Below are 54,657 nucleotides of genomic sequence, written 5' to 3' on the forward strand. Positions count from 1 at the left end.
TCCCTTGATTGGTTTGGGCGCATCCGCACATTGTTACTATGGCGCAGTCGGGGCGAGACTTGGCTGCCCGACCATTCTTCCGTCCGATGGGGGTGTCGCCAATGCCATCGGTGCCGTGGTCGGCCAAATCGCGATTCACGCTGAGGGCAGCGTAAGCAGTGCAGGTGAAGGGGCATTTGTTGCACATCTTCCCGCCGGGCCCACGCAATTCGGCGATAAAGACACGGCCATTGAGGCGCTACGGCACGCTCTTACAGCTCGCGCAAAAGAGCAAGCGACGTCTGCCGGAGTGGAAGATATTCTCGTAACAGAAAGCCTCGATCTGCGAGAAGCACAGATCGAGGCTCAGAAGATGTTCATCGAGGCAACGTTAAGGGTAACGGCCAGTGGCCGCCCCCGAATTGCCACTTAGCTATTCAGCGGCATTGCGCCTTGGCAAAACCCAGTCGGGCCGGATGAAGTGACAGGTATACCCGTTTGGTAGGCGTTGCAGATAATCCTGATGCTCTGGTTCGGCTTCCCAGAAGTCACTGACTGGCTCCATCTCAGTCACGACCTTAGATGGCCACAACCCAGAAGCATCGACGTCTTTGATCGTCTCTTCAGCAACATCTCTCTGGGTATCGTCGACGTAGTAAATAGCCGAGCGATAGGACATTCCACGATCGTTGCCTTGCCGATTAACGGTGGTTGGATCGTGAATCTGGAAAAAGAATTCAAGAAGCCGGCGGTAAGTCATTTGCGACGGGTCAAAGATGATTTCGATCCCTTCAGCGTGGGTGCCGTGGTTGCGATACGTCGCATTCGGGACGTCGCCGCCCGTATAGCCAACGCGCGTTGAGACCACGCCAGGCAATTTCCGGATCAAATCTTCCATGCCCCAGAAACAGCCACCGGCCAAAACTGCGCGTTCATTGGTGTTGCTCATTAGATATCCTCCACTTGGTTCAAGTAGTCGCCATAGCCCTCGGCTTCCATATCGGTTTTGGCAACAAAGCGTAGCGATGCACCGTTGATGCAATAGCGCAGCCCGCCACGGTCTTGTGGCCCGTCAGGAAAAACATGCCCAAGATGGCTGTCCCCATGGGTTGAGCGCACTTCTGTTCGCACCATGCCTAAGGTCGAATCTGTGAGCTCACTTACATGAGTCTCTTCAATCGGCTTGGTGAAACTGGGCCAGCCACAGCCTGATTCATATTTATCCGAAGACGCGAAAAGCGGTTCGCCTGACACGATGTCGACGTAAATTCCAACTTCCTTGTTATCCAGATGGTCGCCTGTCCATGGGCGCTCCGTTCCGTTTTCTTGTGTGACGCGGTACTGTTCGGGCGTCAGTGTCGCGACGACGTCTGGGTTCTTTTCGTACTTGGTCATGTCATTGCCCCCTATCACTGGTTCGCTAAAGGATATGGGGTGAGTGTGGCGGATTGCTACAATTGTGACAACGCCCTCACCAAAGCGCGAGACCCTTTGCGCACCACTTGAACAGATGACGATACATCCGATCGGTTGAGGGAGGGTGTTTAACGAGATTCTTGGGCGCGAAATACAGAGGCGTTCTAAGCCCCGGCTTGGGCTCCAACGACAACAACACGGTTTTGGTCATTCGTGGTGTGCCCCCCAACTCCGCCTCTAAACAAGACTATCCCCGATTTGATCTGTTTCGAGTCGTTTGCGGCACCCGATGTTGCGCAGAGATTTCTATTGGCGCCACAGTTTCACCTAAACCGCGCTGTTTTGGTGCCATTTCGACTGCTTAATAGGTCCAAGACTTTGACTTGACCGCAGGATTGCGATTCTATCCCTCAAAAAGAGCAGTATTGGAGAAGGCGATGCGCCTTTCAGTGGCATTCGAGAACACCAAAGACACCGAGACCGGGCGTGGACCCGTTCAAGTGGGTTGGTTCCTGAACGATAAGAAGGGCGGCATTATTTACGATGCGCCAGAACGTGTCCGATCCGTAGAAATGAACCGTGAGCACGCGAAATCGGCGTCACGCTGCCCAGCTGTGATCAACATGGAGAGCAGGTATTTCATGGTGAAATGCCCGTTTGATATTCACATCGGTTTCGCGCGTGACGACAAAGGCAATCCAGTGCTGCGCAATTTGGCAGGCACGCAGTCCAGCATCCGCGCAAGCAAACTTGGCGAGAAACTGCATATGACGTCCGAGGTCGAATGGCGCACCAAGGGCGTCCCGACGATCCAGCTTTCCTTGCCCTATGTTTTCATCTCCGACGAGCCTGTCTACGCCAGCCAAGTCAGCCCTTTCATGCACTATAACAAAGACCCTCTGCCCGGCACGATCTTTGGCGGGCGATTCCCGATCAATGTTTGGCCGCGCCCTTTGATGTGGGCCTTTGAATGGCACGAGACGGATAAGCCGATCAAAATCAAACGAGGTGACCCATTGTTCTACATGGGGTTTGAAACCCAGTCCCCGGAACGGCCGATCTCTGTGACCGAGACGGAACTCACCCCTGAATTACAGGAATACATGGATTTGATTTCTGGCGCAGTGAATTACGTGAACCAGACGTTTAGCTTGTTTGAAGCGGCCGAAGAACGGCGGCCAGAAACGCTGTTGAAACCCGTATCGCGCAAACGCGACAAGGGCTGAGCGATGCCAGAAGACGCAAGGCTGGCTCGCATCGCCGCAGTGAATGCTCATAAGGCTGGCCGCCATGATGAGGCATTGCAGGCTTATGCTAGTTATCTGGCTCAGCATCCAAGTGATGCCGGTATCTGGACAAACCTTGGCGCGCTATATCGTACTCTCGGGCAACATGAGATGGGCAAGATTGCGCAAGAACGAGCCTATGGCCTAGCACCAGAAGATAACGGTGTTCGTAACAATTACGCCAATATCCTTTCGGATACGGGTGGGTATGAGAAATCGATTGAATTGCGCAAAGCGTCTCTTGGCGAAGACCCGAACCATTTGATGCACCATGCTATGATTGGTCGATGTTATCGCGGCATGGGCGATTACCAAGCGGCAATTGATTATCTGACACCCAAGGTGGCGGAGTTTCCCGACGAGTATGAAATCAAACTGCAGCTCGCCTTCGCGCAACTCGGGGCTGGCCAATACGGGGCTGCATTCCGATCCTATGATGCTCGCTGGGAGTCTGATGAACTTGCCATGCCGCAAGTTCCATTCCCCAAATGGGAAGAGGGCATGTCCGTGAAGGGCAAAACGCTGCTCGTTCTTCCCGAACAGGGATTTGGCGACATGGTTCTGCTGGCGCGTTTTATTCCACTCGTTGCCGCGAAGGGGGCCAAGATCAGGTTGATCGCGAAAAAGCCGCTTTTGCGCCTGTTGGATGGTATTGAGGGTGTCGAATGGATCGGGCCGCAGGTCAGCACGGAGGACCCCGTTGATTTGTGGTTAAATCTGATGGACCTTCCCAAGATCGTTTATGGCGCGGACGAAGCGGGCGGTGTCCCGCCACCCACGCGCCTTAATATTCCTGATGAGGCAACAGCTCGCGCCAAAGGTTTCACTGCGCATCATGGTCGTTCTTTTAAGGTCGGCGTCGTATGGTCCGGTTCTGCCACCTACAAGGGCAATACGTTCCGCTCGTTCACCCACCGAGAATTTTTGCCGATGGCTGCCATACCAAATGTGCAGTTGTTTTCGCTTTATAAGGGGCCGTTTCTTGAGGCTTATCATAAGGATGGAAGCAACGCTTTGATGATCGATACTGCCAGTACGGACCGTGATTTTGCCGATGCGGCAGCGACAATGCAGGAGATGGATTTGATTTTCACGTCCGACACTGCAACCGCGCATATAGCGGGGTCTTTGGGTGTGCCGACGTGGGTCATGCTTCATTGGGATGCATTCTGGGTTTATCGTCACGCGGGCGAGACGACTAAATGGTACCCGTCGATGCGTTTGTTCCGTCAAGAGACACCACAGGATTGGGCATCTGCATTTGATGCAGCAACGGCTGCATTAGTTGAAAAGGCAAAGACACATGGTTGACAATATTCTGGTACCGACGGCTCCGGGCGAGTTGATCGACAAACTGACGATCCTGCGACTCAAAGAAGAGCGTATTTCTGACGCGACGAAGGTCGCGAATGTGCGAGTTGAGAAAGCTGTTCTGATGAAGACCGCAAAGGCGCAGGTGCCGTCCAGCACGGAACTGGACGCGTTGTGGGAAGAACTATACCAGATAAACGCGGATCTTTGGATAATCGAGGACGACATTCGGGATTGTGAAAAATCCAAGGAGTTTGGCGAAGAGTTCATTCGTCTTGCACGCGCTGTTTACATCACGAATGACCGTCGTTCGGACGTGAAGAAACAAATCAACCTATTGCTTGGATCGAACTTGATCGAAGAAAAATCCTATTCTGACCATGGAGTCGAAACATGAGCGAAAACATCAACGAAGCCCGCCGACTGTTGCGCAAGGAAGCCAAGAAGCTAGGGGCTGAACTGCAAAAGAACCGTACGCGAACTCGGGCTCCGGTGATGCGTCGTTATCATGAAGTGCAACAGATGCTGTCGCCGCTGTATGGCTATATGTCTCAAGCCGGTCAGGACCGCGTTGTTGATACCGTTCTGGAACATAAGCGCGGCGGGACTTTTGTGGATGTCGGCGGCTATGATGGAGTCACTGGCTCAAACACGTTCTTTCTTGAGACTGACCGCGGCTGGACAGGTGCTTTGATCGAACCGGTGCGAACTCAAATTGAACGCGCAGAAGTCAATCGGTCTTGCCCCTGTGTGGAAGTCGCCATTGCGGCATCCGAAGGCGAGGCGGACTTTATCGAGATCACCGAAGGCTACACTCAAATGAGCGGGCTGGTAGACAGTTATGACAAGGCGCTTCTTGGCCAAGTGCGCAACGACAAACGCCACAAAGAGAACGTGATTAAAGTAAAGACGATAACCTTGTCTGGTATCCTCCATCAGATGGACCTGGTGAATCCTGACTTCATCTCGCTCGATATCGAGGGTGGAGAGATCGAATGCCTCAAGTCCTTCCCGTTTGAAAAACATGATGTGAAGATTTGGTCGATCGAAAACAATACCGGCACACCTCAGATCAAGCAGATCATGGATGAGAATGGTTATGACCTGATCGAATTCTGCGGGCCTGATGAGATGTATTTTAAACGTTCGCCTCAAGCCTAACACATTTCGTTCACCGCTTTTGAATGTCTGCGCGGTACTCCCGTCCTTAATCAGGAATGGAGTCCGCAATGGCGCATGGTTCAAACGCACCAATTATCATTAAGCGTAAGAAGGTTATCGCCGGTGGCGGTCACCACGGTGGTGCTTGGAAAGTTGCTTATGCCGACTTCGTGACAGCGATGATGGCCTTCTTTCTTTTGATGTGGCTGCTCAATGCAACGACTGAACAGCAGCGCAAAGGCCTTGCTGACTACTTTTCGCCAACAATCCCCGTGGTCCGCGTGTCGGGCGGCGGAGATGGCATGTTCAGTGGGTCTAGCATGATGGCAGATGACGCAATGGCCCAAGATGGAACGGGTGCGGTGTCGTCGGTGGTTATCGAAGGTGGTCTTTCCGGCGGAGAGGCCGCCGCCGCTGAAGTCGCTGCATTGCAAGACATCGAGGCCCAACTTCTCGGCATTGGCGGTGAAAGCCTCGTGCAACAAGAAGCGTTGCGACACGTTGTAACGCGGCTGACCGACGAAGGCCTTATTATTGAGGTGTTTGCCCGTGAGGGAGCACCACTATTCGACAATGAAACTGCCAGTCCCACACCTGTGCTCGTTGAGTTAAGCGCAATGTTTGCTCGTGTGTTTTCGATCGTAACGAATCCCGTGGCAATTGAAGGTCATACGCGTTCGGTTCCATTGGTTGTTGCGGATCGCGAAGTTTGGGACATCTCTACCGGACGCGCCGAGACTGTTCGCCTCTTGCTAGAGGCTGGGACTCTCGACCCTACAAGAATTGCTCGCATTACCGGTCATGCCGATCGTGATCTTGCCAATGAAGATTCGCTGTCGGTCCGCAATAACCGGATCGAGATCACTTTGCTCCGCGTTGAGAACTGAGTCACATTTTATCTATTAGGGACCGGTTAAGGGCGGGCCTGTAGGCAAGGGGGGAGAATTTAGTTCCTTGTGACAGAAAGGCCAAGACTATGACAATTTCATCTTCCCTGAACGCTGGCGTGGCAGGGCTTGCTGCGAACGCAAGCCGTCTTGCAACGATCTCCGACAACATCGCGAACTCCGCGACATATGGTTACAAGCGCTCTGTCGCTGATTTTCACTCAATGGTCATTGGCAGCAATAAAGGGACATACACCGCTGGCGGTGTTCGAGTGACGACCCAGCGGATGATCGATGAGAGAGGTCCGCTTGTTGCGACCTCCAATGCGACAGATCTCGCGGTTCGTGGAACTGGTATGTTGCCTGTTACCGAAGGGTCATCTGTCACCGCCGCGAATGGCACAGATTTTCCAATGCGGCTGGCGTCTACTGGATCGTTCCGCCCCGATTCTGACGGATATCTTACGACTACAAGCGGACTGGTGTTGCTCGGGTGGCCCGCCGACCCTGATGGCACGATACCAGCATTTCCCCGCGACAGTATTGGTGGCCTAGAACCAATCAAGGTCAATTCGCAACAATTCGCGAGCGACCCAACAACCCAAATTGAACTCGCGGTTAACCTTCCCGCGACGGAAACTGAGGCAGGGGCTACTGGTGATACTCAAGAGCTCTCTATCGAGTACTTTGACAACTTGGGGACTGCCGAAAACCTGTCCATCAGCTTTTCACCGACTGTCCCTGCAACCGGGGCATCGAACGAATGGACGATGATCATTGAAGACAGTTCGGATGGCACAATCGTCGGCAATTACACGCTGCAGTTTGACGACTCCCCTGGACTTGGGGGTCGGTTGCTGTCGGTGACAGATTCAATCGGTGGCGCATATGACGCGGCAGAGGGGATAGTTTCGGTCGCCGTATCTGGTGGCAACCTCGACATTGATATTGATATCGGCCTGATAGGTGAGGCGGACGGAATGACCCAACTGTCTGACACCTTCGCCCCGATTTCCATTTCGAAAGACGGCTCGCCGGTCGGCAATATGACTTCCGTCGAGGTGGATGAGAATGGATATGTCCATGCCTTCTTCGACACCGGAATTTCTCGCAAGATATACCAAGTCCCATTGGTAGACGTGTCAAATTACAATGGTTTGGGGACTCAAGACCACCAAAGCTATTCCGTTACCCCGGAAAGTGGCGAGTTCTATCTCTGGGATGCAACCGATGGGCCAACCGGTGATATCGTCAGTTACGCCCGCGAAGAGTCTGCAACAGACGTTGCTGGCGAACTCACCAACCTGATCCAAACCCAACGCGCCTATTCATCAAACGCGAAGGTCATCCAGACCGTCGATGAAATGCTGCAGGAAACCACAAACATCAAACGCTAAACCAATGAGGTAGCCGGACCATGAGCATCTCCAATTCACTCTCGAATGCCCTATCCGGCATGAATGCGGCTTCTCGAACCGCAGAAGTCGTGTCGTCAAACCTGGCAAACTCGTTAACCGAAGGGTATGGGCGTCGTACTCTCAGTTTGACGGCAGCGTCTATCGGCGGGCAAGGCGCCGGTGTTGAGATCGGTTCAGTCATTCGTCATGTTGATCGCGGCATCTTGTCGGACCGCCGTTTAGCCGAGTCCAGCCTTGGCGGTTATGGGTCTCTCGTCTCAACGATGAGCCAAGTAGAAGATACCGTTGGACGCACGGGGGAAGATGGTTCGATTTCATCCAATATTGTTGCCCTAGAAGCCTCGCTTGTGGATGCAGCATCTGACCCATCATCCACCATTGGACTTTCAACGCTGGGTAATCGTCTAAGTAGCGTTGCGCAAAGCTTGAATGACGCTTCAAGTGCCGTTCAAACCCTTCGAGAAGAAGCGGATGCATCCATTGCCGACCAAGTTGACCTTCTGAACACTCGGTTGTCACAGGTCGAACGTCTGAATGCCGACATCACATATTCAAGAAACACTGGCGGCGACCCGTCGAGCCTGTTGGATCAGCGGCAGCAAGTCATTGACGATATCGCAGAAATAGTACCAATCAGAGAACTGGACCGCGACGGTGGGCAAGTTGCCTTAATGACACCGGATGGTGAAATGCTGCTTGATGGTAAGGCTAAGGAATTCGGCTTTGCCCAAAACAACACGATTGTAGCGGACATGACGTTTGCCGGCGGTGGGCTATCCGGCATAACCGTAGACGGCCAACCGATTGCGAGCGACGGAGTTGGTAAACTTGTCGGTGGATCCTTGGGTGCCGCATTTCAAGCGCGGGACGCTGAACTGGTGACTGTGCAAGACGGTCTCGACAACATAGCCGCCGACTTAATGGAACGCTTTCAGGACCCCAATGTTGACCCAACTTTGGCGATCGGTGAGGCGGGATTATTCACAGACGCTGGTTCGGCCTTTGATATTGCCAATTCGACTGGTCTAGCGGGGCGAATTTCCGTGAACGCTGCGGTTGACCCCGATCAAGGCGGCACTCTGACCAACTTGCGTGATGGTATTAATGCAACCACATCGGGACCCTCAGGAGACGCGAGCTTATTGCAGGCACTTTCCTCGGCGCTCACAACAACGCGCAGCACGACAAGCGATCCGGTTCAGCAAAGCGCAGCAGGCCGAGCGTCGTCCCTTGAGGCATCCGTTGGAAGTCAACGTCTCGAGTATGAGTCTGAACTAAGTTTTGCAACGGCTCGTTGGACAAGTTTGCAAGAAGCAGAAGCCGCAAACGGAGTGGACAGCGACTATGAGATGCAGATGTTGCTTCGGGTGGAGCAAGCATATGCCGCGAACGCTCGCGTCGTGCAGGCGGTCGAGACGATGATGCAATCCCTGATGGAGCTATAAGCCATGCCAGTTTCAACAATTGGCGACATGCGCCAATACTTCATGACATCACGTGCAAATTATTCACTAAAAACGGACATGCAGACGTTGGTGGAAGAATTAACCACTGGCGAGAAGTCTGATCTCACGGCTCATCTTGGCACAAACCAAACCAAACTAAACAGCATTGATCGTCAGCTAGAAATGCTTGGTACATACGCGCAGTCCAGCACAGGCCTCAGTCAGCTTCTGTCGACGATGCAAATTGCACTCGACGGCGTCGATGGACAAAGGTCAGCGACGAGTGACGCGTTGCTTACAGTGAATTCAGGAAGCTCGTTGTCTCAGATTGAGAACGTCAGCAACATCGCTCTTTCAGGGTTCGAGACAACGGTGAGTGCACTTAACACACGGTATGGCGATCGCAGTTTGTTTGGTGGCAATGATGTGGATACAAATCCCTTGGCTAGCTCGGATGTCATGATGGAGGACATACGCCTTGCAGTCTCGGGCTTAACGACTGAAGCAGACATTTCGAGTGCCCTGGACACCTGGTTTGATGATCCAGCGGGTGGGTTTCATACGCTCGGTTATCAAGGCGACGAAACGGGTACCATGACCCGACCTGTCGGCGCCAACCAAACGATTGACGTTGACGCTCGGGCCGATGATCCGTCGATCCGTGATACTATGAAAGCGATGGCGCTTGGCGCTTTGGCTGGTGACACGTCATTATCGCTGGACCTAGACACGCGTCGATCGATGCAAAAGCAAGCTGGTGATGATCTTTTGACCGTGGCGTCGCCCTTGGTCGATTTACAAGCCCGCCTTGGTTATGCCGAGGGTCAAGTTGAAGAAGCGTCCGTTCGAATTTCTGCACAACAGTCGTCATACGGCATTGCGCGAAATGACTTAGTATCAGCTGACCCGTTTGAGACGGCAACACGTTTGCAGTCCGTTCAGCTACAGCTGGAAACCCAATACACCTTAACCGCGCGCTTATCGCGCCTCTCACTGATGGAGTATTTGCGTTGATCAGAATGTTCGCCGCGTTGTTTCTAATTCTATCCACTAACATTGCTTACGCTTCTCCAATTCGGATCAAAGATCTGGTTGAGTTTGATGGCGTTCGCTCAAACGACCTTGTTGGGTATGGCCTTGTTGTCGGGTTAAATGGCACTGGGGATGGTCTGCGAAATTCGCCATTCACAGAAGAAATTATGAGCAACATCCTCGAAAGGCTTGGGGTCAATGTGACGGGTGAACAATTCCGCCCAAATAACGTTGCCGCAGTTATCGTAACGGCGAGCTTGCCGCCATTTGCGCGCACCGGAAGTCCGATAGATGTCACTATTTCGGCAATCGGAGATGCGGATAGCCTCTTAGGTGGCACACTCATTATGACACCCCTCAACGCCGCGGACGGCGAGATTTATGCCGTTGCACAGGGAACGATTATTGCAGGCGGAGTATCTGCACAGGGTGATGGTGGCGGTGTGGTTCAGGGCGTTCCGACTGCGGGCGTGATCCCATCAGGTGCGACTGTTGAACGTGAAGTTGATTTTGCGTTCGCTGACTTGTCCGTCATTCGACTTGCCTTGCGGTCTCCCGACTTTACGACCGCCGCACGTATCGAGACCGCGATTAACCAAACCTATGGTCGTGGTGTTGCAGTGATGCTCGACGCAGGGACCGTTCGTTTAGATATCACGGCAACGGGTGACGTTTCGCCGGCTCATTCTCTTGTTCGAGTCGAAAACATTCTGGTGGAACCGGAGCGTCGCGCACGGGTTGTCGTGGACCAAAGATCAGGAACCATCGTCATGGGGGATGATGTGCGGATTTCCCGTGTTGCAGTTAGTCAAGGCAATCTCACTCTACGCATTGAGGAAGCGCCGCTTGTTGTCCAACCTAACCCATTCTCTGACGGGCAAACGATTGTGGTGCCAAACACAAATGCACAGATCAACGAAGAGCCCGGTATAGGTCTTGCAGAGATCCAAGAAGGCACATCACTCTCAGAAGTCGTGGCAGGTTTGAACGCGCTGGGTGTTTCACCACGCGACATGATCGACATTCTTAAAAGCATAAAGGCGGCAGGTGCGCTCCACGCTGAATTCGTGGTGCGCTAACGCCGGGATTAGAAGTAGCTACGTACCAGGCTGCCGGCAATCAAACTCCAACCATCAGCGACGACAAAGAATGCGAGCTTGAATGGTAGCGAGACTATGGCCGGAGGTACCATCATCATCCCCATGGACATCAGGACAGCAGCTACAACGAGGTCAATAATAAGGAACGGTAGAAAGACCAGAAAGCCAATTTGAAACGCACGCTCAACTTCGCTTAACAAAAAGGATGGGATCAGAACGGAAAGGGGTGAAGTTTCGATCGACTGCGATAGTGTCACTTCGGGGCGGAGGCTTGCTAGTTCTTCAAATGTATCCGGTGCGATACGTCCCGCCATGAAAGTGCGAAAAGGTTCCATGACCTTAACAAACGCGTCTTCCAACGACATTGCATCGTTGAGCATGGGATCAATTCCATTTTCCCAGGACGCGACAAAAACAGGTTCCATTACGAAATAGGTAAGGAACAAGGCCAAGCTGATAATCAACATATTGGGCGGGGACTGCTGCAATCCTATGCCTTGTCGTAAGATCGATAACACCGTGACCATGAAAGGGAAGCATGTGATCATAATAGCAAGTCCAGGGACAATGCTCAGTAGTGTCAGAAGCACCAGCAGTTGAACGGATCTAGTGGTCAGTGAGCCGCCGTTGTCGAGTGTTATCGAGACATCTTGGGCAAGAACTGGGCCCGCTGAAGCTACGATGAAACCAGCGACGAGCAGTAGTGGAATTCGGTTATTCACTGCTTACTCCAGTCGAAATGACTTCGGTCAGACGCACGGCCAATTGTCCGGTTTCGCTGTCCGCGACTTGTTCAAGCTGACCGCGCGCAATGAGCCGCCCGCCAACAAACAAATCAACCGGGTCTTCGATACGTTTGTCTAAGGGAAGCACAGCGTTCTCACCAAGCTCCAATAGATCTCTTACAAGGGGACGCGCCCGTCCGACAGAAATTGTGACTTCGACTGGAATGTTATGGAGGGGGTGCGCAACTGGTACCGTTGGTGTGTCATCCATTTGAATGGGTCCTTTTTGTAAGGTCTAGACCATGTAAGGCCGTTTGTAGGGCGTCGAGCAGGGCAGGCAGATCGATCATGACATGAGTGTCTTTGCGGCGAAGTCTGGCTTGTCCATGTTCCATGGTCGGATCAGGGATGATATTGACCGCCTCATTGTCTAGATGGAGATCGCCAACAATGCTTGGCTCGACCGCCACCTCGATCGCCTGATCGGTTGCTTCCGAAAAGGCTTGTTCCATCGTTTCGATGAGAAATTCCGAAAAGCAATGCATCGCGATCTGAGGCAGGATGAGCCCAGAAATCTGGACCAAAAGTGGTTGGATTTGCTCAAGAAGGATGCCTCTGGCCTCCGTGTAGCCGAAAGTCATATCACTCAAGGCTGCAGCGACGTCGGTCATGCTTTGTTGCTGCTTTGCGGCGATGCTGTTTTCCGCATGTAGGCAGCCAGCCTCAAACCCTTTTTTGTAGTCTGCGCTGGGCGGGAATGCATCTTCGTCCTCACCGACATCGAAGCATTCTAGCGTGATGTGTGATGCAGTCATTTGGCCGGCTCGGAACTTGGGTCTTCAATCCAGCTTTGCAGGACTTGAATTGCTTCGTCGCGGCGATCATCAATAAGTCCGCGTAGCCTTTGCACTGGATCCTCATCCGCGGCGCTCGCGGCTTCGTCTTTGTTTGATTGGTTTTCTAAGTTATTCTGCACGGCCGTTGGGGCCGAGGTACCATCGATAACACTGCCATTTGCCCCAATGACCATCGGAGTTACGTTACCACCGCTATTGTCCAACAAAGCAGGTTCTTCATGCCGTGCCGTAAGAACGGGGCGAACAACAAATAGGCCCAAGATCAGTGCGACAAGGCCGAGCACTCCAGTCTGCACGAGCTTCATGATGTTGAGGGGCGCCGCAGGTAGGTCGGGTGCCTCCCCTGCAGCAGTGCCCAGTTCTGGAAGGGCCTCGAATACCATTGAACGGATCGTGATTTCGTCACCGCGGTCTGCATCAAGACCGACCGCGGAGGCGACGAGCATGCTAAGGTCTTCGAGCTCTTCCGCTGGGCGAGGGGAGACTACCACAACACCTTCATCGTCGATCGTCTCTATGCCGTTGACTAGAACGGCAACACTTATGCGGCGCACGGCGCCTGGCGTGCGCAAAACCTCTCTTTGGGTTTCGGATACTTCATAATTGGTGACCGAACGGCTTTCGCTATTTTCGTTTGTGGCGGCTCCGGAACTTCCTGCACCATCTCCTTCGGGGAGATTGGATGCGATGGTTACGTCGCCCGACATACTGTCTTGAGAAGAAGTACTGCTTTCTAGTACTTCCGTGCTAATTGCGACACGCGTTTCAGGGTCAAACCGACGCTCAATAATCGATTCGGTTTCAGTAATAGTGTCGACACTTACCTCAACGACGGCATTGCCCGGCCCAACTCGTGCAGCCAATAGACGTTCGACCCGATTTCGCAGCTCGGCGACTTTTTCATTTGCATCAGGCGTGATTGCCCTTTGATCATTGCCGGAAACAAGCCCTCCAACACCGTCAATTACGGCAACGTCGTTTGGAGAAAGCCCAGGAACCGCAGATGCGACCAAGAAGCGAAGCGCATCTGCTTGGCCAACATCCAGAGTGCCATTAACCGTTGTAACGGTAACGGCGGCGGTCGGTGATTGCTCGCGGCGAAACGGTTGAGCTGAGGTTGCTGAAATATGAACCCGAGCGGCTCGAATATGTGGGCTGGCTAGAATAGTTCGTGCAAGTTCACCTTCCTTCGCGCGCCAATAAGCAGCGTCAAACATCTGTGATGTCGTGCCAAAGCCAGACAAGTTATCAAGCAACTCGTACCCATCAGAGCTATTTGCGGGCAGACCTTCACTGGCTAATGTCATCCGCAGGCGGTCCCGATCGGCAGTCGGAACGAAAATCGATCCACCACGCACTTCGTATATCACGCCGCGTTGATCTAGGGATGTTACGACATCGCCCGCGGTCGAATTATCCAATCCAGCATAAAGCAGAGATAAATCCCGAGATGTGGTGGACCGAGCCATCATAAGGACGGCCCCAAAGACGGCCAGTGATGCGCCAATCACTATGATTCGACGGCGTGTATCAAGGTTAGACCAAGCTGTGTTCGTGCTTCCCAATGGGGATTCTCCCGTATCAAGGCGTGTTACCTGTTTCTCATCAATAAGCGGATCAGGCTTAACAATCGGTTAGTTCCTCGGAGGTATTGATCGATTAGAACGGAAGGATCGCAAAGATGGCAGAAACAGAAGAAACCCCTGAGGGAGAAGGCGAAGACACACCGAAAAAAGCGTCAAAGCTGCCCCTGATTCTTGGGTTGGTCTTTGCGATTCTCGGCGGAGCTGGTGGCTTCATGGCCGTAAAGATGGGACTCGTCGGCGGATCAGGTGATGATAGTCATGAAGAGGTTGTTCATGAAGAAGTCGCCGAAGAACTGCCGGCTCTCGCGTTTGTACCAGTGGAAACGTTGGTCATTAATTTGCCGCAACACGCGCGCGCGCAACATCTTCTTTTTACGTCTCAGCTGGAAGTGGATCCAGCCTATAGCGAAGAAGTCACGAGCCTCATGCCGCGGATCGTCGATGTCTTGAATGGGTATCTGCGCGCGGTTGATCTGTCCGATCTTGAAGATCCAACGGCGCTTATCAGGTTGCGCGCACAGATGCTGCGGCGCGTGCAGGTCGTTGTTGGGGATGGGCGGGTAAAGGACATCCTAATCATGGAATTTGTGTTGAACTAGAAAGGGTCAGCTATGGCATTTATCGCCGATATATTACTAACCGCAGGGGCCTTAGCGGCCGGATTTTATTGTTTCATTCTTTCTCGTCGGTTACGGCGATTTACGGACCTTGAGCAAGGGGTCGGCGGTGCCATTGCCGTTCTTTCAGTGCAGGTCGATGATCTTTCGAAGGCGCTTAAACAGGCGGAGTATGCTTCGTCTACATCGGGAACCACGTTGGTGGCTCAATGTGAACAGGCCGATCATGCTGCAAAGCGTCTCGAGTTGCTGATGGCTTCGCTTCACGATCTTCCGGATCCCAATCATTCGATTCCAAAACAACCTCAAACACCGACCATCGATCCTTTCTTCGTCCGAAGCCCAATCTTTTCAGAAGAGGCGACATAGCGTGAAGCGTCGAAAGTCCAAACATGTTCTTCTCGTGATTTCGAGTCTGCTTCTCATATCTGGGATGACAAGACTCGCGACAGGCGTTGGGCCAGCTATTGCATTGGCCGAGGAAGCGATTGCTCCGATGATTGAGGAGCCGATCGAAACACCGCCTGTGGAAGTTGAGCCCTTGTTAGAGGCATTACAAGCCCGAGAAAGACGCGTCTCAGATAGAGAAGTCGCAATGGAAGATCGGATGCGCGCCTTAGCCTTGGCAGAAGAAGAGTTGAGCGAACGTTTGGGGGAACTCCAAGCCGCAGAAGAGTCTTTAATAGCGACGCTGGCCTTGTCTGAAACCGCAAACGATGACGACATCGCACGGTTAACGGCAGTGTATGAGAACATGAAACCCGCGGATGCAGCGGGCTTGTTTGGCCAAATGGCACCAGATTTTGCGTCCGGCTTTCTTGTGCGTATGGCACCTGAAGCAGCAGCGGCTGTCTTGGCGGGGTTAGACCCGCAAACAGCCTATTCCATAAGCGTTATTATCGCGGGCCGAAATGCGAATGCACCTACTGAGTAGCGGTGCTGACGGAACGTTAACTACTGTCGTGGCATCACCATAGCAGCATAAGTAGGGGCAGAATCATGATCGGCTTGGTCGGAATCGTTATCATTTTTGTTATGGTATTTGGGGGCTACACGCTTGCAGGGGGTAAGATGGGGATGATCCTCAAAGCTCTTCCCTTCGAGATGATTATGATTGGTGGGGCGGCAGTCGGCGCCTTTGTGATCTCCAACGATATGTCAGGTATCAAACACACCATGAAAGACATGGGAAAGGTCTTCAAAGGGACGAAATGGAAGCCCGATGATTATCGCGACCTGTTGTGTCTTCTATTTGAGCTGATCCGCATTGCGAGGACCAATCCCGTCGGGTTAGAGGCCCACATTGAGGAACCGACGGAAAGCGCGTTGTTCGGGAAGTACCCAAAAATTCTTTCCGATGGCGAGGCGGTTGCATTGATCTGTGACACAATGCGGTCGGCCTCTATGAATTATGATGATCCTCATCAGGTCGAAGAAGTGCTCGAGAAACGGATAGAGGCAAACTTTCACCATTCCATGCATGGCACACATGCGCTTCAGACGATTGCTGATGGTCTACCTGCTCTGGGAATTGTTGCGGCTGTTCTTGGCGTTATCAAAACGATGGGGTCCATTGATCAGCCGCCAGAAGTCCTGGGAAAAATGATCGGTGGCGCCTTGGTCGGCACATTCTTGGGAGTATTCCTCGCCTACGGTTTGGTCGGTCCCTTTGCTGGCCGAGTTAAAACGGTTGTTGAAGACGACGCGCATTTTTATCAGCTTATTAGGGAAGTCCTCGTCGCGAACCTATACCAGCATGCGCCCAATATTTGCATAGAGGTCGGCCGCCAGAATACGCCCGGCCACTGTCGCCCGAGCTTCACTGATCTGGAAGAAGCTCTAAAAGCTGCCAAACAGGATGCAGCATGATCCGGTTCGCTCTTGCTTTCATGTGTTTTCCGATAGTGGTTTGGGCAGATTCCGCACCTATTCGTACCGGCGAACACGAGACATTCTCCCGATTTGTGATTGGAATTGGGTCAGGAACTCCATGGTCTGTTGAACAAACGGGCAGTGGATTCCTCTTGACTCTAAGCGGCCACGAAGACGGTTTTGACACCTCAGCGGTGTTTGAACGCATTCCTCGAGAGAGAGTCCTGAACGTCTTACAGATTGCTAAGAACGAGCTCCTCTTCGAAGTAGATTGCGATTGTGAGGCTGATGCGTTTTTATGGAAAAGTGGTCAGTTGGTTGTTGATATCGTCTCCAGCACCCCTTCAGTAAGTGAGACTGAAAATAACCAACCGCAATTTCAATCCTCTCAACCGTTTTTGGTTTCGGAAAACAGTGGCCTTGAGTTGCCAAACTTATTGGTTTTACAGAATGCTTCTTTGCCGCCTTTGTCTCTCGCCAACCCTGTAGTGCCAACTGCCAGTGCCGCCGTAGCTTTCGACGATGATGCTCCGGTTGCCCAAGATCGAACGGATATTGCAGCAACTGAGGCTGCATTGCTCGAAGGCCTTGCACGAGCAGCATCCCAGGGGTTTCTTGATCCAAATATCACATCGCATGCTGACCCAGAACCAGTGCAGGAGGACGTGCCGGTAGACAAACCCCCGCAAAACGCCCAATCGGTTGAGCCAGTTGTATCTGGCCATCCTGGAATTGGAATCTCAACAGCGATGGACCGTGATCTTAGTGCGATCCGTGACATTCTAGGGGCTGAAATTGGTCAGAAATGCCTATCAGCTGATCTATTCCAGATCGATCAATGGGGTGACGGTCGCGCGCTGTACGCGCAAGTTGCAGATCTAGCTGAGGCCTTGGCCGGTGAGTTCGGGGAACAGCCTTTAGAGGCGCAGAATCAACTTGCAAGGCTGTATCTGCATTTTGGATTTGGCGTGGAGGCGAGAAATGCCTTGGCCTCAGATCCCGCGCAAAGTCAGGATCGCTTAGTGCTTCTGCAACTTGCCGGGCTAATTGATGAATATGATGTAGAGACGGATCTTATAGTCGCACAGGCGGGGTGTGACACGTCAGGAGCGATGTGGGCCTTTATCGCTCAACCGACAGAAATCGACGAAGATCGAAAAAACCATATTACACAGAGTTTCTTGGCGCTGCCGCAACCATTGCGCGGGCAGATGGCACCGCGTTTGGCTCGGTATTTCACCGATGTTGGAGAGGTTGAAGCAGCCGCACAACTTCTTCGCGCAACGGACCGCAATGATTCAGCTGGAAACCACGAAACGATCGCAGTTCAGGCGCTGGTGGCGGAACATCAAGATCACCCAGAGGAAGCGATGGCTGCGCTAAAGGAAGAAGCAGAGGACAATGGGCGCATTTCACCTGACTCGTTAATTCGTTTGATTGAGCTGGGTGTTGAGAACGAATCGCTTCCAGACGAATCCGATCTGATTTTGGCGGCAGCGATGCGCCAAGAGCATCGAGGTACGCCTACAGCGGATCGTCTCGCTCTCGCAGAAGCAATTGCCCGCGTACAACTTGAGCAGTATCAGGCAGCATTTGACCTTCTGGAGCAGCGAGACGATCAGGAGGCATTGGATGCCCTTAACTTTGCAGTCATTGAAATGACCGAACGGGCTGAGGCTGCGACATTTCTGGGTTTCGCATTTGAAGATACTCCAAGCGGCCTCACGTCCCACAGTGAAAATCTCATTGCTGCTCGATTAATTGAGATTGGATTTTCTGAACGTGCAGCCGATTTTCTAGTGTCACCCGCCCAGCGCGAGGCTGCGGCTGAACGCCGGTATTTACGTGCACAAGCTGCTATTGGGGTAGAAGACTATATCAGCGCCATAGAAGGCCTGATTGGTTTGACGACATCGCGCGCAAATGAACTGCGCGCCCGTGCCTATACGGGCTTGGGAGATCATAATGCCGTACTATCCGCGCAATCAATTGATAACACAGAGGTAGATGGAGCGACGTTACAATTTCGCGCCGAGGCCTGGGATCGGCTTACTCTTGAGGATGATGAGGCACTATCGGCTTTCGCAGAAACGGTCCTTAGCCGTCCGGTCGAAGATCCGATAGAGACGCTATTTGATAGGCGGGAGGTTTTGTCACAATCCCAAGAAAGCCGGCGCGCAGTTGAAGCACTGCTTTCGCGATTTGATGGACCTATTGCTCCAGATTGATTGACTTGGTTACCAAATCGTAACGACCTAGCTTTAACTCTGTCACGACCAGCAACAGAATGTGCAGGGGTAAAATGGGCCAGAAACGTTTTGACTTCAAACCAGTGACCAGCATTGCGATTGTTAAACGTGAAGCGGGGCTAAGCTGATGCCAGACATTACCCTACGTTCGGTCTTTCAGCCTACCGTCTTGTTGGCTCTCGCATTGATGGCGATCATTGTGATGATGATTTTACCCATGCCTTCGTGGGTCTTGGATATTGGTCTTGCAGCATCTTTTGCGCTTGCGATCCTGATTTTCACTGTCACCTTATTCATTGAGAGGCCGTTAGACTTTTCGGCTTTTCCAACAATTCTACTGGCCTCTTTGATGCTGCGACTGTCTCTCAACGTATCATCAACCAAGTTAATCATAGGCGAAGGGCACACTGGAACTGGTGCCGCCGGGGATGTGATAGAAGGCTTTGCCAATTTCGTAATGGGCGGCAGTGTCTTTCTGGGTCTCGTTGTCTTCGGCGTTCTATTGATTGTGAACTTCATGGTGATCAACAAAGGCGCGACCCGAATGGCAGAGGTTGGGGCGCGTTTTGCCTTAGACGGAATGCCGGGAAAACAACTTGCGATCGACAGCGACATGAGCGCTGGAGCGATTGATCACAACGAAGCCAAACGCCGCCGCGAACTAGAGCAAGCCGAAACAACCTTTTTCGGGTCGCTGGATGGCGCATCGAAGTTCGTTAAAGGGGATGCGGTAGCTGGTCTTCTCATCACCGCTTTGAATCTTGTGATGGGGCTCATTATGGGGGCTGCTGTTCATGGCATGCCGGTTGGTGTTGCCTTTGAAACCTATGCTATATTGACCGTTGGCGACGGTCTGGTGAACCAGATCCCATCAGTCATCATTTCGATTGCATCGGCGTTACTGTTGGCTCGGGGCGGCGCGAAAGGGGCCACTGATCTCGCTCTTGTGTCTCAGCTTGGGGGTTACCCCGCCGCGTTGGCGACTGTAGGCGTCCTTATGTTTTTGTTCGCTCTTGTTCCTGGGTTGCCGTTTCTTCCGTTTGTTGCGGGTGCTGGTGCGCTGGGGGCGGCGGCTTGGTTTGGCAAGAAAGCAGCCGATGAGGCCGCTGCCAAGAAAGCAAAAGAACAGGAACAGCCTATTGTTCAAGCGCCCAGTGAAAGTATGGGAGACCTCCTAGACCTTGATGACATTCACGTCGAGTTTGCCCCAGATTTGGTTGATATGGTGCTGGATCCCGGCGTCGGACTCGATGTTCGGATTGGCAATATGCGCAACCACGTTGCGACTGAATTTGGCGTCTTGTTGCCAGATATTAGGTTGACCGATAACGTCTCCTTGCCAGACGGCTACTATCGAATTCTGGTGCAAGGTGTGGAGCAGGTCAGGGATCGCCTTCAACCTGGTCGTGTTCTGGCTCTGCTGGCTGGCCCCGAAACTCAAGTACCTAACGGGCAAGACGTCCAAGAACCGGTTTACGGTGCGCCGGCTCGGTGGATCAGTTCGGATGATCAAGAATCAGCATCCTTAAGCGGCCTGACAACTGTGCAGCCGACTGAAGTCCTCGCGACGCACTTATTGGAAGTCATAAAAAAGAACTTTTCCCGCCTCATGACGCTCAAGACATTGCGTCGGTTGATGGATGAAATGAGCCAGCTCACGGACACCGCGCGAGGCGAAGCGAACCGAAAGATGTTGGACGAACTGGTTCCCGATAAGGTTCCCGTCGACATGTTGTTATCAGTCCTGCGCCTCTTGCTCGAAGAACGTGTGTCGATCCGCAATCTATCGTTGATCATCGAGGCTACCGCCGAAGGGCGCCAGCTTTACCCAACCGTCGAAGGTGTGGCAGAGCACGTCCGCCAGCGCCTTGGATTCCAATTGGTTGCCGAGATGCGTCGTGATGACGGAACCATCCCTCTCGTGCAATTGGCGCCAGAATGGGAAGACATGTTCGCTACTTATCAAATCGCCACGGAACGTGGTTTGGGGGACGTCGCTTTGCCACCAGATGAGTTCAATCGACTTGCGCTCGCGATCTCGGAGAAGATTACCGCAGCCGGAGAAGCGGGTACATTTCCGGCCTTGGTCACGTCCATGAAGCGCCGTCGATTCTTGCGTACGGTCCTTACCGCAAAGGGTCTACCCAACCCTGTCCTGTCCTTCGAAGAAATCGGTGTCGACGCCAAACCTGCATTGGTCGGCTTGGTTGCTGCATGATTGAGGGATTGGCCGACCTCACGTCGCTCTCGCAAGTCTTCCTCTGGCAAGCCTTCGTTGTGTTCGTTCGGGTCGGCGCAATGGTTTCTTTGCTGCCGGCGTTTGGAGAACAATCGATTCCGGCTCAAGTAAAACTTGGCATCGCCTTTGCTTTCACGATGATTGTCTTGCCTGCCGTACCAACGCCCCCCTCAATGGAATCCATTGCAACTGTCGGCCTCGTTTTTGCCGAGTCCCTCACCGGGTTTTTCCTCGGAATGATGCTTCGATTGTTTATCCTAGCTCTGCAAACGGCGGGCTCAATCGCAGCGCAATCGACATCGCTTTCACAACTGTTTGGTGGAGCAGGAACGGATCCTTTGCCAGCAATGGGCCATGTACTTGTCGTTGGTGGCCTTGCCTTGGCGACAATCATGGGACTTCATATCCAGATCGCAGAGTTTATGATCCATAGTTACGTGATCGTTCCGCATGGCTCTGTCATTCCACCTGACGTTCTGACCCCTGCTGGCATTGCCGAAATCTCATATGCGTTTGCATTGGGCTTTACGCTCGCCGCGCCTTTTGTCGTTGCGTCACTGATCTACAACATCACGCTCGGTGTCATAAACAAAGCCATGCCCCAGCTGATGGTGGCCTTCGTCGGCGCACCCGCCATTACGGCAGGTGGCCTGATCATCTTGATGCTTGCAGCGCCACTCATGCTGTCGCTGTGGGTTGAATCGATGGGCCTCTTCATCGCGGATCCGTTCAGGGGGCGCTAATGAGTGACGAAAGTAACGACGATGACAAGCAATTTGAAGCGTCTCAGCATAAATTGGATGAGGCCCGAAAGAAGGGCGATTTCCCACGATCAACCGACTTAAATACGGCGTCCGCTTATGCCGGTATTCTTATCGCCGGGGTTAGTGTTGGTGCAGCGTCATTAACGCAAATTGGGTCAGAACTCGCGGGCGTGATTGCAAGGCCAGACTCAATCTCAGCGGGCGTTTTCTCGTCCAATGGCGGTCCATTTATGGGTGGATTGATACGGGATATTGGAGTTGCACTTGCACCATGGTTTGCAATTCCAGCGGGGTTTGTGATCCTTTCACTAATGCTACAGAAGGGGTTTGTTTTTGCGCCCTCCAAGCTAGAACCGAAACTGTCCCGTATCTCTCCGATCTCTCAAGCAAAGAACAAATTTGGCCGAAGCGGTTTGTTCGAATTCGGAAAGAGTACGGCAAAGCTCATCTTATACTGCATTGTGCTGTTTTCATTTCTCGCCGGTCGAATGCCGGACATCATGGGTGCAATGGCACTATCACCGGCCCAAATCATGGCGATGCTCTTGCGACTTTGTATTAGCCTAATGTCCATCGTCTTGTTGATTGCCATCTCACTTGGTGTGGTCGACTACACGTGGCAACGCGCAGAACATCTGCGCAAGAACCGGATGTCACGCAAAGAGCTGACGGACGAAAATAAGAACTCCGAAGGTGATCCGGCGATGAAGCAGAAACGTCGCCAAAAAGGAGTCGCGATTGCAATGAATCAGATGATGGCTGATGTGCCAGATGCAGATGTGATTATCGTGAACCCGACCCATTATGCTGTCGCGCTTAAGTGGGACCGAACGGTTGGCGGCGCGCCTGAGTGTGTGGCAAAAGGCGTAGACTTGGTTGCCGCGCGCATCCGCGAGATCGCGCAGGAAAACGCGGTCCCGATCCATTCGGACCCACCGACCGCCCGAGCCCTTCATGCAACGGTAGAGCTCGGCCAAACGATACCGCGAGATCATTACAAGGCGGTCGCCGCGGCAATCCGCTTTGCTGACCGGATTCGCAAGGTCGCAAGGAAATGACGGGAAAACTAACCAGCTTTCGTCGGTTGATTCCGGTCCTGGATATGGCGTTTCAGGCAGAGCAGCTGAAAATGGCACAAGTTCTTAGCCATATTGAAGGCTTGGCAAAACAACTTGCTGAACTTGAACGCCCTCAAAGTGTTGATCCATTAAGCTTAGCGTCCCGAACTGGCGCTGACGTCCTTTGGGAAACATGGGCGAAAGACAAAAAAGTACTGATCAACCAAGAGTTGGCCCGTGCTTTTCGGGACCGCGAGATATTACGCGAACGGCTAGTAAAAACGCTTTCAAAACTTGAGGCCGCAAAACAAATGGAACAGCGTGCTGTGTTGGAAGAGCGACAGTTAGCTTTGAGGCGTTCTAGTTGGTGACATCTTGGCGAACTATATCAACGATCAGAACGTCGGTGATATGGCCTTGCATTACATCATCAGCAGCGCCTTGCAGGGCTTCACGCAACAGGCGCATGTTTGAAGACGAGGTGAAAGCGCCCGCAAAACCGCCCATGTTGGCGTGGTCAAACATCACTTGAAGGAAAGCATCGCGTAAACGGGGCTCGTGCGAAAACACCGCCTCTTGCCCCCCTGTTTCTACTTCAATGCTTAATGACATTACGATCAAGGCCGTAACGCGTTCACCGACAACGATGGGGACCACAAACTGGTTGTTCATTCGAGCGTACTCACGTCCATCCAACGGGATCGGATCAGACGATTCCGTTTCTTCATGCGCGAGTTCCGTTGGTGTTACGCTGGTGTCCCCACAAGGATCACTGACCAGTTCCTCGGTTTCAGGAGTCAGAAACAGTCCAGCACCGACCCCGCCTCCAACGCCTAACAACAACAAGATCAACGGTAAAATCAGTTTCTTCACAGTAGTGCCCCTTAGAATGGAAGGATTACGTCGGCGATCTGTTGCCCGTATCGCGGTTGTTGAACATCAGAAATCTGTCCACGACCTCCATATGAAATGCGTGCCGAGGCGAGCTTGTCATAGGTGATTTCGTTTTGGCGGCTGATGTCTTCAGGCCGTACAAATCCGGATACGAGCAGTTCGCGCATCTCAAAATTCACGCGCACTTCCTGTGTGCCTTGGATCGATAAAACGCCGTTTGGCATGACCCCAACGATTGTTGCTGCGACCCGCAGTTCCAATTGTTCATTGCGCCGGACGGATCCATCGCCTCCGAAGCTGCTGCTCGATGTCAGATCAACGGCATCGCTCAGCGTTGCGCCATCGGGTAAAGATTCATCGATGCGTTGTGGAACGCCGAAAAGACTTGGCACTGACATGCTTTCAGATCCACTGCGCGATCGATCTGTCGAATTTGAAATTGATGCGGAGTCATCAATCTCGATGACAACCGTCAAGATGTCACCTCTCTGCACCGCTCTACGATCGCCAAGCAACGATCCACGCTCACCGGTCCAAAGGGAGGGTGTGACTGCTCGTGTTGTAGAAACTGCAAGTTCAGGTTCGATGCCGTATGTCATCATTGCCGTTGCTTCAGGAGAAGCTTGCGGCGGGGTGAAATCGGGTTCCTTTCCGACCTCCGCCAATCTTCCGCAGGCCGTCAATGCCATCGAAGCCGCTAAGAGGGTTAGAGCTATCTTACGCATGTTATTCTCCTATTGGGCAACAAAGGCAGTGCCGCTGTGATCAATGACTGCACTAACAGTCGCGCGAGATGACAAGTTCATCACTCGGATTAGATCCCCGGGACTTGCGCGATCGAGAGCTCTGCCTTCGGTCGAGATCGAGATGCCGTTTCGACGGTAAACCAACATGACGATCTGGTTGCGCTCGATAACAGCTGGCGGCCCGATGTCGCCTAAACGGATTGGGCGGCCAGCGTAGAGCGCCACGCGAGATTCTTGCCCAATGGCCAATTCTGGCTGATCCAGCCCCCCCACAACATTGCTGTCTCGCAACGCGATATCTTCGGGGCCGATAATTGTTCGCGCTGGCAGGGTTCGCGTCGCGACGACTGTATCGGCCGACGCGGGACCAGTGAGAACAACACATACGAGAGCGAGCAACTTCATCGGATTTGCACCATTGCGCCGAGCATCTGGTCAGCGGCGGAAATCACTTTGGAATTTAGCTCATACCCGCGTTGGGCTTTGATCAAATCGGTAATCTCTCGCACGGGATCAACGGAGCTGTCTTCAAGGTAGCCCTGACGCAAAACGCCCAAACCATCTTGGCCAGGGGTTGTCGCAGCAGAGGGCCCCGATGCAGGTGTTTCGAGGAACAAATTGGAACCGATTGCTTCGAGACCTTTTGGGTTTGTGAAGCCGGATAACGTGAATTGCCCCAAGAGTTGCGGATCAACCTGATCTACAAAATAGGCGTACACTTCGCCCTCGGAATTGATCGAAATGGATCGTGCATCGTCGGGTATCGTAATATCCGGCACCACTGGATATCCATCAGACGTAACGATCAACCCATCGCCTGTTCGCTTTAGGCTGCCATCGCGTGTGTAAGCTGCGCGACCGTCTGGCAGTGTTACTTCAAGATAACCGTTTCCTTCGATTCCGAGATCGAGGTCACCACCTGTCGCTGCCAGCGAGCCTTGCGACAACATCACCGAAACCGATGTCGGGCGTACGCCCAAGCCCAATTGCACACCGGTCGGCAGCACTGTGCCATCAGACGCATTTATCGTTCCCGGCCGTTGCAACTGTTGATAATGCAAATCGGCAAACTCGGCGCGGCGCGTGTTGTATCCGGTCGTGCTCATGTTGGCGAGGTTATTGGAGATAACCTCAACTCGGGTTTGTTGTGCGGCCATACCGGCGGCTGCAATTCTTAGGGCGCGCATGAGGCTGCCTCCTTATTGGGATCACTTGCCAAGCGCACGAATGGCGCTCCTAATTCGTTCGTCTTCTTTGTCGATGAAGCTTTGGCCGAGTTCATAGGCGCGCTGAACCTCGATCATTCGAGACACTTCCAGCACTGGATTCACGTTGGATTCTTCCAAGAACCCCTGCAGCATCCGGCCCGTTAACGCAGGTTCATGTCCCTCATCGGCGCGGAAACGAACGCCGTCTTCGCGCACTAAGCCTGACAGGCTTACGGGTGTAACAAGGCCAACTTGAGCGACGGGTTGGCCCCCTGCGCTGACAGTTCCATCCGGCGCAATTCCAACAGGTCCGGCCCCCTGCGGCACGAACACTGGCGCACCGCCTGCGTCGAGAACACGGAAGCCTTCAGGCGTTACAAGATCGCCGTTTTCATTGGGGGTGAATGCGCCCGCACGTGTCAGGCGTTCACCCGCCGGAGTTTCAATGAGGAAGAATCCTTCTCCCTCGATTGCCAAGTCAAATGATCCGCCCGTCTGCATCAAGCCGCCCTGATCCGCATGGGTTTCTCGAACCGATGCCGTCGCCATTGAAAGAGAAGGATCATCGGGTCCAAGTGCCGTAACGTGCTCTGCGAAAATCACACCTTCGCTTCGAAAGCCGGTCGTGTTCATGTTGGCGAGGTTATTGGCGACCACGCGCATTTCATTCATTAAACCAGACTGCCGCGTCAATGCCGTATATGTTGCATTTTCCATGAATTAGCCTCCTGCGATGATTGGAACGAGAGTGTTTTGAAAGAAACCAACGAGCGTTTCAGTCATGAATCCCATAGTGATCCAGAAAACGCCGACGATAGCCGCGAGCTTAGGAACAAAAGTCAGGGTCATTTCCTGAATTGAGGTTAAGGCTTGGAACAAGCCGACCGTTAAGCCCGTAATCAAAGCGACGACCAAGATCGGCATCGACACGAGTGTCGCCGTCCAGAGGCCTTGCCTCAGCGTGTCATAGAAGAGTGTGTCTTCCATATCAGACAGGCATCCTCAGAATCTCTTGGTACGCCTCTACGACCTTGTCCCGAACGGTAACAGCGGTTTCGACGGCCAGCTCTGTTTGGGCCAGCGCCTGAACCAAAGCGTGCGGATCCGCGTCACCTGTCATCGATGCCATGGCTGTCTTTTCGCCAGATTGCAGTGTCTCGACGAAACCCGCCATGGCTTGTCCGAAAGCTGATCCTTGAGAATCGGATGGAGAGGGTGCCGTTGCTGGCCTGTTCGCGGCATAGGCGCGCGCGACGAATGTTGGTTGAACTTCCATAATAGGTGCCCCTTTTATCTACGTAGAATGTCCATCAGGGACGTCGACATTTGTCGAACCTGATCGAACAGTTTCAGATTGGCCTCATAGCTACGCTGCGCCTCTCGGGCGTCAGCGATTTCAATGAGGAGATTGACGTTGGACCCTTCGTAATTGCCGTTGTCGTCAGCCATCGGATGCGAAGGATCGTAAATTTCATTAAGAGGTGTCTGATCCAATTGGACACGACCGGTTTCAACGAGACCGCTGTCTTGCCCAGCCTCGACAATAGACTGAAAACTAACCGTTTTGCGGTGGTACCCCGGCGTGTCGACATTCGCGATGTTCTCGGAGACGTGGCGCAAACGTGCGGCTTGCGCGCGCATGCCACTTGCCGTCACCCTCATCGCGTCAGAAAAATCAGCCATTTCTACCTCCGTCCAATGCTCATGCGCACCACATCCAGCGAATGCTTATAGATCGCGAGCGCACGGTTATGTTCGCGTTGCACCTCAACGGCATTGATCATTTCTTGTTCAAGAGAAACGGAGTTTCCGTTTGGCGATGCCTCGGCGTCTGTGAAATCAGTCGAAGGTGTTAGGGATGAACCGTTGACGTCCATGTGTCCGGCTCGCGTCGTTCTCATCTCACCCGCTGAGCTATTTTCATAGCTGTCGGCAAAGGACTCCATCGTTTGCGCACGATAGTTCGGTGTGTCGGCGTTTGCCATGTTGGCAGCCGTCACGGCCTGTCGTGCGCCTGCATGACGCGCCATTGCATAAGATGTCTGAAACAGGTTCAGGTTAGTAAACATCGGGGCTTCTCCCTCGAGTGGCTTCAACTAAGCCTTAAGGATGATTCCCTAAGAATTGGTTGTCACGACCACAGCGGGGATAGAATGACAGAAGAAATATTTGCTCAGATGGGCGCATCACTCAATCGCGTATCGCTCTCGCGGCCTGTTGGTGAAATTAGCGAAATAGCTGGGGGGGCAGTACAGATTCGTGGTTTGTCCGCTTATGGGGCAGTCGGGGACCGGATCAGAGTCATTGGACATGAACTGACTGGTGAAATTGTCCGAGTTGGCGGAATGCGACTTGATGTTATGATGGATGGGTCGACTGAAGGATTAGGCGCCAATGCCAAGGTGGTTCTGTTGCCCCGCCCTGCACTTGCCCCTCACGCCGGATGGATAGGGCGAGTGGTGGATCCGGACGGACAACCTTTGGATGGCCGGCCCCTTTTGCCAGGAGTTGAACCACGCAGAATTGACATAGCGCCTCTTCCAGCGGCCTCACGGCGCGGGTTGGGTGCGCGTTTGGCTACTGGTTTTGCTGTCTTCGATACTATTCTGCCAATTGTCCGTGGCCAAAGAATTGGGCTTTTTGCTGGGTCTGGCGTAGGCAAATCCACCCTACTGGCGACGCTTGCTAAAAAGGTTGATGCAGATGTTATCATCATTGGCCTTGTCGGTGAGCGGGGTCGTGAACTTCGGGAATTCGTTGAAAAGTCCCTTGGGCCCGATGGGATGGCACGCAGTGTCATCGTCGCGGCGACATCAGATCGTGCACCGCAAGTGCGCCGCAGGTGCCCGCAAGTCGCCACCACTGTTGCCGAATTCTTCCGGGATCAAGGTTTGCAGGTCTTATTGCTAATCGACAGTGTTACCCGTTTCGCTGAAGCGCATCGTGAGGTCGCAGTCGCCGCAGGTGAAACAGCCAATTTGCGCGGGCATCCCGCGTCTACACCAGCTGCTATCGCAGGGCTCTGTGAACGTGCTGGCCCAGGCAAAGATGAAACCGGAGACATTACCGCAATCTATAGCGTGCTGGTTGCGGGGTCTGACATGGAAGAACCCGTCGCCGATATGTTGCGCGGTGTGCTGGACGGTCATGTTGTGTTAGATCGAACAATTGCCGAACGTGGTCGGTTTCCGGCGATCGATGTCACGCGCTCTGTTTCCCGTTCGCTCCCTGACGCTGCCAATGCTGCGGAGAACAAGCTTATTGCGTCCGCAAGACGGCACATGGGCGCCTACGCACAAGCTGAGTTGATGATTCAATCGGGCCTATATGCGAACGGGTCAGATCAGAAGATCGACGATGCGATAGCGACACACGATGCCTTGGAAAACTTCATTGCCATGCAAAGTGATCACGGGATTGTCGGTGCTTTTCGTATGCTACAAAGAGCCCTTCAGATTGGTGGAGCTTAACCTTGTTGCAGCAGGCTTAACGCAATTGAAGCACCAGAAGTCATGGCTGAGTTCGCCTCAATCTCTGTCCGCAACATATAGAGACGGGTCATTTTCTCTTGGTTCTCTGCAGAGGCGAGCTCAGAAAACTGATCTGTGCCAAACGTCGCCTTTGCACGACTCTGAAACTGCTCAAGCTGTTGATCAAGATCGAGTGCGGCAAAACTGTCTGAGAACCCAAAGGCCGTATCAAAGACGCTCCGTAGTGCAGCATTCCCCATCATTCCAAACCATTGGCCGTCATTGGTGCTCGACGCTTCGATGACATCGGCGATCGCAGTTTCGGCATTCATTGCAAGGCGCATGTCGTTGTCTTGCTCTCCAACGGCGGCTTCAAACTGTTTGGCCTCATATCGATCGATGATGTCATCTGCAAAGTACGAAAGTGAAGTTTTGGGTAGATCGCCTAAAGTTCCAAACCCGAATGCTTCACTAAATGCTGCATAGCGGCTGTCCGATAATTTGTTGGCCAGGGAATCAGAGTCTTCGGTACCTTCTTCCAAGATTTTTTTGATGAAGAACGTGTTGTCGATATCGTCATCCAACCCAAACGCGCCCAACGCCACACCCAGCAGCTCCCGATCGTTGACGAGATCTTCTGCTGTTGTGATCTCCCCTATCTTTTCGCGGAAATTGTCGGTCGCTCGAACTACCGTTGCGCTTTCGTTAAAAACCGCACGCTGGCTGTCGGCTGTCCGTTCAAGGAACAGCCAACCTGCATAGCCCGATAGAGGAATGACCGGTTGAAACGTCATGATAATCTCGGCTGAGTTGCAAGCAACCGCCCCTCTCTTGGCAATAGTCCACGAAGTCGTTTTAGACCGCGATAAAACTCGTCTTCGTTGAATGCGTCAGTGGCATCTGACAAGAGTTTGCGGCTGTCATCATCCGTCAATGCTTGACTTAACTGTTCGACGCCGCGCATCAATTGGAGCCGTGCTTCGTCAGGCTCCGCGTCGCCAGATAAGATCAACTGTGCGATATAGCAGACCCTTCGGACCGGGGTATTGACCTCATCCGGGCGAATAGCGTCGCGAAGACGAAGAATGTTTGCATTCGGTGTCAGGATTGAAAGGCGGGACCTGCGGTCTCCATTTTCGATGACGGCACCATTTACGAGCACCCGTTCTTTGGGGCCGAGTTTCAGAACCAGTCCAGACATCAGTTTTCCTTCCGAGGGTTCAGGCCGCGCATCATTGCTGTGTTTATTTCAATAAGTGGCTTAATATCGGCCTCCCCTTTTAGGACCTTACGAGAGTGGAAGGTTGTAAACTCAGCTAAATAGAAAATGCGGGCTCTTAGGTCCTTGGTGAGTCCGTTTTCATCATCCGTGACTTGCGCAGCGAGGTGCGTCCAGACGGCGCGATTGGCTTGGACGGCTTCGGCGAATGCGGGAAAACCGGATGGTAAATGGCCAGCGGTGGTCGTGAGCCTGCTTGTGACTTCGCTGAAAAGCTGATGCTCGGCTGATCGGCCGCTGCGAAACGGAGAGGTCTTGTGCCCATAAGCTTGACGGGCTTGATCTATGATATTCACGTCTTGTCCTTTCGGGACGGAAGGATATTTCACACGACTTTGCCGTGTGGTGAATAAGCGTCTGAGGCGCCGAGAGGCGCCTCAGACTTTTGGACTTATCCGAACAGTGACAAGATCGACTGTGGGGACTGGTTAGCAATGGACAGGGATTGGATGCCCAGTTGCTGCTGCACTTGCAACGCCTGCAGACGAGCGGATGTTTCTTCCATATCCGCATCAACCATAGAGCCGATACCAGACGTCAGGCTGTCAGAAAGGTTACTAATAAAGTCAGCCTGGGTCTCCAGGCGTCCTTCGACAGAACCAAACGCTGCTGCTGCATCAATCGCACCATCGAGCATATTTTCAATCTCAGAAAGAGCACCGGCAGCGTCATTGACAACATCGATGTTTTCCAAGCCAGCCAAAGCGCCGGACCCTCGTGAAACACCATATTCAACGGCGATGTTTGCTTCACTTGTCAGGTTCTCGATTGTCAGCGTCCCAGCGGTCGACAGATCAAAGGAGAAATCGTCAGTGGACAGACCTGCGTTTTGCATTGCGTCTTTTAGGCCTGTTGCAACAGACGCATCGGTGTCGCCTTCGCTGATGCGATAGGTGCCTTCGATGTCACCGATCTTGAGTGACACTTCATCGCCGACAACAAACCCGTTGATCACTGTATCGTCAACGCCAGCTGTGCTCGCCTTGAGTGCACTTCCCCCAGAAGCGGCGCCAGACGTATCCAGGAACGTGAAGCCGGTAATATCAACGTCATCAGCACCGCCGCTCGCAGCCAAAGTGGCGACACTTGCGCTACCCGTACCTGTACCAGCCGTGATATCAAGGCCAGCAGATGTAGACAGGTTTTGTGTGTCAACGCCGATTGAGCTGGCGGAAACGGTGCCAGAGCTGTCGCGATCAAGCGAAGACAAGACATCAATACCAGTGTTGCCGTTTGTATTTGTGCCGGTGTTTGATCCGTCAACAAGGTTTTGTCCGTTGAACTGGGCCGCGCCAACCACGGATTTGATCTGCTCAGTCAATGCGGAGATGTCGTCCTGAAGTTTAGAGCGATCAACGTTTTCTTCTTGAGCAGCAACGATCTTGCCTTTGATGTCAGTCAATAGGTCAGTGACTGTTTCAGAAGCGTTACGTGCAACAGCGACAGTAGATTCGCCAAGGCTCAAGCTATCGGAGATTGCCTTGAAGCCCTTAACGTCGCTTTCCATGGTTTTGGAGATCGACCAAACGGCGGCGTTGTCTTTCGCGCTGGAAACTTCCTTACCTGTCGAAATGACAGATTGGGTGCTGGTCAGGTCGTTGTTGATGGATTTAAGTGTCTGAAGCGCAACCATTGCGCTGTTGTTAGTCAGAATACTGGACATGTTTTGGGGTCCTATAAGTTGAAGGGCGCGTTTTGCGCCAGATTTTCAAGAACCAACCCTTTTGGATTGGAAGGGACGCCATTCTGACGGAAGCTGGACCAACTGGCGGTCAGCGCCACCCAACTCGGGTGCAAGGCCAACATGCCCTGTGTCTCCTAACGTGGACTTAACGACACTGGGGCATTTTCGTGCGTTTTTATTTCAATTTTCTAGAAACGACGCTCTGTTTTTGCGGGTTGTTGAGTGATTGTTGTCGCTTTTCCAGATCGGTCATAGCTTGACAGCCTTTGTCGTGCGGCGCGTTGGTTGGCGAGTGCTGTTAGGACATTGGAAACACCGTCGCGTGCCGCAGCCAGCAACGTAGTATTCTGTGCAAGTGCCCCTGAGAGCGCCGCCAGCTCGTGACGATCTTCGGGTCCTATATTCTGGGAAAGCTCGATTTTCTCTTCCGCAAGGGTTTCAACCGTCGCAAAATCACCAGTCAAAAGAGCCGCCCGTTCGGCCTCTAGAATCATCTTCAATCTTAGAACTGCGCGCTTAGTCATGGGATGTCGCGATCATTGCGTCAAATAACGATTGGGCCAGGCCGATGCCGCCTGCCTGCGTCATTTGTTTGGCTTGCTCTTCACGGAGGAACGATGCGAATTGGTCTTCACCGGCGCCTCCACCAAATGCGTCAGGTGTTTGTCCAACCCCTGCCGACTTTAGCATCTCAGACAGGAATTGAGTTTCTAGCGACTGCGCAACGTCCATGAGCTGGGCTGCGCGGTCCTCCGAAATCGGGGGCGAGGTTTGGGATGCCAGTATTTCCATTCTGAAACTCCGATGTTGACAATTTTTCCTACCATTAGGGGGTAGCGGTAAAGATTGAGTAAGCATCTGTGCGTTAGACCTCGTCTCAATATAACGAGTTCGGAGAAGCCGATGTATCAACATGAAAGCCAAGGTTTAGGATTGTCGCCCTCAGTGGCGGGCACAACTTTGCAACATGACAACGGACAGCAGGCGCAAAATGACAGCGATCCGCTGATGGTTTTCGCTCAGGTTATGGCAGAACAGGACAGCGGTGCCTCTTCGTCAAAGGCAAAGTTTACGCCAATTCCGACGCCGCTCATGTCCCATGAGGCACAAAATGTTGCCGAAGACGAAGAGGGCAAGCCTGAAATGGCCAGCGTTCGGGAGACTGAACGCGATGAGAATTTGGACCAGACTCAAACAAAAACGGGCCGATCTGAACGGAATCCAGATGTTGACCTTGTCGATAATGAGTCAGGTTATGAAAAGGTCCAGCCAATTCCGATGGAAGGGGCCATGCCCAGCGACGCGGTAAGACAGAAGTCGTTGGACGTATCTGACGGGTTGCCTCGTGAAACGCTGGTAAAAACAATAGGCGAGGTGGGTTCGGTCCCGCTCAATCGTTCAGAGCAGCCTGTCCAACCTGAACCGTTAACCGGCACGCCGGCATCCCGGGCTGAAGGGCAAGGGGTGCCAAAAGAACAGCATGCCGAGAAACTTGAATGGCCAATCCTGTCTCCAAAAGCGGGAGCGATTGAAATGAAGGTGGATCCGATAGTCGATCGCCCCTCTTCAGGATCTGCAGTTCCGGCGGACACAAAAGACGCGTTACTTGCGACCACCGAAAAGCCGACTGTCGGTATTTCTGATGGACCGAAGCTACTGCCTTTTGCCCGCGCTGAAACACGCTCTTTATCGCCAAGGTTGAATCCAGCCAGTTCGCAGGTGCCGAATCAAATCAGGGCATCACCTGCATCAGAGAATGCGAACCACCCGAAAGAAGCACCTTCGCGACAAGTGCTCAACCAAGCAATCGACAACGGGTCAAAAGCGCATGCCAATAACGTATCAACAGTGAGACCTGCGAGGGAAGTCGCGCCCAGTATCGCGCCAAATGGAGCTTCAGCCCCTCAAGTTTTCAGTGCCTCAGCGCCGCTATTTGAAATGGCTGGACCGCAATACGCTGGCCTGTTGGAGATCGGAGTAATCGAAAGTGGAATTCCGGTCGGCAGTACGGCGGCATTGGAAACGCACACCGCAAACACCGTAACGCCAAGCCGGGCCCGCGCGATACAGATTGCGGCGCAAATCGCGACTGTTGCCGCGCAATCAGGTGGGGGCACAACAGAGATTGCTCTCAATCCCGAGGAACTCGGCCGTGTCAAGATGACGCTTACAAGTACGGACGCGGGGCTTTCCGTTTCAGTTTTAGCAGAGCGCCCTGAAACTGCGGACCTGATGCGGCGAAATATCAACGATCTGATTCGCGAGTTTCAGGATCTAGGCTACGAGTCTTTGGAGTTTTCATTCCAAGACCAGTCGCCGGGGTCCGATCGATCTGATCAGGATGATCAGGCTTACCCACCCAACAGTAGCGATTCACCACAGGCAGATCGCACCACCCTAGTTCACATTCAGCCCGCAACTTCTGGCGGGCTTGACCTCAAACTCTAATAGGACACCAACTATGGAAATCAGCTCAGTCGCAACTTCGGCCTCTTTTGTGCCGACCACTGAAACGTCGGAAGCGGTCATTTCATCTGACTTCGAGACATTCTTGAAAATGTTGACCGTTCAAATGGAAAATCAAGACCCTCTCAACCCAACGGATTCGGCGGAGTATGCCCAACAATTGGCGACTTTCTCCGGAGTTGAACAGGCTGTGTTGACCAACGAACTTCTGACTTCGATGATGGTGCAGATGAATACGTCTGGTATGGCGCAGATGGCTGATTGGGTCGGCAATGAGGCCCGCGTCGCCGCACCCGCCCATTTTGACGGGAGCCCCATTACGATTGCACCAAATCCTGCCGCGGTTGCCGATACAGTTGAACTGGTCGTCTACGACGAATCTGGTGACGAAGTGCAGCGGACGGCGCTCCCGCTTTCGGCCGATCCCGTCGAATGGGCAGGGACGTCAACGGATGGCACGCCTTTTCCAACGGGCACTTACACCTTCAACGTTGAGAGTTTTTCCAATGGTGAAGTCATCTTGAATGAAACGGCAGACGTCTACGCTCGGGTGAATGAAGTACGCAGCGAGAATGGCGAGTCTGTATTGATCCTCGAAGGAGGTGTTGCTGTATTGGCGTCCGATGTCAGTGCATTGAGGGAGGGCTGATCAGTTCATGAAAGCGATCAGGGCAGCCGCCGCTGAGGCCATTCCAGCCCCCAACAGAACCCAAGCAACAGCAGCATATGGCCGTTGACGGGGCGGGGCTGGGGGCTCTTCGCCAAGGCGTATCAAAGCGGCCTCTGCCAGCGCTGGAAGACGAGGCCCAAACCGCGCCAAAACCCGCGCGGTCTTGGTCAGGTCGTCTATCATCGCTCGTGGGCCAATGCTGTCTTTGATGTAGTTTTCCACGACCGGCTTCGCCGCATCCCAGATGTTCATTTGCGGATCGAACGTTCGCGCAACACCTTCGACGACAACCATAGTGCGTTGAAGAAGGATCAGTTCGGTTCTGGTTTCCATGCCAAACCGTTCCGTTACCTCGAACAAATAGGACAGCAATCGCGCCATAGAAATCTGTTCGGCGTTCATACCGAAAATGGGTTCGCCAACAGCGCGCAATGCCCGTGCGAATTCATTCACATCACGATCCGCTGGAACGTAACCCGCCTCAAAATGCACCTCGGCGACGCGGTTATAGTCGCGGCGGATAAAGCCAAACAAGATCTCGGCATAGACACGGCGGGTGTACTCGTCCAAGTGGCCCATGATCCCGAAATCATAGGCTATGATGTCACCGTTGGCGGCGATCTTTAGATTCCCGTGATGCATGTCCGCATGAAAAAACCCATCCCGTAAAGCATGGTTCAAGAACAGTTGAAGTACACGTTGGGACAGTTCTGTGAGGTCATGACCCGCCGCTGCAATATCGTCCACGTCGGCGGCGTTGATCCCCTCCGCCCAATCCAGGGTCATCACGCGCCGCGCTGACAGCCCCCACCGGATACCGGGCAAGGCAAATCCTGCGTCGTTTTCCGTGTTTGCCGCAAATTCAGATGCTGACGCACTTTCCAGACGGAGATCGAGCTCGCTCACAACGACGCCTTCGAAATGTTCGATCACATCAAGAGGGCGCAATCGACGCGACGACGGCGAAAACGTGTCGACTACGGACGCGATGAGGTAAAACGCATCAATGTCGCGCTGGAATGCCTTTTCAATCCCGGGCCGAAGCACCTTTACGGCAACTGGTTCACCGCTCTCGCGAATTCGCGCTTTGTGGACCTGCGCGATCGAGGCGGCGGCAACAGCTTCTGAGAATTCGTCAAACACTTCATCCACACGAATGCCGAGTTCTTTCTCGACCTCGGCTTTAGCGACCTCAACCGGAAAGGGGGGCAATTTGTCTTGCAAGACGCGGAGCTGCACGGCGAGTTCCGTGCCTACAACATCTGGTCGAGTCGAAAGAATTTGCCCAAATTTGATGTAGGCTGGCCCGAGCGCCTGCAACGCCCGTGTCACGGGCGGCAATCCAGTATCACCTTTCAACCCGAGCCACTGAAACGGCCAGACGAGGGTTCGAATGGCAACACGCGTGATCTTTGGCGCATCAGCGGCATCCATAATCACCTTCATCGCACCGGTTCGTTCTAGCGTTGCGCCAGTGCGGATCAATCGCAAAATATTGTGTGGGCCGCGCATATTAGAGCTTCCAACCAGAATGTAAGCAGGCGATCCCAAGGCTAAGGTTGCGATACTTTGCGTTGTCGAAGCCTGCGGTCTTTACCATCTCAAGAAAGGTATCTTGATCCGGGAACTTGCGGATCGATTCCACGAGATACTGATAGCTGTCCCGGTCGCCGGTAATGACCTGACCCATCACCGGAATGGCGTTGAACGAATACACATCGTACATCTTTTGCAGGATGTCGTTGGGGATCTTGTTAAACTCCAGAACCATCAATCGGCCCCCTGGTTTCAACACACGATAGGCTTCGTTCAGGGCTTCTTGCGGGCGTGTGACGTTTCGAATGCCAAAACTTATCGTGTAAACATCAAAGGTATTGTCCTGAAACGGGAGCGCCATGGCATCGCCGACGATCCAGTCTAAAGAGTCTTCTTGTCGCGCCGCTTCCGCACGTTTGCGTCCTTCAACCAGCATTGGCTCGGTAAGGTCCAAAACCGTTGCATGGGCATTACCCGCCCGTTTTAGAAACCGGAAAGAGATGTCGCCAGTGCCACCAGCAACATCAAGCAACTTTTGCCCAGCGCGCGGAGCCAACCAATCCATCATCGCATCTTTCCAAACGCGGTGGATGCCAAGGCTCATGGCGTCATTCATGACGTCGTATTTACTAGCCACACTTGAAAAAACGCCCTGAACAAGGCCCGCCTTGTCCCCTTCGGGCACTGTTTCAAAACCGAAATGGGTTGTCTGATCGTCAGTCATTGCAGGCCACCTTGCGTTGCGTATCTCGCAGATATAGCGTCCATCCCTCAGATACAAATGGCCAAATTATCGCGGCCAATTCATTGCTGGATGTGCAGATGCCCGAATTACCCGAAGTCGAAACCGTCCGCCGGGGGCTCGCCCCTTCAATGGAAGGGCACGTCATCACCCGTGCGGACGTTAATCGCCCAGATCTGCGCTGGCCTTTTCCTGATAGTATGGCGGCGCGGCTTTCGGGCGCCAAAGTCACGGGGCTGCGCCGTCGGTCCAAATACATTCTTGCGGACTTGGACACGGGCGAAACGCTGATTATTCACCTTGGCATGTCAGGCAGGATGACGGTTTCTGGTGACCCGTTGGGGCAATTCCATCATGATCATCCGGCACCGGAAAAACATGACCACGTGGTGTTTCATATGGCCAATGGCGCGCGGGTGACGTTCAACGACGCGCGGCGGTTCGGGGCTATGGACCTGGCGGAAACGGCACAGCTCGAAGAACATTGGTTGATCAAGCCCATCGGCCCGGAACCGCTCGGGAATGATTTCAACGAATCCTATCTGATCGCAGCGCTTTCAACGCGCAACACGCCCATAAAAACGGCGCTTCTTGACCAGCACGTTGTTGCGGGGCTTGGCAATATTTACGTCTGCGAAGTCCTGTTTCGAGCAGGGATTAACCCCAAACGCAAAGCCCGCGATCTGTCAGATAAGCGAGTCGCGTCTCTTGTTCCAATTATCCGTGACGTGCTTGCAGAGGCCATAAACGCAGGGGGATCATCCCTTAAGGATTACCGCCAAGCGGACGGTGAACTCGGCTATTTTCAGCATGGTTTTCAAGCGTATGACCGTGAGGGACATCCATGCCAAACTTACGGATGTACCGGCAAAATTTCTCGCATCACTCAATCAGGGCGTTCAACATTCTACTGCCCGAAATGCCAAAGATAGCTTGAATGCGCCGCAGGCTTTGGTAACCCTGAACATTCACGACAGCAGCCGGAGCGCTCTCAAATGGCCTATGAAACTATCATTGTCGACATTAACGATGGCATCTCACTTATCACGCTAAACCGCCCCGATGCGCTAAATGCGCTGAATTCTCAGCTGTTGGGCGAACTTGCGGATGCTTTGGAGGCTGCTGACAAATCGGACAAAGTCCGCTGTATCGTGATTACTGGATCCGACAAGGCGTTTGCCGCTGGCGCTGACATCAAGGAAATGGCCGAAAAGTCATTTGTGGACATGTATGTCGAGAACTTCTTTGGCGACGAAGCCGACCGATTCTTGAAAGTTCGTAAACCGATCATTGCTGCCGTTGCGGGATATGCGCTGGGCGGTGGCTGTGAACTTGCCATGATGTGCGATTTCATTATCGCCGCGGAAACAGCCAAGTTCGGCCAGCCAGAAATCAACCTTGGTGTTATTGCTGGCATCGGCGGAACCCAACGACTGACACGCTTTGTCGGGAAATCGAAATCGATGGACATGCATTTGACGGGTCGGTTCATGACCGCCGAAGAAGCCGAGTCATCTGGCCTTGTCAGCCGAGTTGTACCGGCCAAAAAACTCAAAGAAGAAGCGATGGCCGCTGCCGGAAAGATCGCTGAGAAATCGCTCCTCGCGACCATGGCCGTGAAAGACACCGTGAACCGCGCGTATGAAACGACGCTCGCTGAAGGCATCAACTATGAACGTCGCATGTTCCAGTCCTTGTTCGCCACAGAAGACCAATCCGAGGGTATGGCGTCTTATGTCGAGAAACGCGAACCGCAGTTCCGCGACAAATGATCTAGTTAATGTAGTGCAGCTCATCGAAGGTCTGACGCCAGTCGCGAACTCGGGTCGCCATGGCTGAAGGGTCATTGCTGCCCAGTGCCTCGGAAATCAGATCGGCCATTTGGTCAACGTGCTGCATGTCGATACCCCATCGTACCAACTCCGGCGTGCCAATCCGAAGCCCGTTCATATCCCCATCAACGGGATCAATCGGCAGCCCGATCCCGCAGGCCAAGAATCCCGCCTTTCGCAATTGTTTGGACGCGGTCTGGCCACCACCATAGGCTGCCGCTCGAACGGCGAACTGATGGCTCGATGTGGCACCTTGTGCTGTTTCAAACACCGGAACGCCGCGCGCCGTCAGCCCAGCCGCCAGCCCTTGGGCGACCTCGATCATCTTGGCCGCGTAGGCCTGCCCATGGTCGCGCCAGTCCAGCATCGTCACTGCCAAAGATGCCGACTTTGCTGCGTCAAAATTGGCGGTCATCCCCGGAAAGGCGATCGCATCAAACCGTTCTGCCATTTCTGCATCATTGGTGACGATCAACCCGCTCGCTGGACCGCCGAGGCTTTTGTAGGTGGACATCGTCATAAAATGCGCACCCTCTGCCAGTGGATCCCGCCAAGCTTTTCCGGCAATGATCCCGCACTGGTGGGCGGCGTCAAACATCACCTTCGCACCCACGGCATCCGCCACAGCGCGAATCTCTGCAACGGGGTGTTCAAACAAGTTCAAACTTGATCCGACCGTGATCAGTTTCGGGCGTTCCCGTTCCGCTAAAGCCAACAGGGCCTCAGCGTCGATAGTATAGCCATCCGCCAGCGCAGGAGCCTCAACAATCCGCAGGCCATACAGACCCGCACATCCGGCCAGATGGTGCGTGACGTGTCCGCCAATCGAGGCGGGCGGAGCAATGATTGTATCACCCGCTTTGCAAGTCGCCATGAAACCGTAAAGGTTTGCAATCGCGCCAGATGGGACACGGATTTCGGCAAAATCGGCGTCAAAGACCTCAGCACATAACGCGGCTGCAAGGACTTCGATTTCTTCGATCGCCTCCAGCCCCATTTCATACTTGTCGCCTGGGTAGCCAAGTGACGGCCGCGACCCAATGCCAGACGCTAGCATCGCCTCAGCGCGTGGGTTCATGACGTTGGTCGCTGGATTCAAGTTGAAACAGTCGCTTTCATGGATGTCGCGGTTCTCGACGGCCGAAGCCTCCAATCTTGCCATTATGTCCTTCGATGACCAGCTCGCATATCGTGCAATATCCTGCACCCGTGTTTCGCAGCCCTCAGGCACCCAGTTTCGTTTCGCTATACGCATCACTGTTCTCCAAATCTCTCACCGGGATCATGGGGCCACTTTCCAAGTTGCGCAAAGCAGATTACCACGAAGTTGAGTTTAGAAAACCTAAGGCTAGTTAATGGCAGTCTCACCGCCTCGCCCCAAGGGCCCACCCTTGAATAGCCTGCGCGCATTCGAGGCAGCGGCACGTCTTTGCAGCTTCTCCGCCGCGGCCGATGAACTTGGCGTCACTGCGGGCGCAATTTCGCAGCATATTCGAACGCTCGAAAATTGGACGGAGACACCTTTGTTTGAGCGACGCGCTCAAGGTGTGGTTCTGACGTCCGAGGGCCGTCGTTTGCTGCCGGACTTTACACAGGCCTTCGATGCCATGGGCCAAGCGGTACGTGGGTTGCGTGGTTTGTCAAAGGATCGGACAGTTTCTATCGCGGCGCTGCCAAGTGTGGCGCAGCTTTGGTTGCAACCGCGCTTGGGCCTGCTTCGCGCTGCGTTGCCGGGTGTTAGCGTTTCAGTCGCGGCACTCGAAACCCCTCCGAACCTAGACCGAGAACTGTTTGACCTGACATTCTACATGCGTGACCCAGCCGATTGCACAAATGGCATTACACTTGCTCGGGATACGCTCGCCCCGGTTTGCAGTCCCACCCTTGCCGCGCGCCTGTCCCAGCCAAGAGACCTCGAAGATGAAACGCTTTTGCATGATGAAGTCTGGGCGGCGGACTGGAGCGTTTGGGCGAACGCCACGGGAACGCCACTCTCTCGTTTGGATGCAGGTCCGCGGTTCTCTCTTTATGCGATGGCGGTCGCAGAGGCTAAGGAAGGAGCGGGTGTGTTGATTGGCCATTCCGCGTTGATCACCGCAGCTTTGGACAGCGGTGAGTTGGTCCAGCCGTTCGGTCAATCCGTCGCTAGCCCCTTTTGCCTTGTGGCAGAGGTTGCAGATGGACCTGAAGCTGACGCCATTCGGGCTGCTCTCGGAAGTCTCACCGTCTGATCAAGCAAATGGATGTTTGCAAAACGCCTCCAGTGCACCTATACGCGGCGCTGAAATGCGCGTGATGCCCGCTTAGGCTCGAATCAATCTTGGTGAAAACCTGTGGGTTGCGTGCGTTAAAGATATTGAACAAACGAACCCGAAAGAGACTGATTACAATGGCAAATACTCCACAAGCTAAGAAGCGCGCACGTCAGAACGAAACCCGCTTTCAAGTCAACAAAGCACGTCGCTCCCGTATCCGCACTTTCTTGCGCCGCGCGGAAGAAGCAATCGAATCTGGCGACAAAGAAGCAGCTGCAGCCGCAGTTCGCGCTCTCCAGCCTGAATTGATGCGTGGCGTTACCAAAGGCGTTTTCCACAAGAACACAGCGGCTCGTAAGATGTCCCGCCTCGTGTCTCGCGTAAAATCAATCGGATAATTTTAGAATCGTTACCGATTCTTAGTTGACCTAAAGTAAGGCGATCCAGACGGGTCGCCTTTTCTTTTTTCAGTTACATTTTTGCCCGCCGGCAACTTACTTTTTGTTGAGATTCAACGGCTGGCCAGATTCGTTTCGCGGCTACGCCTGTCAAGACCATCAACACTGTTGAAATCACGATCTCTCGGAGGCTAGTTTCACTGAGCGATTCATTTCGTTCCTGGGGGAACGTGGGACACTCGGACAAGAACTTGCGCTAAGTTTGCATGAAGCAAACGGGCAGTTGGAACTTTGTGCGGCACGCTGGCGAATGCATATGGGTGGGAACCTAGCAGTCGCGAGCATGACCCATGTTATCTACGATGACAGCCGTCTTCGACGGTCAATGCCGTATGCTCAAAGGTACGTGCGGCCTGTGCCAGTTTGGTACGGTGTCAGCTCGTTAACCCAAGGAACGCGATAGTCCAAGAACAAGCGGTTTTAACCGCCATGTATAGTGCTGGTACGGGACAAACGGGGAAAATATGACGGACGCAAATTGGGATCAGGTTAAGGCGGACATGCGGGCAGCTGTCGGCGCAGGGAACTACAAAAGCTGGATTGAACCCCTGTCTCTCCTGACTACTGATCAAGGCGTCGCCCGTGTAGGTGCCCCAAATCTTTTCGTTGGTGATTACGTCGGTAAGACCTACGGCGATCAAATCATCTACCACCTAAACCGTCAGGGCCTGTCAGTTCAGCGGTTGGCATTTGAGGTCGCCGGTGCGGCGAAGCCAGCGGTGAACAACATACCAAAAAGCACGCCTACAAAACCTGCCAACACTCAGGCAGACGCGAGCCCCGATCAGCGTTTCACATTTAATAACTTCGTCATCGGCAAACCGAACGAACTTGCTCACGCTGCGGCCAAACGCGTCGCCGAAGGTGGCCCGACGACTTTCAATCCGCTGTTCCTGTATGGTGGTGTTGGTTTGGGTAAGACCCACTTGATGCATGCAATCGCCCATGAGCTTGGCGAACGCCGCCCCGATCTCAACGTGCTCTACATCTCAGCGGACCAGTTTATTTATCGTTTCATCTCTGCCCTGCGGGATCGCAAGATGATGGACTTCAAACAGCACTTCCGGTCTGTCGACATTCTGATGGTGGATGACATTCAGTTCCTTGAGGGCAAGGAATCGACGCAAGAAGAATTCTTCCACACCTTCAACGCACTTGTGGATCAGAATAAGCAACTCATCATTTCTGCGGACCGCGCACCTGGTGAGATCCGAGACCTGAGTGAGCGGATCAAGTCACGTCTACAGTGTGGTCTGGTAGTTGATTTGCACCCGACTGACTACGAACTGCGCCTCGGTATTTTGCACGCAAAACAAGAGAACTACGTCAACGTCTATCCGGGTGTTGAGATTGCAACAGGTGTTCTTGAATTCCTTGCGCACCGTATTTCGTCAAACGTCCGTGTTTTGGAAGGCGCGTTGAACCGCCTTTACGCACTCGCATCCCTTGTGGGGCGCACCGTTACTGTTGAAATGGCCCAAGACTGCTTGTCCGACATTTTGCGCGCGTCTGATCGCAAGCTCACAATCGAAGAAATTCAACGCAAGGTGTCCGAGCATTTCGATATTCGCCTTTCGGATATGCTTGGCCCGAAGCGCACGCGCAGCCTAGCGCGCCCTCGTCAGATGGCGATGTGGCTGTGTAAACAGCTGACAAGCCGCTCGCTGCCGGAAATCGGCCGTAAGTTTGGCAAACGTGATCACACGACGATCATGCACGGGGTCCGTAAAATCGACGAACTGCGCCAATCTGACAGCCAAATTGCCGACGATCTGGAAATGCTGCGCCGCGCCCTCGAAGACTAGGCATAAAGCCCTTGTAGATGGGCTGAAATCCGCTAGTTTTGGCGTCCGACCATTGCGGCACCACTATCGGAGACAGGGCCATGAAACTCAGCATCGAACGCGCAACACTGCTCAAGGCCGTGGCACAAGCCCAGTCGGTTGTGGAGCGGCGTAACACGATCCCGATCCTTGCCAACGTCTTGATCGAAGCCGAAGGCAACGAAGCTACGTTCCGCGCGACGGATCTTGACATTGAAGTCGTGGACAAAGCACCTGCGCAGGTCGAACGGGCAGGGGCCACCACGGTTTCCGCCGTTACCCTGAACGAGATTGTACGCAAGCTGCCTGACGGTGCCTTGGTCACCCTGACTGAGGACAGCGCGTCTGGTCGCCTCACAATCGAGGCAGGCCGTTCCAACTTTAGCCTCGCGACACTGCCCAAAGAAGACTTCCCTGTAATGGCGACGTCTGACTATGCGGCGAATTTCTCATGCCCAGCTCCGACGCTGCGCCGTCTCTTTGACAAATCCAAGTTTGCGATCAGCACCGAAGAAACCCGTTACTACCTCAACGGTGTTTACATGCACGTGTCCGACGCCGATGGCGGCAAAGTTCTACGCTGCGTGGCAACGGACGGCCACCGCCTTGCCCGTATCGACGCGGAACTCCCAGAGGGTGCAGAGGCCATGGCGGGTGTGATTGTCCCGCGGAAAACCGTGGGCGAACTGCGCAAGTTGCTTGATGATGACGAAATGAAAATCGCGGTCTCCGTTTCTGAGACAAAAATCCGCTTTGCGACGCCCGACATTACGCTGACGTCTAAGGTCATCGATGGCACATTCCCCGACTACACGCGCGTCATCCCGCAAGGGAATACACGCAGGATGGAAGTGGATGCTGCCGAGTTCGCTAAGGCCGTTGATCGTGTGGCGACTGTTTCTTCCGAACGTTCCCGTGCGGTAAAGCTGCAGCTCGACGAAGACCGCCTCATCCTTTCCGTCAATGCGCCTGATAGCGGTGCCGCTGAAGAAGAACTCGCCGTTGCCTACGGTGATGAACGTCTCGAAATCGGCTTCAACGCGAAATACCTGCTCGAAATTGCCAGCCAAGTGGATCGCGAAAACGCGGTCTTCATGTTCAACTCATCCGGCGATCCGACCCTGATGCGCGAAGGTAACGACACCAGCGCCGTCTACGTGGTCATGCCAATGCGCGTGTGACACCGCACATAAATTGAGTATTTCAAGCGCAACGAAACAGGAGGGCCGCAGATAATGTCGGCCCTTTTTCTGTCTTCATTGACGCTGTCCCATTTCCGATCCCACAAACGCGCCAAACTGGACCTCGATGGCCGGCCCGTTGCGATCTATGGCCCCAATGGTGCGGGTAAGACCAATATCATCGAGGCTGTATCGATTCTGTCCCCTGGACGAGGTCTGCGCCGTGCAAGCTCGCAGGACATGACACGTCGTCCCGAAGCGCTGGGCTGGAAGGTGACGGCAGACCTCACTTCGATCAACCAGCATCATGAGATCGAAACATGGTCCGAAGGTGGGGCGTCACGTCAGACCAAGATCGACGGCAAAGCGGCTGCTCAGGTGGCGCTAGGGCGCATTGGGCGCGTGCTTTGGCTGATCCCTGCAATGGACCGTCTATGGATTGAAGGCGCAGAAGGGCGGCGGCGCTTTCTGGACCGTGCAACGCTCTCGTTTGAACCGTCCCACGCCGAAACCGTCCTGACGTATGAAAAGGCCATGCGGGAACGTAACCGCCTGCTGAAAGATATGGTGCGGGATGCCCACTGGTATGCCGCCCTAGAACGCCAAATGGCCGACGCTGGTGCAAAGATTCATCGCAACCGCATGGATGCCCTTCTGCTTCTGGCAAACGCGCAGGCCGCGGCTGAAACAGCCTTCCCGTCTGCGCTCCTTGATCTGACACATGCGGACCCCGCCTGTGATGCTCCCGATGACCCAAACGCGTTGCTTGCCGCGCTCGAGGGCAGTCGCCAACGCGACATGGCCGCTGGCCGGACCTTGATTGGCCCGCACCGTGCGGATCTTAGCGCGGTTTACGCGGCAAAAGATGTGCCAGCGAAAGACTGTTCAACGGGTGAGCAGAAGGCGCTGCTCATCTCGCTTATTTTAGCAAACGGACGCGCCTTGGCTGATGATTTCGGTGCGCCGCCAATCTTGTTGTTAGACGAAGTCGCAGCGCATTTGGATGCCAGTCGGCGCGATGCGCTTTATTCAGAGATCACGGCGCTTGGCGCGCAAGCCTTTATGACCGGGACTGGGCCGGAGTTGTTCGAAGAACTCGGCGAGGCGGCACAGGACGTCTACGTCACGGACGAAAGCGGTGTTTCGCAAGTCAGCCAAACTTGACGAAACTGCCTATAAAATATGCCTGTTAAGCGTGACAATCCGCGCCAAAACTCTTATAAAATCATAGGAATAACAAAAAGGGTCCTCAATGACCGACGAGCAGCAAAAACCGGAAGAGTACGGCGCGGATTCTATCAAAGTTCTCAAGGGCTTGGAGGCTGTTCGCAAGCGGCCTGGTATGTATATCGGTGATACCGATGACGGGTCCGGCCTGCATCATATGGTATACGAAGTTGTCGATAACGGCATTGACGAAGCTTTGGCTGGTCACGCGGACGCTGTGAACGTTAAAATCCACGCTGATGGCTCCGTTTCGGTGAGCGATAACGGTCGCGGTATTCCTGTGGGTATCCACGAAGAAGAAGGCGTTTCTGCTGCCGAGGTCATCATGACCCAACTGCACGCCGGCGGTAAGTTTGACAGCAACTCCTACAAGGTGTCCGGCGGACTGCACGGTGTTGGTGTGTCTGTTGTGAATGCGCTGTCTGATTGGCTGGAGCTGCGTATTTGGCGCGACGGTAAAGAACACATCGCACGCTTTGAGGGTGGTTTTACCACAAAGTCTCTCGAGGTGGTCGGCGAATGTGGTGACCGTACAGGCACCGAAGTGCGCTTTATGGCGTCACTCGATACTTTCACCAATCGTGATTATAGTTTTGATACGCTCGAAAAACGCTTGCGGGAACTGGCGTTCTTGAACTCCGGTGCTCGGATCATTGTCGAAGATGAACGTCCTGCCGAAAACCTGCGCACCGAACTTTTCTACGAAGGTGGCGTCAAAGAATTCGTTAAGTACATCGACCGCTCTAAAGTCTCGATCCTGCCAGAACCGATCTACGTAATTGGCGAAAAAGATGACATCGTGGTCGAAGTCGCGATGTGGTGGAATGATACCTACAACGAAATGGTTCTACCGTTTACGAACAATATCCCGCAAAAGGACGGTGGCACACACATGGCCGGTTTCCGCGCCGCGCTGACCCGTACAATCAACAATTATGCGGCGTCCAGCGGTATCGCGAAAAAGGAAAAGATCAACTTCACAGGCGATGATGCCCGTGAGGGTTTGACCTGCGTGTTGTCCGTAAAAGTGCCGGACCCGAAATTCTCGTCCCAGACGAAAGACAAGCTGGTCAGCTCCGAGGTTCGCCCTGCGGTCGAGTCCCTGATGAACGAAAAGCTGTCTGAATGGTTTGAAGAGAACCCGCAGATTGCCAAAATCGTCGTCAGCAAGATCGTCGAAGCCGCCCATGCCCGTGAGGCCGCCCGAAAGGCCCGCGATTTGACGCGACGCAAGACGGCGATGGACGTGAACTTCCTTGCAGGCAAACTCAAAGACTGTTCCGAAAAAGACCCGTCCAAAACCGAAGTCTTCTTGGTGGAGGGTGACTCCGCTGGTGGGTCTGCCCAAACAGGGCGCGATCGTCAGACGCAAGCGATCTTGCCACTGAAGGGTAAGATTCTGAACGTAGAACGAGCCAGATTTGACCGGATGCTTGGCAGCCAAGAGATTGGCAACCTTGTCATGGCGTTGGGCACTGGCATCGGCCGTGATGAATTTAACATCGACAAACTGCGCTACCATAAGATCGTCATCATGACCGATGCGGACGTCGACGGTGCGCACATTCGAACCCTGCTTCTGACGTTCTTCTTCCGTCAAATGCCGGAGCTGATCGAACGCGGGTATCTCTATATCGCGCAGCCGCCACTCTATAAGGTGAGCCGCGGCAAGTCCGAAGTCTACCTCAAAGACCAAGCAGCGATGGATGACTACCTCACTGAACAAGGGTGCGAAGGTGCGATCCTGCGTCAGGGCAACGGCGAAGAGTTGTCTGGTGCTGACTTGCGCCGCGTCGTCGACGAAGCAGGCCGCCTGAAACGCGTGCTTGATGCATTCCCGACGCACTACCCCCGTCACATCCTCGAACAAGCCGCCATCGCTGGCGCGTTTGTTTCAGGCGCGGTGGACAGTGATCTGCAAGGTGTGGCCGACAAGGTTGCAGCGCGTCTCGATCTGATCGCGAATGAATGGGAACGTGGCTGGCAAGGTCGCATCACGCAGGACAAAGGCATCCGCCTTGCCCGTATTCTGCGCGGTGTCGAAGAAGTCCGCACATTGGACGGCAAGATGATGCGTTCTGGCGAGGCTCGTAAATCCGGCTCGTTCACGCAGCACCTACAAGAGGTCTACAATTCACCTGCAACGCTGATCCGTAAGGACCGTGTTCAAAATATCTACGGGCCGCTCGATCTGCTCAAGGCGATCTTGGAGGAAGGTGAACGCGGGCTCTCCCTGCAGCGCTACAAAGGTCTGGGTGAGATGAACCCCGATCAACTGTGGGAAACAACGCTTGACCCCGACGCACGCACATTGCTGCAAGTCAAAGTCGATGACGTCGCAGAGGCCGATGATCTGTTCACAAAGCTGATGGGTGACGTCGTGGAACCACGCCGCGAGTTCATTCAAGAAAACGCGCTGAACGTCGAACACCTGGACTTTTAAACATGCTCTATTGGGCCGTAAGTATCAGCGCTGCACTTTGCGCGACGCTGATACTGCGGGCCTTTGGTCCGTCACCAACTGGCTTGATGACCTTCGCCATCGCAGCGCTTTTGTTCTTTGGCATCCGCTATGTGATGTTCATGGCTCTTGTGGCGCTCGATAACCGCAAAAGCCGTTAACCCTCGTCCAAGACCTGCGCCATCACACCCAAGAACCGCGCGACTTCAGCCTCGCTGTTGTAGTGGCACATCGACACCCGCACGGCGGAAGACTGCCCCAAGGGGTTCAGGATATTACCGCTATAGTGGTCAGCCTTGCGCACATGGGTGCGAACACCTTCCGCGTTCAGCGCATCAACAATATCCGCCGCCGGAACGGTTTCAGCCCAAAAACATACCAACCCCTCACGCGCGGGGTTGTCCACACCACCAACAATGGTGACCCCCTTCATCTCGGCCAACCCCTTTAGGTTGCCCGTACCGTGCAGCATCGCATCCGTTAGCGCCTTTTCCTGAATCTTTATCGCAGCTCCTGCATCTTCAATCCGGCCGCGTCGTGTCTCGGATAAGCCAACCTGCCCACCAAGCCAATCAAAGTAATCCACGACGTCATGGAACGTCGCATAAGCGCCCGTATCGCGCGTGCCGAATTCCCAATTAGCTTCTGGCCCATCAATCAAATTTTCTGGGCCCAAAGCCGTCAGGCGGTCACTCACCCAAGCCACTCCGTACCCATGACGAGAGAACACTTTGTAGGGTGACACAACGTACCCATCGACGCCCGCAGCCTCTAGGTCGACCAAGCCATGTGATGCATGCTGAATGCCGTCCGCAATGATAAAACACTCCGGCGCAACGGCGCGGATCGCAGCACAGATTGCATTCAAATCCATCGCCATCCCAGTCACCGGCGACGTATGCAAAATCGTGGCGACTTTTGTGTCCGGTGTAACGACTTTCGCGTAGGCCTCAGCCGTGACCAGCCCCAACGCGTCATCATGCGAAACGCGACGGTAATCCCGCCCCAGCTTATCCGCCCAATGCGCCATCGCTGAACATGATGCAGGATGCTCGACAGTCGAGCCGATCAAAACGCCCCCATCAGTGCCCGCAATTGCAGTTCTAATCAGACGGAAAAGCAATTCAGTACCGCTCTCCCCAACGATAACCTGCCCGCCTGTGACGTTGAACCAATCGCTGGCAGCGGCCTTAGCCTCTTTGATGATATCGACCAACGCCAAAGACGCGATGTTTGCGCGCCCTTGGTTGTCGGGAATGGCTGCGAACCGCGCCGAAGTCTCAACCACAGAGTTCAGCGTCAACGCACCACCCGCATTCTCGAAAAATACCCTCGGCCCATTAAAAGGGCAGGCATCAACATGGGCGAATTTACCGCGGATTTCTGAAAGTAGGTCGGCGTTGATCATGGTAAGTCTCCTTACGAAGACTTCATCTCAAACAAGCGCCCAATGCCAGCACAAACGTGCGCCTACAGGTCAATCATTTCCGCAACTTCAACGGACCCGCTGCCATCAACAACCATCGGATTGTTCTTCGCATGAGCGCAAGCTTCTGCATAGTCGGTCGCCTGAATTACCGTGTAACCGGACACCGGGTTTGGGCCGCCGGTCTCGACATGGCCATCCGCACTAACGGTATGGGATTGTCCGACAGGTGCACCACCATCAACCGTCGCGGCCCCCATGGATTCATACCAAGCGCCCCACGCGGCCATGGCTTTCGCACCCTCTTCGGGCGTTTCAGGCATTCCGCCGCCGTGATAAACGAATAAAAACTTAGGCATTTCAGATCCTCCCAATCATGAAAGTCCGAGTGAACACCCGATCACCTGAGTCGCACAAGCTCTAGCCTGCAGCAGGCCCCACATGGGTTTCGCCGCGCGCGGCGGACAGGGCGATCTGTTTCTGGCGTTCACGAAACCGGTTCTTATCAGACTCACTCGTTTCGCCAGCGCACTGATGACACGATACGCCCAGCTCGAACTCGGGACGTTTCTGGTCTTCGGAAAGCAGCGGTCGACGACAGGCGTAGCACAAATGATGGGGTCCCTCTTTTAGCCCATGACCGACGCTGACCCGTGCATCAAAAACGAAACATTCGCCATCCCATGTGCTGTCTTCCTGCGGCACCTCTTCAAGGTATTTCAGGATGCCACCCTTCAGATGGTAAACGTCATCAACGCCCTGACCAATCAGGTAGTTCGTAGATTTTTCACATCGGATGCCGCCCGTGCAAAACATTGCAATACGTTTGTTGTGAAAGCGCTCTTTGTTGGCTTCCCACCATGCGGGGAATTCACCAAAGGACTTCGTTTCAGGGTCTATTGCACCATCAAACGTCCCAATCGCGACTTCATAGTCATTGCGCGTATCGATCACGGCCACGTCTGGCGAGGTGATTAATGCGTTCCAGTCTTCGGGCGCCACGTAGTTCCCGACGCTCGCAGTTGGGTCTACATCCGGTTGACCCATCGTCACGATTTCACGTTTGATACGCACCTTCATCCGGTTAAACGGCGGCACGCTTGCGGTGCTTTCCTTCCATTCGAAATCTGCGCAGCCGGGCAGCCCACGGATATGCGCCAAAACCGCGTCAATCCCCGCGCGTGGGCCAGCGATTGTGCCGTTGATCCCCTCACGGGCCAACAGCAAAGTTCCCATGACATCCCCAGCCGCACAAACGGCAGCCAGCGGACCCTTCAAAGCAGCGGGATCATCAAATGAGGTAAAATGGTAGAGTGCGGCAACTGTATACATAGCTATCCAATTAAAGTCGTCATTCTGAGAGCGCAAGCGGCTACATCTATTGTGGTCCTGCGCTTAACCAGCGGTCCAAAACTTCACTGAGCCCGCGCCAATCCGTATATTCATGGTCAACGCCCAATTCCGCGTCTGGGTCCTTCTCGGCGATGATCCGTCGCATTATGAACTTGGTGAACAAGTCATACTCTGATGGGAGGTAGGCCCCCGCGATATGGGCAACTTCATTTGGCGCCCAGCCCGTGGCTTGTTCAAAATCCGAGACAATACGGCTTAAGCCCCGCCAGTCATCCGAGTCATGACCGCCCGCCGCCAGCGACACTGATAGAAACAATGACGGAACTGTCTTCAGCGCTTTAGCACTGTCGGATACAAAATCTGTCAAAGATGCTTGATAGTGTCCCGCATGGACGGATGCGACAAAAACTGCCCGATCAAATCGGCCAAGGTCCAAGCCATCAGCATCGACAAGAGACATGAGCTCTACCGTGTTCCCCGTATCAACAAACCGATCAGCAGCCCACTGCGCAACCTTGCGAGAGTGTCCTTGGGTTGTAGCATATCCGATGAAAACTTTCATATCAGGTGCTCCCCTTGGTTCCACGTAGTCTCATTCCTACATTTGACCCTCATGCTAACGTGATGATGCGAGGGCTTCTTTGACCGACGTCAAATCCCGTTGCACGCGCTGCCTCAATCCGTAGTCTGAGCGCAACTTAACCTGTCGGAGTCTCGAATGTCCCACGCCCTTATTGTCATCGATGTCCAAAACGATTTCTGCCCAGGCGGCGCGCTCGCTGTCGCAGGCGGGAACGATATCGTCTCCCCAATTAACGCACTCATGGCTGATTTCGACGCAGTTATCTTGACGCAAGACTGGCATCCAGCGGGACACAGCTCGTTCGCAACCACTCACTCGGCGGATCCAATGAGCGTCATCGACATGCCCTACGGTCCGCAAGTGCTTTGGCCGGACCATTGCATCCAAGGCAGCGAAGGCGCAGCTTTTCACCAAGATCTCAACGTTGACGCTGCAGACATGATTATCCGCAAAGGCTACAATCCGGCAATCGACAGCTATTCCGCATTTTTTGAGAATGACCACACGACGCCGACGGGTCTGACGGGATATTTAAATACGCGCGGCATCGACACCCTTACATTGATGGGGTTGGCGACAGATTTCTGCGTGAATTATTCCGCTGTGGATGCCGCAAAGCTCGGCTTCAACGTCACTGTACGCACCGACCTTTGCCGTGCAATTGATTTTGATGGCAGTTTGGCGGCTGCTGTAGATGCAATGAAAACCGCGGGCGTCGACGTCGTCTGATCTAGCGACGAAGAGACACCAACCGATAAGCGGCCTGCGCCTCTTCCGATGTGATCAGCGGTAATCCTCGCTCAATCCAGCCGGCGCCGCGGGTATTGCCGATCATTCCCTCAGAGACGTCAATAACATCAGGAAACCCGTTTTCGGCAAGAATAGACACTACATATTCAGTTCGCCCACCCGTAGCGCAGATCAACCCAACGGGCACTCCTTGGTTGGCATTCAACAGGCTCGTGATTTTTCCGGCGAACTCGGGGCTGTGCATTGTCAAAGCAAGCGCGCCTTCAGCAACGCCTGTTTCAGCCCATTCGCCTGGGCTGCGAATGTCGATCAGGATCATTTCATCGTTGCGCACGGCCTCAAAGGCATCCGGCGCGGACATAATATTTGGTTCTGCGGCAAGCGGTACTGCGGCAACGATTGAAACGGCAAAAATGGCAGCTCTGAGCATCCACTCAACTCCTAAACATACAGCGGTTTGAGCAGTCTTCGCATCTAAGGGCATGCACCGTCAAAGGCTGAGACGTCACAACACCGAGAGCGCGCAACCGTTAGCTTAGCGGATCACATGGACCGAACAAGGTGCATGTCGCACTACGCGTGATGCTGTTGATCCGATGAAGATGTCGGTGAATCCCAGTTTGTGAGACGCGATCACGATGCAATCGATACTATGTTCTTTGGCATAGGTATCAATCGTGCGGGCCGCATGGCCGTGTAGTAGGACAGCAGATGCACCAGGCAATTCGGCTGCAGCTTTACCCAACTTTTCCTTCGCGGTTTCGTAGGACTTGTCCAACACGTCCTGTCGAATTTCTGCAGTGACAAAATCTGGTATGTCTTCGACCACATGGATGATCGTAACTTTCGCCCCCTCATCCGCGAGCGTACGGGTCAATTCGAATGACGCTTCATGGCCTCCGTCATCCAGCATGATTGGAACAAGAATATTCTTATACATTGCGGTGTCTCCCTTTGAATACTTCAAGAACGTACTTATTGATAACCGCAGGTCCGCGGGTCAGCCTTGAGGCAGATCAATACGGTTTTTCATTATACTCAGCGACACGAGGCTAACTCAGGTGCAAAATCTTTCACGTTTCGACATGCGAGCCGTTGCGTCACTTTTGGTGGCGGCCGCTTTGTTCTGGGCGGTTTCAAGTCAGCTTTACTACTGGATTGTGGATGCCTTGTCCCTTGAACGAGGTTACGACGAAGCCCCATTTCTGTTTGCAGCCTATTATCTGGCGTGGGCCTGTTTTGCAGCGTTCTGGTTTCGAGAGCCCTTGTTCAGGAAATTAGACGCGAGACAGGCCTCGTATAAAGCGGCGATCATGTTGCCGATGATGATGGTGCTTGGGGTCTATGTAACGGTTGTCTTGCCGATGTTGCCTGAGGTTTCGGTAGACCTCGCACCACAAAACCCGCCGGAATTCATGTTTGCATCCGCGTGGTATTACCTGCCGAAGTCAGCCGACATTCTTTTTCAACAGGTGCTTATTGCCGCAATGATCTTCGCTATGGCACGTCAGAATATAAAATTAAGGTATATCGCGCTCGCCATGGCGGTCCTGTTTGGCGGGTATCATCTCACACTTGGCTTCGACGGATTCACGACCCTGTACGTTGCGC

General features: G+C 53.7%; 63 protein-coding genes (2 of these 63 running past the window's edge). 33 read left to right on the top strand and 30 right to left on the bottom strand.

Features of this window, described 5'->3' with window-relative positions; genetic code table 11:
• Positions 1-412, top strand: partial view of a hydantoinase/oxoprolinase family protein gene (locus KO486_RS03935; protein ID WP_216035934.1) — the end only. The gene continues 1,583 nt to the left of window position 1, outside the view; only the last 412 of its 1,995 coding nucleotides appear in the window; its start codon lies beyond the left edge, outside the window; its stop codon occupies positions 410-412.
• Here the strand turns inward: KO486_RS03935 and msrA are convergent, their stop codons facing one another.
• Together msrA and msrB are read right to left on the bottom strand one after the other, a co-directional pair.
• Entirely contained in the window at positions 413-928 is a 516-nt protein-coding gene (gene msrA, locus KO486_RS03940) for a peptide-methionine (S)-S-oxide reductase MsrA (RefSeq protein ID WP_216035935.1), read from the bottom strand.
• The gene (gene msrB / locus KO486_RS03945; RefSeq protein WP_216035936.1) at positions 928-1,374 is read right to left on the bottom strand and encodes a peptide-methionine (R)-S-oxide reductase MsrB; all 447 of its coding nucleotides are present in this window, start codon (positions 1,372-1,374) and stop codon (positions 928-930) included. Before msrB ends, msrA begins: the two co-directional genes overlap by 1 nt.
• Before the next feature lie 458 nt (positions 1,375-1,832).
• Here msrB and KO486_RS03950 point away from each other — a divergent pair, with 458 nt between their 5' ends.
• The 9 genes from KO486_RS03950 (at position 1,833) to KO486_RS03990 (ending at position 11,014) form a co-directional block, all read left to right on the top strand.
• A complete protein-coding gene (locus KO486_RS03950; RefSeq protein WP_216035937.1) occupies positions 1,833-2,621 on the top strand; it encodes a hypothetical protein in 789 nt (262 codons plus the stop codon).
• Between the two features lie 3 nt (positions 2,622-2,624).
• Positions 2,625-3,992, top strand: coding sequence for a tetratricopeptide repeat protein (locus tag KO486_RS03955; protein ID WP_216035938.1), 1,368 nt, complete (start codon positions 2,625-2,627; stop codon positions 3,990-3,992).
• On the top strand, positions 3,985-4,389 hold the full coding sequence (locus KO486_RS03960) for a hypothetical protein (protein ID WP_216035939.1): 405 nt from the start codon (positions 3,985-3,987) through the stop codon (positions 4,387-4,389). The genes KO486_RS03955 and KO486_RS03960 overlap by 8 nt, the downstream gene beginning before the upstream one ends.
• Entirely contained in the window at positions 4,386-5,153 is a 768-nt protein-coding gene (locus KO486_RS03965; RefSeq protein WP_216035940.1) for an FkbM family methyltransferase, read from the top strand. The genes KO486_RS03960 and KO486_RS03965 overlap by 4 nt, the downstream gene beginning before the upstream one ends.
• 68 nt (positions 5,154-5,221) lie before the next feature.
• Complete coding sequence (locus KO486_RS03970; protein WP_216035941.1) at positions 5,222-6,040, top strand: flagellar motor protein MotB; 819 nt, start codon at positions 5,222-5,224, stop codon at positions 6,038-6,040.
• Positions 6,041-6,129: 89 nt separating this feature from the next.
• Positions 6,130-7,437, top strand: coding sequence for a flagellar hook-basal body complex protein (locus KO486_RS03975; RefSeq protein WP_216035942.1), 1,308 nt, complete (start codon positions 6,130-6,132; stop codon positions 7,435-7,437).
• 20 nt (positions 7,438-7,457) lie between these two features.
• Positions 7,458-8,903: a flagellar hook-associated protein FlgK gene (gene flgK, locus KO486_RS03980; protein ID WP_216035943.1), complete on the top strand. Its 1,446-nt coding sequence runs from the start codon at positions 7,458-7,460 to the stop codon at positions 8,901-8,903.
• Positions 8,904-8,906: 3 nt separating this feature from the next.
• Positions 8,907-9,917: a flagellin gene (locus KO486_RS03985; protein ID WP_216035944.1), complete on the top strand. Its 1,011-nt coding sequence runs from the start codon at positions 8,907-8,909 to the stop codon at positions 9,915-9,917.
• Positions 9,918-9,922: 5 nt separating this feature from the next.
• The gene (locus tag KO486_RS03990; RefSeq protein WP_216036224.1) at positions 9,923-11,014 is read left to right on the top strand and encodes a flagellar basal body P-ring protein FlgI; all 1,092 of its coding nucleotides are present in this window, start codon (positions 9,923-9,925) and stop codon (positions 11,012-11,014) included.
• Positions 11,015-11,022: 8 nt separating this feature from the next.
• Here the strand turns inward: KO486_RS03990 and fliP are convergent, their stop codons facing one another.
• The 4 genes from fliP to fliF are packed head-to-tail and all read right to left on the bottom strand — an operon-like array spanning position 11,023 to position 14,182.
• Positions 11,023-11,757: a flagellar type III secretion system pore protein FliP gene (gene fliP, locus KO486_RS03995; protein WP_303435434.1), complete on the bottom strand. Its 735-nt coding sequence runs from the start codon at positions 11,755-11,757 to the stop codon at positions 11,023-11,025.
• The gene (locus KO486_RS04000) at positions 11,750-12,031 is read right to left on the bottom strand and encodes a FliM/FliN family flagellar motor C-terminal domain-containing protein (protein ID WP_216035945.1); all 282 of its coding nucleotides are present in this window, start codon (positions 12,029-12,031) and stop codon (positions 11,750-11,752) included. The genes fliP and KO486_RS04000 overlap by 8 nt, the downstream gene beginning before the upstream one ends.
• The gene (locus KO486_RS04005; protein ID WP_216035946.1) at positions 12,024-12,575 is read right to left on the bottom strand and encodes a hypothetical protein; all 552 of its coding nucleotides are present in this window, start codon (positions 12,573-12,575) and stop codon (positions 12,024-12,026) included. The genes KO486_RS04000 and KO486_RS04005 overlap by 8 nt, the downstream gene beginning before the upstream one ends.
• A complete protein-coding gene (gene fliF, locus KO486_RS04010) occupies positions 12,572-14,182 on the bottom strand; it encodes a flagellar basal-body MS-ring/collar protein FliF (protein ID WP_216035947.1) in 1,611 nt (536 codons plus the stop codon). The genes KO486_RS04005 and fliF overlap by 4 nt, the downstream gene beginning before the upstream one ends.
• Before the next feature lie 116 nt (positions 14,183-14,298).
• On the opposite strand from fliF, the gene KO486_RS04015 reads away from it, so the two are divergent.
• The 9 genes from KO486_RS04015 (at position 14,299) to KO486_RS04055 (ending at position 23,373) form a co-directional block, all read left to right on the top strand.
• Positions 14,299-14,802 carry a flagellar basal body-associated FliL family protein gene (locus tag KO486_RS04015; RefSeq protein ID WP_216035948.1) on the top strand — a complete coding sequence of 168 codons (504 nt, stop codon included), beginning with the start codon at positions 14,299-14,301 and terminating at the stop codon, positions 14,800-14,802.
• A gap of 12 nt (positions 14,803-14,814) precedes the next feature.
• Positions 14,815-15,189 carry a hypothetical protein gene (locus tag KO486_RS04020; protein WP_216035949.1) on the top strand — a complete coding sequence of 125 codons (375 nt, stop codon included), beginning with the start codon at positions 14,815-14,817 and terminating at the stop codon, positions 15,187-15,189.
• 64 nt (positions 15,190-15,253) lie between these two features.
• Complete coding sequence (locus KO486_RS04025) at positions 15,254-15,754, top strand: hypothetical protein (protein WP_252734555.1); 501 nt, start codon at positions 15,254-15,256, stop codon at positions 15,752-15,754.
• A gap of 65 nt (positions 15,755-15,819) precedes the next feature.
• Complete coding sequence (motA, locus tag KO486_RS04030) at positions 15,820-16,689, top strand: flagellar motor stator protein MotA (protein ID WP_216035951.1); 870 nt, start codon at positions 15,820-15,822, stop codon at positions 16,687-16,689.
• On the top strand, positions 16,686-18,920 hold the full coding sequence (locus KO486_RS04035; RefSeq protein WP_216035952.1) for a hypothetical protein: 2,235 nt from the start codon (positions 16,686-16,688) through the stop codon (positions 18,918-18,920). The genes motA and KO486_RS04035 overlap by 4 nt, the downstream gene beginning before the upstream one ends.
• A 148-nt stretch (positions 18,921-19,068) precedes the next feature.
• Positions 19,069-21,159, top strand: a complete 2,091-nt coding sequence (gene flhA / locus KO486_RS04040; protein ID WP_216035953.1) for a flagellar biosynthesis protein FlhA — start codon at positions 19,069-19,071, stop codon at positions 21,157-21,159.
• Complete coding sequence (locus KO486_RS04045; RefSeq protein WP_216035954.1) at positions 21,156-21,923, top strand: flagellar biosynthetic protein FliR; 768 nt, start codon at positions 21,156-21,158, stop codon at positions 21,921-21,923. Before flhA ends, KO486_RS04045 begins: the two co-directional genes overlap by 4 nt.
• Positions 21,923-23,002: a flagellar type III secretion system protein FlhB gene (locus KO486_RS04050; protein WP_216035955.1), complete on the top strand. Its 1,080-nt coding sequence runs from the start codon at positions 21,923-21,925 to the stop codon at positions 23,000-23,002. The genes KO486_RS04045 and KO486_RS04050 overlap by 1 nt, the downstream gene beginning before the upstream one ends.
• Positions 22,999-23,373 carry a hypothetical protein gene (locus tag KO486_RS04055; protein ID WP_216035956.1) on the top strand — a complete coding sequence of 125 codons (375 nt, stop codon included), beginning with the start codon at positions 22,999-23,001 and terminating at the stop codon, positions 23,371-23,373. The genes KO486_RS04050 and KO486_RS04055 overlap by 4 nt, the downstream gene beginning before the upstream one ends.
• Here KO486_RS04055 and KO486_RS04060 read toward each other — a convergent pair.
• Genes KO486_RS04060 through KO486_RS04100 form a run of 9 tightly spaced genes read right to left on the bottom strand, consistent with a single transcriptional unit; the run spans position 23,363 to position 27,919 of the window.
• Positions 23,363-23,875: a flagellar basal body-associated FliL family protein gene (locus tag KO486_RS04060; protein ID WP_216035957.1), complete on the bottom strand. Its 513-nt coding sequence runs from the start codon at positions 23,873-23,875 to the stop codon at positions 23,363-23,365. The genes KO486_RS04055 and KO486_RS04060 overlap by 11 nt on opposite strands.
• Positions 23,876-23,886: 11 nt before the next feature.
• Positions 23,887-24,621: a flagellar basal body L-ring protein FlgH gene (gene flgH / locus KO486_RS04065; protein ID WP_216035958.1), complete on the bottom strand. Its 735-nt coding sequence runs from the start codon at positions 24,619-24,621 to the stop codon at positions 23,887-23,889.
• 9 nt (positions 24,622-24,630) lie between these two features.
• Positions 24,631-25,047 (bottom strand): flagellar basal body P-ring formation chaperone FlgA, encoded by a 417-nt coding sequence (flgA, locus tag KO486_RS04070; protein WP_216035959.1) that lies wholly within the window; start codon positions 25,045-25,047, stop codon positions 24,631-24,633.
• A complete protein-coding gene (flgG, locus tag KO486_RS04075) occupies positions 25,044-25,829 on the bottom strand; it encodes a flagellar basal-body rod protein FlgG (RefSeq protein ID WP_216035960.1) in 786 nt (261 codons plus the stop codon). The genes flgA and flgG overlap by 4 nt, the downstream gene beginning before the upstream one ends.
• Positions 25,830-25,850: 21 nt before the next feature.
• Entirely contained in the window at positions 25,851-26,567 is a 717-nt protein-coding gene (locus tag KO486_RS04080) for a flagellar hook-basal body complex protein (RefSeq protein WP_216035961.1), read from the bottom strand.
• 3 nt (positions 26,568-26,570) lie between these two features.
• On the bottom strand, positions 26,571-26,837 hold the full coding sequence (locus KO486_RS04085) for a flagellar biosynthetic protein FliQ (protein WP_216035962.1): 267 nt from the start codon (positions 26,835-26,837) through the stop codon (positions 26,571-26,573).
• Between the two features lies 1 nt (position 26,838).
• The gene (gene fliE / locus KO486_RS04090) at positions 26,839-27,126 is read right to left on the bottom strand and encodes a flagellar hook-basal body complex protein FliE (protein WP_216035963.1); all 288 of its coding nucleotides are present in this window, start codon (positions 27,124-27,126) and stop codon (positions 26,839-26,841) included.
• A gap of 14 nt (positions 27,127-27,140) precedes the next feature.
• Positions 27,141-27,533: a flagellar basal body rod protein FlgC gene (flgC, locus tag KO486_RS04095; RefSeq protein WP_216035964.1), complete on the bottom strand. Its 393-nt coding sequence runs from the start codon at positions 27,531-27,533 to the stop codon at positions 27,141-27,143.
• Between the two features lie 2 nt (positions 27,534-27,535).
• Positions 27,536-27,919 (bottom strand): FlgB family protein, encoded by a 384-nt coding sequence (locus KO486_RS04100; RefSeq protein WP_216035965.1) that lies wholly within the window; start codon positions 27,917-27,919, stop codon positions 27,536-27,538.
• 84 nt (positions 27,920-28,003) lie between these two features.
• Here KO486_RS04100 and KO486_RS04105 point away from each other — a divergent pair, with 84 nt between their 5' ends.
• Positions 28,004-29,320 carry a FliI/YscN family ATPase gene (locus tag KO486_RS04105; protein WP_216035966.1) on the top strand — a complete coding sequence of 439 codons (1,317 nt, stop codon included), beginning with the start codon at positions 28,004-28,006 and terminating at the stop codon, positions 29,318-29,320.
• Here the strand turns inward: KO486_RS04105 and KO486_RS04110 are convergent.
• The 6 genes from KO486_RS04110 to KO486_RS04135 form a co-directional block, all read right to left on the bottom strand.
• Entirely contained in the window at positions 29,317-30,114 is a 798-nt protein-coding gene (locus tag KO486_RS04110; RefSeq protein WP_216035967.1) for a DUF1217 domain-containing protein, read from the bottom strand. The two genes, KO486_RS04105 and KO486_RS04110, sit on opposite strands and share 4 nt — an antisense overlap.
• Positions 30,111-30,521 carry a flagellar biosynthesis repressor FlbT gene (gene flbT, locus KO486_RS04115; RefSeq protein ID WP_216035968.1) on the bottom strand — a complete coding sequence of 137 codons (411 nt, stop codon included), beginning with the start codon at positions 30,519-30,521 and terminating at the stop codon, positions 30,111-30,113. Before flbT ends, KO486_RS04110 begins: the two co-directional genes overlap by 4 nt.
• Positions 30,521-30,895, bottom strand: coding sequence for a flagellar biosynthesis regulator FlaF (flaF, locus tag KO486_RS04120; RefSeq protein WP_303435430.1), 375 nt, complete (start codon positions 30,893-30,895; stop codon positions 30,521-30,523). The genes flbT and flaF overlap by 1 nt, the downstream gene beginning before the upstream one ends.
• A 95-nt stretch (positions 30,896-30,990) precedes the next feature.
• The gene (locus KO486_RS04125) at positions 30,991-32,262 is read right to left on the bottom strand and encodes a flagellin (protein ID WP_216035969.1); all 1,272 of its coding nucleotides are present in this window, start codon (positions 32,260-32,262) and stop codon (positions 30,991-30,993) included.
• A gap of 209 nt (positions 32,263-32,471) precedes the next feature.
• Positions 32,472-32,807, bottom strand: coding sequence for a hypothetical protein (locus tag KO486_RS04130; RefSeq protein WP_216035970.1), 336 nt, complete (start codon positions 32,805-32,807; stop codon positions 32,472-32,474).
• Positions 32,800-33,075, bottom strand: coding sequence for a rod-binding protein (locus tag KO486_RS04135; RefSeq protein WP_216035971.1), 276 nt, complete (start codon positions 33,073-33,075; stop codon positions 32,800-32,802). Before KO486_RS04135 ends, KO486_RS04130 begins: the two co-directional genes overlap by 8 nt.
• A gap of 111 nt (positions 33,076-33,186) precedes the next feature.
• On the opposite strand from KO486_RS04135, the gene KO486_RS04140 reads away from it, so the two are divergent.
• The gene (locus KO486_RS04140) at positions 33,187-34,731 is read left to right on the top strand and encodes a flagellar hook-length control protein FliK (protein WP_216035972.1); all 1,545 of its coding nucleotides are present in this window, start codon (positions 33,187-33,189) and stop codon (positions 34,729-34,731) included.
• Between the two features lie 13 nt (positions 34,732-34,744).
• Positions 34,745-35,398 carry a flagellar hook capping FlgD N-terminal domain-containing protein gene (locus tag KO486_RS04145; protein ID WP_216035973.1) on the top strand — a complete coding sequence of 218 codons (654 nt, stop codon included), beginning with the start codon at positions 34,745-34,747 and terminating at the stop codon, positions 35,396-35,398.
• Here KO486_RS04145 and ubiB read toward each other — a convergent pair whose 3' ends face one another.
• Positions 35,399-36,931 carry a 2-polyprenylphenol 6-hydroxylase gene (gene ubiB, locus KO486_RS04150; protein ID WP_216035974.1) on the bottom strand — a complete coding sequence of 511 codons (1,533 nt, stop codon included), beginning with the start codon at positions 36,929-36,931 and terminating at the stop codon, positions 35,399-35,401.
• Between the two features lies 1 nt (position 36,932).
• Positions 36,933-37,679, bottom strand: coding sequence for a bifunctional demethylmenaquinone methyltransferase/2-methoxy-6-polyprenyl-1,4-benzoquinol methylase UbiE (ubiE, locus tag KO486_RS04155; protein ID WP_216035975.1), 747 nt, complete (start codon positions 37,677-37,679; stop codon positions 36,933-36,935).
• Between the two features lie 98 nt (positions 37,680-37,777).
• On the opposite strand from ubiE, the gene mutM reads away from it, so the two are divergent.
• Positions 37,778-38,629 (top strand): bifunctional DNA-formamidopyrimidine glycosylase/DNA-(apurinic or apyrimidinic site) lyase, encoded by an 852-nt coding sequence (mutM, locus tag KO486_RS04160; RefSeq protein ID WP_216035976.1) that lies wholly within the window; start codon positions 37,778-37,780, stop codon positions 38,627-38,629.
• Between the two features lie 63 nt (positions 38,630-38,692).
• On the top strand, positions 38,693-39,469 hold the full coding sequence (locus KO486_RS04165) for an enoyl-CoA hydratase (protein ID WP_216035977.1): 777 nt from the start codon (positions 38,693-38,695) through the stop codon (positions 39,467-39,469).
• A 1-nt stretch (position 39,470) separates the two neighbouring features.
• On the opposite strand, the gene KO486_RS04170 is transcribed toward KO486_RS04165, so the two are convergent.
• A complete protein-coding gene (locus KO486_RS04170; RefSeq protein WP_216035978.1) occupies positions 39,471-40,784 on the bottom strand; it encodes an aminotransferase class I/II-fold pyridoxal phosphate-dependent enzyme in 1,314 nt (437 codons plus the stop codon).
• Between the two features lie 136 nt (positions 40,785-40,920).
• Here KO486_RS04170 and KO486_RS04175 point away from each other — a divergent pair, with 136 nt between their 5' ends.
• The 7 genes from KO486_RS04175 (at position 40,921) to KO486_RS04205 (ending at position 49,095) form a co-directional block, all read left to right on the top strand.
• Positions 40,921-41,760, top strand: a complete 840-nt coding sequence (locus KO486_RS04175) for a LysR family transcriptional regulator (protein WP_252734556.1) — start codon at positions 40,921-40,923, stop codon at positions 41,758-41,760.
• Between the two features lie 158 nt (positions 41,761-41,918).
• A complete protein-coding gene (rpsT, locus tag KO486_RS04180; protein WP_216035980.1) occupies positions 41,919-42,182 on the top strand; it encodes a 30S ribosomal protein S20 in 264 nt (87 codons plus the stop codon).
• A 524-nt stretch (positions 42,183-42,706) separates the two neighbouring features.
• A complete protein-coding gene (gene dnaA / locus KO486_RS04185; protein WP_216035981.1) occupies positions 42,707-44,047 on the top strand; it encodes a chromosomal replication initiator protein DnaA in 1,341 nt (446 codons plus the stop codon).
• Positions 44,048-44,127: 80 nt separating this feature from the next.
• On the top strand, positions 44,128-45,246 hold the full coding sequence (gene dnaN, locus KO486_RS04190) for a DNA polymerase III subunit beta (RefSeq protein ID WP_216035982.1): 1,119 nt from the start codon (positions 44,128-44,130) through the stop codon (positions 45,244-45,246).
• 54 nt (positions 45,247-45,300) lie between these two features.
• Positions 45,301-46,410: a DNA replication/repair protein RecF gene (gene recF, locus KO486_RS04195; RefSeq protein ID WP_216035983.1), complete on the top strand. Its 1,110-nt coding sequence runs from the start codon at positions 45,301-45,303 to the stop codon at positions 46,408-46,410.
• An 88-nt stretch (positions 46,411-46,498) separates the two neighbouring features.
• Positions 46,499-48,916 carry a DNA topoisomerase (ATP-hydrolyzing) subunit B gene (gene gyrB / locus KO486_RS04200; RefSeq protein ID WP_216035984.1) on the top strand — a complete coding sequence of 806 codons (2,418 nt, stop codon included), beginning with the start codon at positions 46,499-46,501 and terminating at the stop codon, positions 48,914-48,916.
• A gap of 2 nt (positions 48,917-48,918) precedes the next feature.
• Positions 48,919-49,095 carry a hypothetical protein gene (locus KO486_RS04205; protein WP_216035985.1) on the top strand — a complete coding sequence of 59 codons (177 nt, stop codon included), beginning with the start codon at positions 48,919-48,921 and terminating at the stop codon, positions 49,093-49,095.
• Here KO486_RS04205 and KO486_RS04210 read toward each other — a convergent pair.
• The 4 genes from KO486_RS04210 to KO486_RS04225 all read right to left on the bottom strand — a co-directional run bounded on the left by KO486_RS04210 (position 49,092) and on the right by KO486_RS04225 (position 52,275).
• Entirely contained in the window at positions 49,092-50,342 is a 1,251-nt protein-coding gene (locus tag KO486_RS04210) for an aminotransferase class V-fold PLP-dependent enzyme (protein ID WP_216035986.1), read from the bottom strand. The two genes, KO486_RS04205 and KO486_RS04210, sit on opposite strands and share 4 nt — an antisense overlap.
• A 62-nt stretch (positions 50,343-50,404) precedes the next feature.
• A complete protein-coding gene (locus KO486_RS04215; RefSeq protein ID WP_216035987.1) occupies positions 50,405-50,719 on the bottom strand; it encodes a hypothetical protein in 315 nt (104 codons plus the stop codon).
• Positions 50,720-50,780: 61 nt separating this feature from the next.
• A complete protein-coding gene (locus tag KO486_RS04220) occupies positions 50,781-51,692 on the bottom strand; it encodes a rhodanese-related sulfurtransferase (RefSeq protein ID WP_216035988.1) in 912 nt (303 codons plus the stop codon).
• A gap of 46 nt (positions 51,693-51,738) precedes the next feature.
• On the bottom strand, positions 51,739-52,275 hold the full coding sequence (locus KO486_RS04225; protein ID WP_216035989.1) for a flavodoxin domain-containing protein: 537 nt from the start codon (positions 52,273-52,275) through the stop codon (positions 51,739-51,741).
• Between the two features lie 156 nt (positions 52,276-52,431).
• Here KO486_RS04225 and pncA point away from each other — a divergent pair, with 156 nt between their 5' ends.
• Positions 52,432-53,025, top strand: coding sequence for a bifunctional nicotinamidase/pyrazinamidase (gene pncA / locus KO486_RS04230; protein WP_216035990.1), 594 nt, complete (start codon positions 52,432-52,434; stop codon positions 53,023-53,025).
• A gap of 1 nt (position 53,026) precedes the next feature.
• Here the strand turns inward: pncA and KO486_RS04235 are convergent, their stop codons facing one another.
• Together KO486_RS04235 and KO486_RS04240 are read right to left on the bottom strand one after the other, a co-directional pair.
• Positions 53,027-53,476 carry a rhodanese-like domain-containing protein gene (locus KO486_RS04235; protein WP_216035991.1) on the bottom strand — a complete coding sequence of 150 codons (450 nt, stop codon included), beginning with the start codon at positions 53,474-53,476 and terminating at the stop codon, positions 53,027-53,029.
• Between the two features lie 105 nt (positions 53,477-53,581).
• Entirely contained in the window at positions 53,582-53,986 is a 405-nt protein-coding gene (locus KO486_RS04240) for a universal stress protein (protein ID WP_216035992.1), read from the bottom strand.
• Positions 53,987-54,107: 121 nt separating this feature from the next.
• Here KO486_RS04240 and KO486_RS04245 point away from each other — a divergent pair, with 121 nt between their 5' ends.
• Positions 54,108-54,657, top strand: the 5' portion of a protein-coding gene (locus tag KO486_RS04245; protein ID WP_216035993.1) for a hypothetical protein. It continues 161 nt past the right edge of the window; 550 of the gene's 711 nt are visible here — the first part of the coding sequence; the start codon lies at positions 54,108-54,110; its stop codon lies off the right edge, out of view.

This window comes from Octadecabacter sp. B2R22 (genome assembly GCF_018861045.1).
GTDB lineage: Bacteria > Pseudomonadota > Alphaproteobacteria > Rhodobacterales > Rhodobacteraceae > Octadecabacter.

What these genes read in the sequence shown, in the direction of transcription:
- rpsT (WP_216035980.1), top strand. Translation starts at nt 41,919, where the DNA reads ATGGCAAATACTCCACAAGCTAAGAAGCGCGCACGTCAGAACGAAACC.
- KO486_RS04015 (WP_216035948.1), top strand. Translation starts at nt 14,299, where the DNA reads ATGGCAGAAACAGAAGAAACCCCTGAGGGAGAAGGCGAAGACACACCG.
- KO486_RS04165 (WP_216035977.1), top strand. Translation starts at nt 38,693, where the DNA reads ATGGCCTATGAAACTATCATTGTCGACATTAACGATGGCATCTCACTT.
- KO486_RS04125 (WP_216035969.1), bottom strand. Translation starts at nt 32,262, where the DNA reads ATGTCCAGTATTCTGACTAACAACAGCGCAATGGTTGCGCTTCAGACA.
- flhA (WP_216035953.1), top strand. Translation starts at nt 19,069, where the DNA reads ATGCCAGACATTACCCTACGTTCGGTCTTTCAGCCTACCGTCTTGTTG.
- KO486_RS03955 (WP_216035938.1), top strand. Translation starts at nt 2,625, where the DNA reads ATGCCAGAAGACGCAAGGCTGGCTCGCATCGCCGCAGTGAATGCTCAT.
- mutM (WP_216035976.1), top strand. Translation starts at nt 37,778, where the DNA reads ATGCCCGAATTACCCGAAGTCGAAACCGTCCGCCGGGGGCTCGCCCCT.
- flgG (WP_216035960.1), bottom strand. Translation starts at nt 25,829, where the DNA reads ATGCGCGCCCTAAGAATTGCAGCCGCCGGTATGGCCGCACAACAAACC.
- KO486_RS04110 (WP_216035967.1), bottom strand. Translation starts at nt 30,114, where the DNA reads ATGACGTTTCAACCGGTCATTCCTCTATCGGGCTATGCAGGTTGGCTG.
- msrB (WP_216035936.1), bottom strand. Translation starts at nt 1,374, where the DNA reads ATGACCAAGTACGAAAAGAACCCAGACGTCGTCGCGACACTGACGCCC.
- pncA (WP_216035990.1), top strand. Translation starts at nt 52,432, where the DNA reads ATGTCCCACGCCCTTATTGTCATCGATGTCCAAAACGATTTCTGCCCA.
- KO486_RS04235 (WP_216035991.1), bottom strand. Translation starts at nt 53,476, where the DNA reads ATGCTCAGAGCTGCCATTTTTGCCGTTTCAATCGTTGCCGCAGTACCG.
- KO486_RS03960 (WP_216035939.1), top strand. Translation starts at nt 3,985, where the DNA reads ATGGTTGACAATATTCTGGTACCGACGGCTCCGGGCGAGTTGATCGAC.
- KO486_RS04020 (WP_216035949.1), top strand. Translation starts at nt 14,815, where the DNA reads ATGGCATTTATCGCCGATATATTACTAACCGCAGGGGCCTTAGCGGCC.
- msrA (WP_216035935.1), bottom strand. Translation starts at nt 928, where the DNA reads ATGAGCAACACCAATGAACGCGCAGTTTTGGCCGGTGGCTGTTTCTGG.
- flbT (WP_216035968.1), bottom strand. Translation starts at nt 30,521, where the DNA reads ATGTCTGGACTGGTTCTGAAACTCGGCCCCAAAGAACGGGTGCTCGTA.
- dnaN (WP_216035982.1), top strand. Translation starts at nt 44,128, where the DNA reads ATGAAACTCAGCATCGAACGCGCAACACTGCTCAAGGCCGTGGCACAA.
- KO486_RS04225 (WP_216035989.1), bottom strand. Translation starts at nt 52,275, where the DNA reads ATGAAAGTTTTCATCGGATATGCTACAACCCAAGGACACTCTCGCAAG.
- ubiB (WP_216035974.1), bottom strand. Translation starts at nt 36,931, where the DNA reads ATGCGCGGCCCACACAATATTTTGCGATTGATCCGCACTGGCGCAACG.
- dnaA (WP_216035981.1), top strand. Translation starts at nt 42,707, where the DNA reads ATGACGGACGCAAATTGGGATCAGGTTAAGGCGGACATGCGGGCAGCT.
- KO486_RS04220 (WP_216035988.1), bottom strand. Translation starts at nt 51,692, where the DNA reads ATGTATACAGTTGCCGCACTCTACCATTTTACCTCATTTGATGATCCC.
- KO486_RS04035 (WP_216035952.1), top strand. Translation starts at nt 16,686, where the DNA reads ATGATCCGGTTCGCTCTTGCTTTCATGTGTTTTCCGATAGTGGTTTGG.
- KO486_RS04170 (WP_216035978.1), bottom strand. Translation starts at nt 40,784, where the DNA reads ATGCGTATAGCGAAACGAAACTGGGTGCCTGAGGGCTGCGAAACACGG.
- KO486_RS03950 (WP_216035937.1), top strand. Translation starts at nt 1,833, where the DNA reads ATGCGCCTTTCAGTGGCATTCGAGAACACCAAAGACACCGAGACCGGG.
- flgK (WP_216035943.1), top strand. Translation starts at nt 7,458, where the DNA reads ATGAGCATCTCCAATTCACTCTCGAATGCCCTATCCGGCATGAATGCG.
- KO486_RS04145 (WP_216035973.1), top strand. Translation starts at nt 34,745, where the DNA reads ATGGAAATCAGCTCAGTCGCAACTTCGGCCTCTTTTGTGCCGACCACT.
- KO486_RS03985 (WP_216035944.1), top strand. Translation starts at nt 8,907, where the DNA reads ATGCCAGTTTCAACAATTGGCGACATGCGCCAATACTTCATGACATCA.
- flgA (WP_216035959.1), bottom strand. Translation starts at nt 25,047, where the DNA reads ATGAAGTTGCTCGCTCTCGTATGTGTTGTTCTCACTGGTCCCGCGTCG.
- motA (WP_216035951.1), top strand. Translation starts at nt 15,820, where the DNA reads ATGATCGGCTTGGTCGGAATCGTTATCATTTTTGTTATGGTATTTGGG.
- ubiE (WP_216035975.1), bottom strand. Translation starts at nt 37,679, where the DNA reads ATGACTGACGATCAGACAACCCATTTCGGTTTTGAAACAGTGCCCGAA.
- KO486_RS04080 (WP_216035961.1), bottom strand. Translation starts at nt 26,567, where the DNA reads ATGGAAAATGCAACATATACGGCATTGACGCGGCAGTCTGGTTTAATG.
- KO486_RS04000 (WP_216035945.1), bottom strand. Translation starts at nt 12,031, where the DNA reads ATGGATGACACACCAACGGTACCAGTTGCGCACCCCCTCCATAACATT.
- KO486_RS04215 (WP_216035987.1), bottom strand. Translation starts at nt 50,719, where the DNA reads ATGCCTAAGTTTTTATTCGTTTATCACGGCGGCGGAATGCCTGAAACG.
- KO486_RS04100 (WP_216035965.1), bottom strand. Translation starts at nt 27,919, where the DNA reads ATGTTTACTAACCTGAACCTGTTTCAGACATCTTATGCAATGGCGCGT.
- KO486_RS04210 (WP_216035986.1), bottom strand. Translation starts at nt 50,342, where the DNA reads ATGATCAACGCCGACCTACTTTCAGAAATCCGCGGTAAATTCGCCCAT.
- KO486_RS04005 (WP_216035946.1), bottom strand. Translation starts at nt 12,575, where the DNA reads ATGACTGCATCACACATCACGCTAGAATGCTTCGATGTCGGTGAGGAC.
- KO486_RS04130 (WP_216035970.1), bottom strand. Translation starts at nt 32,807, where the DNA reads ATGACTAAGCGCGCAGTTCTAAGATTGAAGATGATTCTAGAGGCCGAA.
- KO486_RS04025 (WP_252734555.1), top strand. Translation starts at nt 15,254, where the DNA reads ATGACAAGACTCGCGACAGGCGTTGGGCCAGCTATTGCATTGGCCGAG.
- KO486_RS04105 (WP_216035966.1), top strand. Translation starts at nt 28,004, where the DNA reads ATGACAGAAGAAATATTTGCTCAGATGGGCGCATCACTCAATCGCGTA.
- KO486_RS04050 (WP_216035955.1), top strand. Translation starts at nt 21,923, where the DNA reads ATGAGTGACGAAAGTAACGACGATGACAAGCAATTTGAAGCGTCTCAG.
- KO486_RS04205 (WP_216035985.1), top strand. Translation starts at nt 48,919, where the DNA reads ATGCTCTATTGGGCCGTAAGTATCAGCGCTGCACTTTGCGCGACGCTG.
- KO486_RS04045 (WP_216035954.1), top strand. Translation starts at nt 21,156, where the DNA reads ATGATTGAGGGATTGGCCGACCTCACGTCGCTCTCGCAAGTCTTCCTC.
- gyrB (WP_216035984.1), top strand. Translation starts at nt 46,499, where the DNA reads ATGACCGACGAGCAGCAAAAACCGGAAGAGTACGGCGCGGATTCTATC.
- KO486_RS03970 (WP_216035941.1), top strand. Translation starts at nt 5,222, where the DNA reads ATGGCGCATGGTTCAAACGCACCAATTATCATTAAGCGTAAGAAGGTT.
- KO486_RS04140 (WP_216035972.1), top strand. Translation starts at nt 33,187, where the DNA reads ATGTATCAACATGAAAGCCAAGGTTTAGGATTGTCGCCCTCAGTGGCG.
- KO486_RS04135 (WP_216035971.1), bottom strand. Translation starts at nt 33,075, where the DNA reads ATGGAAATACTGGCATCCCAAACCTCGCCCCCGATTTCGGAGGACCGC.
- fliE (WP_216035963.1), bottom strand. Translation starts at nt 27,126, where the DNA reads ATGGAAGTTCAACCAACATTCGTCGCGCGCGCCTATGCCGCGAACAGG.
- KO486_RS04055 (WP_216035956.1), top strand. Translation starts at nt 22,999, where the DNA reads ATGACGGGAAAACTAACCAGCTTTCGTCGGTTGATTCCGGTCCTGGAT.
- flgC (WP_216035964.1), bottom strand. Translation starts at nt 27,533, where the DNA reads ATGGCTGATTTTTCTGACGCGATGAGGGTGACGGCAAGTGGCATGCGC.
- KO486_RS03975 (WP_216035942.1), top strand. Translation starts at nt 6,130, where the DNA reads ATGACAATTTCATCTTCCCTGAACGCTGGCGTGGCAGGGCTTGCTGCG.
- KO486_RS03965 (WP_216035940.1), top strand. Translation starts at nt 4,386, where the DNA reads ATGAGCGAAAACATCAACGAAGCCCGCCGACTGTTGCGCAAGGAAGCC.
- KO486_RS03990 (WP_216036224.1), top strand. Translation starts at nt 9,923, where the DNA reads ATGTTCGCCGCGTTGTTTCTAATTCTATCCACTAACATTGCTTACGCT.
- flgH (WP_216035958.1), bottom strand. Translation starts at nt 24,621, where the DNA reads ATGCGTAAGATAGCTCTAACCCTCTTAGCGGCTTCGATGGCATTGACG.
- recF (WP_216035983.1), top strand. Translation starts at nt 45,301, where the DNA reads ATGTCGGCCCTTTTTCTGTCTTCATTGACGCTGTCCCATTTCCGATCC.
- KO486_RS04085 (WP_216035962.1), bottom strand. Translation starts at nt 26,837, where the DNA reads ATGGAAGACACACTCTTCTATGACACGCTGAGGCAAGGCCTCTGGACG.
- KO486_RS04240 (WP_216035992.1), bottom strand. Translation starts at nt 53,986, where the DNA reads ATGTATAAGAATATTCTTGTTCCAATCATGCTGGATGACGGAGGCCAT.